Origin of the sequence: Acinetobacter sp. YH12218, assembly GCF_013417925.1 — a bacterium.
GTDB lineage: Bacteria > Pseudomonadota > Gammaproteobacteria > Pseudomonadales > Moraxellaceae > Acinetobacter > Acinetobacter amyesii.
On the sequence record NZ_VPDB01000032.1, the window covers coordinates 1 to 42,122 of the forward strand.

34 protein-coding genes, 4 tRNA genes and 2 pseudogenes are annotated in these 42,122 nt (G+C 41.6%); 22 read left to right on the top strand and 18 right to left on the bottom strand.

Features of this window, described 5'->3' with window-relative positions; translation table 11 throughout:
- Positions 1-136: 136 nt before the first annotated feature.
- From FTV03_RS10240 to glyQ, 7 genes are all read right to left on the bottom strand, one after another.
- Positions 137-625: a hypothetical protein gene (locus FTV03_RS10240; RefSeq protein WP_180041359.1), complete on the bottom strand. Its 489-nt coding sequence runs from the start codon at positions 623-625 to the stop codon at positions 137-139.
- Positions 626-887: 262 nt separating this feature from the next.
- Positions 888-1,535 carry a hypothetical protein gene (locus tag FTV03_RS10245; RefSeq protein ID WP_180002919.1) on the bottom strand — a complete coding sequence of 216 codons (648 nt, stop codon included), beginning with the start codon at positions 1,533-1,535 and terminating at the stop codon, positions 888-890.
- A gap of 353 nt (positions 1,536-1,888) precedes the next feature.
- Complete coding sequence (locus FTV03_RS10250) at positions 1,889-2,278, bottom strand: hypothetical protein (protein ID WP_078189759.1); 390 nt, start codon at positions 2,276-2,278, stop codon at positions 1,889-1,891.
- A gap of 393 nt (positions 2,279-2,671) precedes the next feature.
- A complete protein-coding gene (locus FTV03_RS10255; RefSeq protein WP_180041342.1) occupies positions 2,672-3,058 on the bottom strand; it encodes a hypothetical protein in 387 nt (128 codons plus the stop codon).
- 4 nt (positions 3,059-3,062) lie between these two features.
- Positions 3,063-3,656: a DUF6036 family nucleotidyltransferase gene (locus FTV03_RS10260; protein WP_180041344.1), complete on the bottom strand. Its 594-nt coding sequence runs from the start codon at positions 3,654-3,656 to the stop codon at positions 3,063-3,065.
- Position 3,657: 1 nt separating this feature from the next.
- The gene (gene glyS, locus FTV03_RS10265) at positions 3,658-5,727 is read right to left on the bottom strand and encodes a glycine--tRNA ligase subunit beta (protein WP_180041346.1); all 2,070 of its coding nucleotides are present in this window, start codon (positions 5,725-5,727) and stop codon (positions 3,658-3,660) included.
- On the bottom strand, positions 5,727-6,704 hold the full coding sequence (glyQ, locus tag FTV03_RS10270; protein WP_067731637.1) for a glycine--tRNA ligase subunit alpha: 978 nt from the start codon (positions 6,702-6,704) through the stop codon (positions 5,727-5,729). Before glyQ ends, glyS begins: the two co-directional genes overlap by 1 nt.
- Positions 6,705-6,904: 200 nt before the next feature.
- On the opposite strand from glyQ, the gene FTV03_RS10275 reads away from it, so the two are divergent.
- Together FTV03_RS10275 and FTV03_RS10280 are read left to right on the top strand one after the other, a co-directional pair.
- Positions 6,905-7,417, top strand: coding sequence for a hypothetical protein (locus FTV03_RS10275; RefSeq protein WP_180041347.1), 513 nt, complete (start codon positions 6,905-6,907; stop codon positions 7,415-7,417).
- A gap of 258 nt (positions 7,418-7,675) precedes the next feature.
- Positions 7,676-8,782, top strand: coding sequence for an HPP family protein (locus FTV03_RS10280; protein WP_168377935.1), 1,107 nt, complete (start codon positions 7,676-7,678; stop codon positions 8,780-8,782).
- 118 nt (positions 8,783-8,900) lie between these two features.
- Here the strand turns inward: FTV03_RS10280 and FTV03_RS10285 are convergent, their stop codons facing one another.
- Positions 8,901-9,158 carry a PspC domain-containing protein gene (locus FTV03_RS10285; protein ID WP_078189754.1) on the bottom strand — a complete coding sequence of 86 codons (258 nt, stop codon included), beginning with the start codon at positions 9,156-9,158 and terminating at the stop codon, positions 8,901-8,903.
- A 300-nt stretch (positions 9,159-9,458) separates the two neighbouring features.
- On the opposite strand from FTV03_RS10285, the gene FTV03_RS10290 reads away from it, so the two are divergent.
- Positions 9,459-10,112: a hypothetical protein gene (locus FTV03_RS10290; RefSeq protein ID WP_228145137.1), complete on the top strand. Its 654-nt coding sequence runs from the start codon at positions 9,459-9,461 to the stop codon at positions 10,110-10,112.
- 137 nt (positions 10,113-10,249) lie between these two features.
- On the opposite strand, the gene FTV03_RS10295 is transcribed toward FTV03_RS10290, so the two are convergent.
- The 6 genes from FTV03_RS10295 to FTV03_RS10320 all read right to left on the bottom strand — a co-directional run bounded on the left by FTV03_RS10295 (position 10,250) and on the right by FTV03_RS10320 (position 16,481).
- Positions 10,250-10,325 (bottom strand) — tRNA-Lys (locus tag FTV03_RS10295).
- Positions 10,326-10,587: 262 nt separating this feature from the next.
- Positions 10,588-10,663: transfer RNA gene (locus FTV03_RS10300), tRNA-Lys, on the bottom strand.
- A 49-nt stretch (positions 10,664-10,712) separates the two neighbouring features.
- A tRNA-Lys gene (locus FTV03_RS10305) sits at positions 10,713-10,788 on the bottom strand.
- 21 nt (positions 10,789-10,809) lie between these two features.
- A tRNA-Lys gene (locus FTV03_RS10310) sits at positions 10,810-10,885 on the bottom strand.
- Between the two features lie 140 nt (positions 10,886-11,025).
- Positions 11,026-12,867, bottom strand: a complete 1,842-nt coding sequence (locus FTV03_RS10315) for a long-chain-acyl-CoA synthetase (RefSeq protein WP_180041348.1) — start codon at positions 12,865-12,867, stop codon at positions 11,026-11,028.
- 185 nt (positions 12,868-13,052) lie between these two features.
- The gene (locus tag FTV03_RS10320) at positions 13,053-16,481 is read right to left on the bottom strand and encodes an Rne/Rng family ribonuclease (protein ID WP_180041349.1); all 3,429 of its coding nucleotides are present in this window, start codon (positions 16,479-16,481) and stop codon (positions 13,053-13,055) included.
- A gap of 394 nt (positions 16,482-16,875) precedes the next feature.
- On the opposite strand from FTV03_RS10320, the pseudogene FTV03_RS18175 reads away from it, so the two are divergent.
- From FTV03_RS18175 to FTV03_RS10355, 8 genes and pseudogenes are all read left to right on the top strand, one after another.
- Positions 16,876-17,184 (top strand): annotated as a pseudogene (locus FTV03_RS18175) (hypothetical protein).
- A 55-nt stretch (positions 17,185-17,239) separates the two neighbouring features.
- On the top strand, positions 17,240-18,211 hold the full coding sequence (locus FTV03_RS10325; protein ID WP_078189751.1) for an RluA family pseudouridine synthase: 972 nt from the start codon (positions 17,240-17,242) through the stop codon (positions 18,209-18,211).
- Positions 18,212-18,362: 151 nt separating this feature from the next.
- Positions 18,363-19,031, top strand: a complete 669-nt coding sequence (locus FTV03_RS10330; protein ID WP_180041350.1) for an HAD-IA family hydrolase — start codon at positions 18,363-18,365, stop codon at positions 19,029-19,031.
- Between the two features lie 693 nt (positions 19,032-19,724).
- Positions 19,725-20,522, top strand: a complete 798-nt coding sequence (gene mhpD / locus FTV03_RS10335; protein ID WP_078189749.1) for a 2-keto-4-pentenoate hydratase — start codon at positions 19,725-19,727, stop codon at positions 20,520-20,522.
- A gap of 36 nt (positions 20,523-20,558) precedes the next feature.
- The gene (locus FTV03_RS10340) at positions 20,559-21,455 is read left to right on the top strand and encodes an acetaldehyde dehydrogenase (acetylating) (protein WP_180041351.1); all 897 of its coding nucleotides are present in this window, start codon (positions 20,559-20,561) and stop codon (positions 21,453-21,455) included.
- Between the two features lie 11 nt (positions 21,456-21,466).
- A complete protein-coding gene (gene dmpG / locus FTV03_RS10345; RefSeq protein ID WP_180041352.1) occupies positions 21,467-22,486 on the top strand; it encodes a 4-hydroxy-2-oxovalerate aldolase in 1,020 nt (339 codons plus the stop codon).
- A gap of 536 nt (positions 22,487-23,022) precedes the next feature.
- Positions 23,023-24,303, top strand: coding sequence for an OprD family outer membrane porin (locus FTV03_RS10350; protein WP_168377929.1), 1,281 nt, complete (start codon positions 23,023-23,025; stop codon positions 24,301-24,303).
- Between the two features lie 293 nt (positions 24,304-24,596).
- A complete protein-coding gene (locus tag FTV03_RS10355; RefSeq protein WP_168377928.1) occupies positions 24,597-25,454 on the top strand; it encodes an alpha/beta fold hydrolase in 858 nt (285 codons plus the stop codon).
- A gap of 406 nt (positions 25,455-25,860) precedes the next feature.
- On the opposite strand, the gene hcaR is transcribed toward FTV03_RS10355, so the two are convergent.
- Positions 25,861-26,766: a DNA-binding transcriptional regulator HcaR gene (gene hcaR, locus FTV03_RS10360; protein WP_180002937.1), complete on the bottom strand. Its 906-nt coding sequence runs from the start codon at positions 26,764-26,766 to the stop codon at positions 25,861-25,863.
- A gap of 278 nt (positions 26,767-27,044) precedes the next feature.
- On the opposite strand from hcaR, the gene hcaE reads away from it, so the two are divergent.
- From hcaE to FTV03_RS10405, 9 genes are all read left to right on the top strand, one after another.
- Positions 27,045-28,412: a 3-phenylpropionate/cinnamic acid dioxygenase subunit alpha gene (hcaE, locus tag FTV03_RS10365; RefSeq protein WP_180041353.1), complete on the top strand. Its 1,368-nt coding sequence runs from the start codon at positions 27,045-27,047 to the stop codon at positions 28,410-28,412.
- Entirely contained in the window at positions 28,409-28,927 is a 519-nt protein-coding gene (gene hcaF, locus FTV03_RS10370) for a 3-phenylpropionate/cinnamic acid dioxygenase subunit beta (RefSeq protein ID WP_067763936.1), read from the top strand. Before hcaE ends, hcaF begins: the two co-directional genes overlap by 4 nt.
- Positions 28,927-29,253, top strand: a complete 327-nt coding sequence (gene hcaC / locus FTV03_RS10375) for a 3-phenylpropionate/cinnamic acid dioxygenase ferredoxin subunit (RefSeq protein WP_067763933.1) — start codon at positions 28,927-28,929, stop codon at positions 29,251-29,253. Before hcaF ends, hcaC begins: the two co-directional genes overlap by 1 nt.
- A 2-nt stretch (positions 29,254-29,255) precedes the next feature.
- Positions 29,256-30,074: a 3-phenylpropionate-dihydrodiol/cinnamic acid-dihydrodiol dehydrogenase gene (gene hcaB, locus FTV03_RS10380; protein WP_078192772.1), complete on the top strand. Its 819-nt coding sequence runs from the start codon at positions 29,256-29,258 to the stop codon at positions 30,072-30,074.
- Between the two features lie 65 nt (positions 30,075-30,139).
- Positions 30,140-31,102, top strand: coding sequence for a 3-carboxyethylcatechol 2,3-dioxygenase (locus FTV03_RS10385; RefSeq protein WP_180041354.1), 963 nt, complete (start codon positions 30,140-30,142; stop codon positions 31,100-31,102).
- Between the two features lie 11 nt (positions 31,103-31,113).
- Complete coding sequence (gene hcaD, locus FTV03_RS10390; protein WP_180007136.1) at positions 31,114-32,349, top strand: 3-phenylpropionate/cinnamic acid dioxygenase ferredoxin--NAD(+) reductase subunit; 1,236 nt, start codon at positions 31,114-31,116, stop codon at positions 32,347-32,349.
- A 434-nt stretch (positions 32,350-32,783) separates the two neighbouring features.
- Positions 32,784-33,686: a DMT family transporter gene (locus tag FTV03_RS10395; protein ID WP_180021141.1), complete on the top strand. Its 903-nt coding sequence runs from the start codon at positions 32,784-32,786 to the stop codon at positions 33,684-33,686.
- A gap of 229 nt (positions 33,687-33,915) precedes the next feature.
- Positions 33,916-34,857: a cation diffusion facilitator family transporter gene (locus FTV03_RS10400; protein ID WP_078192768.1), complete on the top strand. Its 942-nt coding sequence runs from the start codon at positions 33,916-33,918 to the stop codon at positions 34,855-34,857.
- Between the two features lie 60 nt (positions 34,858-34,917).
- A complete protein-coding gene (locus tag FTV03_RS10405; RefSeq protein WP_180041355.1) occupies positions 34,918-35,973 on the top strand; it encodes an MBL fold metallo-hydrolase in 1,056 nt (351 codons plus the stop codon).
- An 82-nt stretch (positions 35,974-36,055) separates the two neighbouring features.
- Here FTV03_RS10405 and FTV03_RS10410 read toward each other — a convergent pair whose 3' ends face one another.
- Entirely contained in the window at positions 36,056-37,576 is a 1,521-nt protein-coding gene (locus tag FTV03_RS10410; RefSeq protein WP_111884100.1) for a catalase, read from the bottom strand.
- Positions 37,577-38,607: 1,031 nt separating this feature from the next.
- On the opposite strand from FTV03_RS10410, the gene FTV03_RS10415 reads away from it, so the two are divergent.
- A complete protein-coding gene (locus tag FTV03_RS10415) occupies positions 38,608-38,898 on the top strand; it encodes a hypothetical protein (RefSeq protein WP_180041356.1) in 291 nt (96 codons plus the stop codon).
- Positions 38,899-39,493: 595 nt separating this feature from the next.
- Here FTV03_RS10415 and FTV03_RS10420 read toward each other — a convergent pair.
- On the bottom strand, positions 39,494-40,102 hold the full coding sequence (locus FTV03_RS10420; protein WP_180041357.1) for a TetR/AcrR family transcriptional regulator: 609 nt from the start codon (positions 40,100-40,102) through the stop codon (positions 39,494-39,496).
- 91 nt (positions 40,103-40,193) lie between these two features.
- Between FTV03_RS10420 and FTV03_RS10425 the strand changes: the two genes are divergently transcribed.
- The gene (locus FTV03_RS10425) at positions 40,194-41,855 is read left to right on the top strand and encodes an acyl-CoA dehydrogenase family protein (protein WP_180041358.1); all 1,662 of its coding nucleotides are present in this window, start codon (positions 40,194-40,196) and stop codon (positions 41,853-41,855) included.
- A 48-nt stretch (positions 41,856-41,903) separates the two neighbouring features.
- On the opposite strand, the pseudogene FTV03_RS17785 reads toward FTV03_RS10425, so the two are convergent.
- Positions 41,904-42,122: pseudogene (locus FTV03_RS17785) on the bottom strand (transposase); the annotation flags it as partial.

The window sequence follows — 42,122 nt, forward strand, 5'->3', positions numbered from 1 at the left end:
TTGTTCCACTTTAGATATTTGTTTAAGATGAGATGTAACTCATTGAAATGTGTCATCATATTCGTCGTCAGAAAACAAGTATTATGCCATTATTTCAATGAGTTATCTTTTTTTGTCGTGTACAAAGGCTGTTAAATTATAAATCAGTCACTGGATAGGTCGTAGAGGTCGAACTCGATGGATAACTACTTTGTGGATATTGATTGTTATTTTGCCCCGCATTGTTGTTTGGAGCCGTATTGATCGTATTGCCTGAAGACGGTTCACTCAACGACTGTTGGCTAATGGGCGCAGGTTGGCTAGTTTTACCTGTAATATTTTCACGGGTTTGTTTCAATTTTTCATTGACGTTTTGAGTGGCTTGCTGTGCGCCCTGATCAACCTGTTGCACTGTATTTTGAGTAGCAGTTTTCGTATTGTCCCAAGCTTGGTCAACCGAAGGCTTAATTTTAGAAATTCCACGTTCAGTCATTTCACCAATATTTTTAGCAGCACCGACCACGCCTTCTTGGGCTTTATAGGCCCACACATGCAATAAATTTGGATTATCGCCATAAGGGCTCACAGGTTTTTTCGCTTGTTGCTCAGTACTTTGCGCTGCTGTGTTTTCTTGTGCCCAAAGCATGGGTGTCGTGAATATTAAGCTTAGGCATAACGTTGCTTTTAATGAAATTTTCACAGCTTCACCTCTGAATTTTATAGATTTTCTATCTGATGAACGGTTTTAACGCATTATAGGAAAAATTGCAGCGAAAAAAACCTGCCGTAGCAAAATCAATACAGCAAATGACAGCTTTGTACACGTTTGTATTTTGCCTAGGGTAAAAAAAAGGCCCACTGAAGGGTGAGCCTACTCTCTGGAGGAGAGGGTATGAAAGCCAGTTTACTTATTTGTGAGCGCCTAAGCTGGCTTCATGTGAGCTATGGACTTCAGCTTGTGCGACAGGCGTTTGCAACTGTACATTGCTACTGCCACTCACATTGGCTTCTTGACCTTTTTGGAAATTCGCTTTGGTTTGTTGCCATTTTTCACTGGCAAATTGGCGACCTTCCTGAGCTTTTTCACCTAAATAACTCTTGGTTTGATCAACTTTGTTGTCGACATTGCTTTTACGTTCATCGAGTTTTGCTTTGTCTTTTGCAGCTTTTTCATCGAGCTGTGCTTTGCGCTCATCAAGCTTAGCTTTATTTTGCTCAGCCTTGGCATCGATCTTGGCTTTCGCTGCATCTGACTTTTCATCTTTAGACTGTTTTAGGTCAGCCCATTTATTTTTTGCATCTTGCTTTTTGTCAGCACTGAATTCTTTGGTGTCTTGCCACTTTTCTTGGGTGAATGTTTTGGTCTTATCGACGCCTTTTTCAATTTTGTCACCGGCTGTATGCGCAGACTGATTAATGTCTTGTTTTAGATTTTGCAGTACAGACGGTTGCTGTGTTTCAACTTTCGCATTGGCTTCTACTGCGGTGTTCGCAAATAGTGGGGTGCTTGCGAATAATGCTGCGGTGATCAGTGTTGTTTTAAATAAAGGTTTCATCTTTGCAATTGTCCTCTTTTATTGAACGCTGCTGTTGCACTCAGCATTTGCGCTTTTGGAGCAGAGGACATCTTAAGAGTAAAAAAAAAGCAAAAAGTGGTTTTGTGCGATAAGTCACACAATGCGATAACAGCTCAGATACGCGGAAGTTTGAAATGTGGAAACTTAGTTAAGTTAACGTAGTATTGTAATTTTATGAAAATACAGTGGCTTATATGTGATTTGCGCGTTGCTGTGGTGTGGTTCTAGTTACGATTTTCATCATAAAAAATAATGGGTTTGAACGGATTATAGTTCAAGATTCAAGGAAAAATGAAACCATACCTCCATTTTGGAGATATGGTTTTTATTATTTATTCACATTGTGTAAGCGCATCTTTTGCAAAATGACCGCGTAATGCAAGGAAGTTTTTCTGTACATCCGCCGCATTTAAATCAAAATTGTGCGCTGAACTTGTACCATCTTTAGCAAAGGTTGCTGTACCACCTGAAATTAGGGTTAAGCCTTTAAATGACCATTGTTCAACCGATTTTGCTTCTTCTAAATTGCCTGTAAATTCAATCACGCATTTATCTACAAATTTAGTCAGTTTTGCTTTGTTATCCGTGGTATCTGGGTAGACATCAATGTTTTGAACTTCTTGTAATACACCAGTTTCAAGTTGTGGAATCGTTGGTGCAGATGTACATGCAGAAAGTGTTAGACCCGCAAGACCAGTCAAAAGGAATGCTTTCAATTTCATAAGTTTCATTCTTGTTGAGTGTTGTTGTCTTTGAGTATAGGGAATTGGTGAATTATTGGCTATAGGCTTAAGGTTCTAGTCTAAGATATTCATGCTATTCGATTTTACGGATCGGTAGATCTATCTGATTTTGTTTTTTATATTGGATGTATAGTAATGCCAGAATGATGATTGTATAGGTAGAAAAATAAAATCAAAAGTTGCGCTCAGCTCCTGAAAATATTAAAAATTCAGCTATGATTGGCGGGAGCATAGCAATCATGATGTATTCGATGACGGAGAGAGGTTCTTTGTTTTTATATTGAGCTTGTTTTGTGCTTACTGCTCTAAAGGTTTTTGTATTTTCAAATCTTAAGTGAGTAATTTTTATTTAAAGGGTTTTGATTGATTTATTTAAACGTGAGAATAATGTCGTGTTTGTAAGCTGAGCAATTGGGGTTTTAGATGATTTAAATCCTCATTTAATCCATATTTTTTAGCTAAAGGATCAACTAATGTTCTGACATCATGAACTCTATAAGTATGCTGAACATTCATTGATTGTGAAAAGGATTTGAGTTGTTGTCTTCTAGATACGCTGGAACAAGAATAGCGTCTAAATTTTTCTAGTAAGAAAACAAGACGGCGTTTCTCTAGTCTATTTAGATGTAATGTAACGGACGGTAGAAATTCTGAATACAGTAATGCTTCAGCCACAGGTCGAACCTCCTCAAATGTGGCAGAGGTTAGGGGCTGCTTTAATAGTTTTTTCAAAGCATTTTCAAATTCTACTTGATCCATACAATTAATCTCTGAGTTCTGACAAGATCGAAATCATGTATCTGATGTTGGATTCTAACTGTTGCGGAGTTGCATAGTAATCCATAGCATTATTCGCTGATTTTTCAAATTCTTCAAGAGTGAATTTATTTCTAAGAAATAGCTCTTTAATATCTTCTATATCGCGATCAGATAGACGAGCTAACTTGGAAACGGCTAGGTCTAGACCAGAAACTAAGTAAACCTCAACCACATGTTCTGTTACGAGAGGAATTATACGTTCATCGTAGTCAGGATCAATAGAAGCTAAGCTAGTATTGAATCCGCGGTCAAATTCTAAATTGGTTTCAAGATTATGGTTATCTAAATATTCGATATCATTTCCTTCTAGGAATAAATAAATTTCATCTTTCTTTAACTCTTTGATAGCTTCTATGTGTGCATCAATATCATTACTACCTCGAGCATTAGTGTGAATATGAAAAGCACATCCACCAAAAATAAATGCTTTGACTGCACCATGAGGTAAATCAGAATGGTTTTCTAGGATCCAATTTTCGAGCTCTGAGAAGAGCTCGAAAATTGCTAGAGCAATTGGAGAATCGCTATAGATTGTCATATTAGTGCTGTAACACTGAAATATCCGCAACTGCTGTAAATAAGCCACGCAACTGTGCAAGCATACGTAAACGGTTTGCTTTCAGGTCTGCATCATCTGCCATCACCATCACACCTTCAAAGAATGCATCAACAGGCGCACGAAGTGCAGCAAGTGCAGAAAGCGCAGCAGTATAGTCTTTGGCAGCAAATAACGGCTCAACCACAGGTGTGATTTTCGCAAGTTCAGCGAATAATGCTTTTTCAGCATCTTCAACCAAGTTTGCTTCAACCACAGCACCTTCAGGCGCAGCTTCTTTGGCAAGAATGTTGGCAACACGTTTGTTGGCAGCAGCAAGTGCAGCAGCTTCAGGTAAATCACGGAAGTGATTGACTGCATTTACACGTTTGTCAAAATCAAGCGGAGATTTTGGTGACAACGCTTGAACGGCTTGAATCACGTCTACGGACACGCCTTGGTCTTCGTATTTCGCACGGTAACGACCTTCAAGGAATGCAACAGCATCATTTAAAGTCTTAGCGTGGTCTTTCAAGACATCGCCATACGCAGCAAGTGCAAGTTTGATCAAATCTTCAATGGATACATCAAGCTCGTTTTCAGTCACAAGACGCAAAATACCAATTGCAGAACGACGTAGTGCAAACGGGTCTTTCGAACCTGTAGGCGCTTGACCAATACCGAAAATACCCGTCAATGTATCTAAACGGTCAGCAAGGGCAACCGTAGTACCTGTTTTAGTTTTTGGTAAAACGTCACCAGCAAATTTAGGTAAGTATTGCTCACCGAGTGCTTCAGCAACTTCATCATTTTCGCCTTCAATGCGTGCGTAGTAAGTACCCGCAATACCTTGAAGTTCAGGGAATTCACCCACAAGCTCAGAGGTTAAGTCGCATTTTGCAAGAAGGGCAGCTTTTTCCGCGTCAGCAGGGTTTGCACCTGTGATTTTCGCAAGCTCAACAGCCAATTTCGCAATACGTTGAGATTTATCCCAAAGTGTACCCAATTCTGCTTGGAACACCATGTTTGCCAATTTAGTTTGGCGAGATGCAAGCGGTTGCTTTTGATCTTGTAAGAAGAAGAATTCAGCGTCGGACAAACGTGGACGAACCACTTTTTCGTTACCTTCAATAATTTGAGTCGGGTCTTTAGACTCAATATTTGAAATGGTAATGAAGTATGGTTGAAGTTTATTGTCCGCATTTACCAAGCAGAAGTATTTTTGGTTGTCCTGCATGGTGGTAATCAATGCTTCTTGAGGAACCGCAAGGAAGCGTTCTTCAAAGCTAGCACGAAGTGCAACAGGCCATTCAACAAGAGCAGTTACTTCGTCACGAAGATCTGCAGGCACAATTGCAATCGCATTCACTTCATCAGCCAATGCTTTCACTTGTTGATCGATAATCGCTTGACGCTCTTCAAAAGACGCAACAACGTGAGCAGCTTTTAACTTCGCAAGATATTCATCAGCATGAGCCAAAGTAATCGCTTCAGGTGCATGGAAACGGTGACCGAATGTTACGTTACCTGCTTTGTGATCTTGAATTGTGGCATCAATGACATCGTTGTCTTTAAGCAACACCACCCATTTTACAGGACGTACGAATTCAGTACGGCTTGCTGCAGAACGCATACGTTTTGCGATTGGAAGGTTGTCTAAAGCCGCTTGTAATATTTGCGGTAAAAGTACGTCTAGGCTTTGACCTTTGACATCTTTTAAGTAGCAAACTTTTTCAACTTTACCTGCTTGGAATGTTGACACTTGATCAACCGTGATGCCTTGACCACGCATAAAGCCTTCAAGGGCACGTGTTGGTTTACCTTCAGCATCATAAGCGGCTTGAACAGCAGGGCCGTCAAAACGTTTTTGTGTATCGGCTTGAGCACCATCAACGTTTACGATTTTAAGTGCAAGGCGACGTGGTGCTGCATACGCTTCGATAGAATCGAATGCAAGACCGGCATCTTTTAATCCTTTTACGGTTTCAGCTTGAAGTGCATCACGTAATTTTTTTAAGCTTTTTGGCGGAAGTTCTTCACAACCTAATTCGAACAATACGGTATGTTTAGACATTATTTTTTCTCCGCTTGAGCTGCTTCGGCTTCAACTTGTGCTTTGAGTTGCGCAAGTACTTCGTCACGTAAGTGTGGTTCAGCCATTGGGAAACCAAGTTCCGCACGTGCTGCCACATAGCTTTGTGCAATTGAGCGCGCCAAAGTTCGTACACGTAAAATGTAACGTTGACGTTCAGTCACCGAAATGGCACCACGCGCATCAAGCAAGTTAAAGCTGTGTGATGCTTTAATCACTTGTTCATAAGCAGGAAGTGGAAGTTTTGCTTCCATTAAGCGGTTGGCTTCAGCTTCATAGAAGTCGAATAGCTCAAACATTTTTTCAACGTTGGCATATTCGAAGTTATAAGTTGATTGTTCAACTTCGTTTTGATGGAACACGTCACCGTACGTTACTGTACCGAATTGACCTTTGGTCCAAACCAAGTCATACACTGAATCTACACCTTGCAAGTACATCGCAAGACGTTCAAGACCATAGGTGATTTCGCCAGTCACAGGGTAGCATTCAACACCACCGACTTGTTGGAAGTAGGTGAACTGAGTCACTTCCATACCATTTAACCAAACTTCCCAACCTAAGCCCCAAGCGCCAAGCGTTGGAGATTCCCAGTTGTCTTCTACGAAACGAATGTCGTGAACTAAAGGATCAATACCAATGGCTTTTAAAGAATCTAAATAAAGCTGTTGGATGTTGTCTGGGTTTGGCTTAAGCACCACTTGGAATTGGTAGTAGTGTTGCAAACGGTTTGGGTTTTCACCATAACGGCCATCTTTAGGACGACGTGACGGTTGAACGTAAGCTGCGTTCCAAGTTTCAGGACCAAGCGCACGAAGGAAAGTCGCAGTATGGAATGTCCCTGCGCCCATTTCCATGTCGTAAGGTTGCAAAACGACGCAGCCTTGCTCCGCCCAGTAGTTTTGTAAGGCAAGAATTAAGCCTTGGAAGGTATCAATATGCGATATGGCGCGACTCATGGTCATCCACTTAAAATTAGAGAAAAATTGTGCTCAATTATAAGGATTTTAGGGGGGAGTGGCAAAGGGTTAATCAATCTTGAACCAAGCTTTGATGTTTTAATGATGTGCAGAATTTTATATTTTCCTATTGTACAGAATAAAAACGAAGTTACTTGTGGCATAAAGTGGATGAATAAATTTAATGATGAGCGATAACAATGTTTAAGAAGTCTTTTATTGTGATAAGTATGGTGCTATCTGCCTGTAGTACGACGCCTGTAGCTTTGTATTCAGATTCATCACTTCAAGCTTCAAAAATTGCGACTATTACAAATTCTTGCAACGCTGAATGTAAGAAGGTGATTAAACAGCAGCTCATGGTCAGTTCAAAGTATCAAATGAGCGAAGGTCTTTTGCTAGAGGTCAATGGTCAGCAGGGGACGCGAAAAGTCACACGAGGAATGGCTTTTGACTCACCTATTCATGGACGGTTTACCACCGCGGTAGAACAAGGGAAAACTAAGCTCGTCATTGATCATAATTCACAGCTAGTTATCGCTCGTCCAGCTCGATTCACAGTTGATTTATTGGGTGGGCATAATTATGTGATTGGACGTATTCGAGTTGAACGAATCCCTTCGGCTTATTATGAATGGTTTCCTATTGTGTATGATGAAACAGCTCAGAAAATTATTTATGGCAGTGAAGATTTAATTGATCAAGATAAATAAGCTGACCGCCTAAATGTTCCTTTATTTTAGTGAGTGCAGATGTGAGCGCTGATAGATTTTTTATTTTAATTATCAGTAATATATAATGAGCCTTTTAGGCTCATTTCTTGGGATAAAACTACGCAAGTAAGCGGCGTATTCATCATTCAAAAGAATCAAAAGTAAAATTTATAAGATAAAGATGTAAGTTGAATACATCTTATTGCTTGCATGGCTTTATAATTGCCACATCTCGCAAAACAACAAACAAGGCATCTCGTGTTTCACGCAAAATCAGCTTGGCTTAATACGCTTAAACCCAACTTTAAAGTTTTACCATTAAAAGATCGCATCCTATGTGGGGTAGGTGCTTTGCTTGGCTTGAGTATTTCTTCGCTGATTAGTTGGTTAGCGCTAGGTGACTTAAATGCATGGTATATCGCCCCGATGGGCGCATCGTCTGTGCTGCTCTTTGCTGTACCTGCTAGTCCTTTGGCACAGCCGTGGAATATGGTGGTCGGTAATAGTCTTGCGGCTTTGATTGGCGTGACTTGTGCGATGTATATTCCTAATTTAACCGAAGCTTTTAGTATCGCAGTTGCATTAGCGATTATCTTAATGATGACCACGGACTCATTGCATCCACCGAGTGGGGCAGTGGCGATTACCGCGGTATTGGGCGGCGAGGCTGTCCATGATTTAGGCTACGCCTTTCTTTTTTATCCAGTCCTTTTAAATTCGGTCCTCTTGATGGTGGTTGCTATTATTTATAACCGATTACTAGGTAAGCAGTATCCACAAAAATCACAAGTTAATACACGGACGACAGATCCAACACCGACACAAAAAGTGTCGATTCAACCTGCGGATATTCAGCAAGTCTTAGAACAGCAAAGTCAGTTACTCGATATCAGTGAATACGACCTACAAAAAATCATTTTAGAAGCACAGCAGTTAGCTAGTCGTCGTGGTCTAAGCCAGTTTCATTGTCGTGATCTCATGAGCCAGCAAGTGATTAGCTTGCGTGCAGAAGATGATATTCAGTCAGCATTGGAAAAGTTTAAACAAGTCAATTTGATGAGTTTGCCAGTGGTGAGTGATTTGGATCGCTTGGTGGGAAATTTGGCTTTATATGATGTAGTGGAATGGTTTAAACGTGCCGCAGACCCCAAAGCCAGTTGGGAAAATCACGTTTATCAAATTATGAATCCCAAAGTGGTGACCGTGCAGCCAGATCAACCGATTGAAGATTTGGTGCCGTATTTTGTGGAAAGATCTTTTAATTATATTCCAGTCGTTGAGCAAAAACGGTTGGTGGGAATGATTAGCCGTGCTGATATGATCGCCGCGTTATATCAACAGTTAAATCAGCAAACAAAATCTTAAGCCTTAAACTTTGATTTAAATTCATCAGACTTAAATATGGTTTTGCCAAAATGTAGGCAAAAAAAAGCTACGGAATCTTGGGGGAGAAACCGTAGCGACCAAACTGGGTCAAGGGATTTTAACGTCTGTCATCATTCACAGTACGGATTGGATCTGAATAGCCATTGGTACGGAAAAAGTTATCTTGTGCTTTAGGCATGACTAACCATAAAACCAAGTACACCAAAATACCGGGAAAGGCTGCGCTTAAGCATGATACAAAGATAAAAATAATACGCAGTAAATTTGCGTTCCAACCAAAACGTTCAGCAATACCCCCCATCACACCAGCAATCATGTTAGAGCGGTTTGAGCGATATAAACCAACATTGGCCATTCAGGTCTCCTTCAAAAAAGAATAAATTTGAATATTTCCAAATTCATATTATAGAAATGGTGACAAGCTTTGCGATTTAAAGGGTGCAGAAAAAAAATTAAGTAAAGTTATGTAATTTGAAGAATTGGTTTGATTAGTTTGCCTTTAAAATAGCTTGAGTATTAATTAAATATCAACGATAACAATGAGATATGATTAACATATATCGCAAATATATGTATACAGCGTTGATTATTTGATTACAATATTAAGTCAGCAAGAACTGAAAAAACCAATGAATGATTGGTCTTGGCACATTATATGAAAACATCGGCTTCACCTTTTTTGATGAAATTTGCATATCTTTCAGTGTTTGCAGGAGTGTTCAGCCTCTCTTTTATTGGTTGTAGTCCAACGCCTCAACCCGCAGCGGATAAGGGTGAAAGTTCAGCATCAACTGTCGCATCGGAAGTTCAAGCGAAGCAAGATCATGGAAAAAAATTAACCCAAGTGGCAGGGCAGGCGACATTACCGAATGACGATGAAATAAAGTCAGCTCCTGTTCCTGAGCATGCCAAAATTTTTATTGGACGTTTTCATGCCAAAGTAAAATGCGATGACAGTTTTATTCCATGCCCAGAAGGCGATGCGGAGTTCATTCTTAACTTATTACCAGATGGCACGGTACACCGCAGTATTATTCAAATTGGTAAAGTGTTTGCTGAAAAAACCAATACGCCAGGCATTAATGTGAAATACCGTAAGGATACGTGGAGTGTCAATGAAGCACATACCGAGCTGGTGGTTCATCGAAAAGAAGGCGTGAATTTTTATTATCACGTGATTAATGAAAATAAAATCATTATGGATTTGGACAAAATTCGTCAAGGTGAAGTCGACCGAAATCAGGAATTATTTTCCAAGGGTTATCCTCAGCCTCAACATGCCTATACCTTGGTGAAAGACCCAAATTAAATGCTGCGGATAAAATAAATAAAATTATAAATTGAGTTTGAGCGTCGGCGTGAAATTCGTAGTTCTTGGTGGATCGAATGCTATTGGCTTATAAAAAATTGAATTATTAATACGACATAGTAAAGACTAAATAGAATTGGTGGGTTGTGTGGGGTTCGAACCCACGACCAATAGATTAAGAGTCTACTGCTCTACCAACTGAGCTAACAACCCTGAGAAAATTTTAAAATAACATTTTAAAATTTTAGCAAGATAAACGAAGCGCGTAGTTTTGAGTACTAGGGAATATTTGTTATCTAAAATTTTTCAGGTCAAATACTTCATCTAGCAAGACAAGAATGATACTTCGCAACATCGCTATAGCAAAATTTCGAGAATGGCGAATCAAAACCAATAATGGTGATGGTTTGTCTTGGTCGGAACCTGCAGGTTTCTTTTTCTTCAACTGCCGAAAGAAAGAAGCCCTAAGAAAGAATGGTGGGTCGTCCGCGACTCGAACGCGGGACCAATAGATTAAAAGTCTACTGCTCTACCAACTGAGCTAACGACCCTTAGGGGGTATGCACAAGATTGTAATCTAAAACTGGCATTTTAGAAAGATGGTGGGTCGTCCGCGACTCGAACGCGGGACCAATAGATTAAAAGTCTACTGCTCTACCAACTGAGCTAACGACCCATCTTGTGGTATCGAAGGAAATGGTGGGTCGTCCGCGACTCGAACGCGGGACCAATAGATTAAAAGTCTACTGCTCTACCAACTGAGCTAACGACCCATTTCGCTTGATGGTGCGTATTGTAGCAAGATCTGCTTCAAGCGCAAGTAAAAAATCATAAACTTGCTTGTGTTTGATTATAAATACAACAATGTGGCTAATTTTGACGGGTGATTGTCGTCAAAATGAGCAAGTTTGATTTAGAAACGGTATTGATAGGCCTGAATATTATTATAAATTTCAGGGGTCAAGTCACAATAAGCACTCGCGTTCGGCAGTAAAACCAAGATTCGCTCATCCGTTTGCTGAGGATCAAAGGCTTGTTCTTTCAGCTTATTTTTTTGGTATTTAAACGTACCTGTGGTTTCGACTTTTTTCTGTACACGTAAAAATACTGGCACAGCATAAGCGGGTAAGCATTTTTTAAATTGTAGAACCATTTCACTACAATCTTGTTCGTTGAGTTCGGCACCATCGGTGAGCGTGATGGCAGCCATACCTGCACGGCCATTGGTATCTGGAATTTCTACGCCATAAACCACAGCTTCAGCAATTTTATCGTACTCACTCACCATGTTTTCAACTTCAGTGGTTGAGACGTTTTCACCTTTCCAGCGGAAAGTATCGCCTAGACGGTCGACAAATTGTGCATGACGGAAGCCAATGTCACGAACCAAGTCACCTGTGTTGAAGTATGAGTCACCATGTTTGAATACATCTTTCATAATGACGGATTTGTTTTTTTCCATGTCGGTATAGCCATCGAAAGGTGAGCGACGGGTAATTTTACCGATGAGTAAGCCGACTTCGCCTTTTTTGACTTTAATGCAGCGACCTTTAGCATCATGTACAGCTTCATTTTTTTCTTTATCAAACTGAATAATCGCATAAGGCGTTGGTGAAAAACCAACGGTATTGTCGAAGTTAAACACATTACTAAAGCCGACGTTGCCTTCACTTGACGCATAGAGTTCAAGGACTTCTTCAACCCCAAAGCGTTCTTTAAACTTATCCCAAATGTTTGGTCGCATGCCATTACCAATCATTTTTTTCACACGATGGCCTTTTTCAAGGTCTGAATGTGGGGCATCCATTAAATAGCGGCAAAGTTCGCCCACATAGCCAATGGCTGATGCATCAAATTTTTGTACATCTTTCCAAAATGAAGAGGTCGAGAACTTGCGGCGCAGGGCAAGGGTAGCACTACCTGCAATCACCCCACACCAACAAACCACAGTACCTGTAGCATGATAGAGCGGCAAGGTCACATACATCACATCATCTTTGTTCAAATTGAGGACGTGACCATATGTTCCATAAGCCAAAGTCCAACGGCTGTTGGTGAAAATCACCGCTTTAGGTAAGCCTGTTGTCCCAGAGGTGTAGATATAAAATAGGCCGTCTTTGCCTTTTACGCTTGCAGTGGTTGGCGTGTTGAATTTTGGAAATTCATCAATCGCTACTGCAAGGTTTAAAAAGCCTTTAGGTGCTTTACCGGCATCTACACGGGTGGCCTGATCTGCGAACCAATGTAAACGATCTGCAGCCACACTGAGATCATTACGAATCTCTTCTACGGCTTGACGGCATTCTTCGCCCACAATTACCGCAATTGGGTTTACTAAGTTGATACTGTGTGTCAGGACTTTGCCGACTTGTGAGGTGTTGACCAAGGCACTAGTGACGCCAATTTTGGCTAATGCCACGATAGTTGCCACGAGTTCAGATCGGTTCTCGATCATCACTGCAATCACATCACCTTTTTTTGCACCGAGTGCTAGGTAATAGTGACCAATTTGATTGGCCCATTCATTTAATTCGTTATAGGTATATTTTTGCTCTTCAAAATAAAGTGCATAACCTTTGGGATTACGCTTGACGGCTTTTTCAAATGCAATTCCTAAGCCTGCGGAAGTATTTGGGGTACGTAAATAGGCTTGCTTTAGACCACTCAACAGGTTGGGTACTTTGCTAATGAACGCGGGAATTTTTGCTGCAACATCAGCAATCCCAATAAGGTCGTGTTGTGTAGTTTGGCTCATGTGAATCCTATTTATTTTTCGTAATCCGATACGGTCTATTTCTTTGCAATGAAATTTGCAGCAAATTCTACAATTGTCTTTTAATCGTTTCGATCTAGTGCAATCAACCTAATTTGACAAAAGTATCAAAAAAAAACCAGTCACCGAAATGACTGGATTTTTTTATTCACCTGCAAAATAGCAAATTACTGCTCAGTTGCGGTGTTTGCTTTTTTCGGTGGACGACCGCGAGGACGACGAGGGCGTGCAGATTTTTCACCTTCAGTGGCCGAGTTCTCGTCTACAGGAACCTCAACTTTCTTTTCCGCTTCAACGGCTTGAGCTTTTTCTTCTACTGGTTTAGCAGGAGCTTTAGACACTTCTTCCGTCTTTTCAGGCTGCGCACTCACATCCAGTTCAGCTTGAACGGGTGTCGGTACTTCAGCTTGAACGGCTTCAGGTGCTTCAGTTTGACCTGCAACGTCGGATACATTGGCTTCAACTGTAGCAGCTTTAGCTTCTGCAACTACAGGCGCCTCAATAGCAGTGTCTGCGACAGGCGTAGCTTCCATCTCAGCATGTGCTTTTGCTTGGTCTTGTTTCGCTTGTTCAGCGGCAAGTTTAGCAAGGCGACGACGCTCACGTGGGTCATTAGCAACACGTTTATCTGACACAGGCTTTGGTGGTGTTAAATCCAACATTGGCGCTGGTTCAGCTTCAGGTGCAGCTTTTGTAACTTGAACATCACGAGTGACAGGCTTTTTCTCTACAGCTGCTTCAGCTGCAGGTGCAGACAAAGTCGCGGCATATTCTTCCGTGAATTTTTGCAATGCACGGTTGAATGTTGGAATTAAGCCAAATTGCTCAATCAGTACTGAGCAGTCTTCACCGTATACATGCTTAATCAAGCTGCTTACAGTGTATTGACCCAGTGTCGGCACTTGAGATGGCGAAATTTTTGGAGCCTGTGCTTGTTGAGCGCGAGCTGCACGTTGTTCGCGGCGGCGTTGACGTGGGTCATTGCTTGCACGAGACGGTTTTTGCTGCGCATGCTGTGGTTTATATCCTACTTCTTTTGTTTCAGTCGCAAGTTTTTCCACTTTTTCTGCTTCAACGACAGCGGCTTTTTGGACTACTGGGGTTTCTACAGGTTTTTCAACTGCTGGGGCAGTATTTAGTGCTACGATTTCGCTTTGAGCTTGATCAACATTCACCACAAGTGCTGTTGGCATCACGTCTTGACGTGGTGCATCAACAACTTCAACTTTAGGTTGACGTTGATTGCGGTTTTCAGGTTGTTGCTCAGCTGCAACTTCCTGAGCAATCGCTTGCTCGTTCAATACGCTTTGATCGCGGTGGCGATTTGGGCGATTTGGACGTTGTTGGTTGTTGCGGTCGCGACGCGGAACAGACTGCGGTTGTTCATTGTTTTGAACATCTTGCTGCACTTGTTCGTTGTTGTGTTGACGGCGTGAGTTACGACGGTTTTCACGTTGGTCTTGACGGTTGTCTTGGCGCGGTTCTTGACGTTCAGAACGTTGCTCTTGGCGTTCGTTTTGACGTGCTTCGTTATTACGCTGTTCTTGACGGTCTTGACGTGAAGGTTGTAACACTTCTTCATGAACTTGATGCGGTTGAGCTTCTTGTTCACGTGGTTCTTTATGCTTAGTACGCTTTTTATTGTGACGTTTTTCTTCATGTTCAGCTTTTTCTGAATGGCTGTCACGTTCTTGTTTATGCACAACAGTAGAAGGTGCAAGGTAAGCATTATTATCTGCGACAACAGCAGGCGCTGCCGATGCAGGGGTAATTTGACCAAACTGGCCACGGCTTGCAGCACCGCCATTCACCATTTGTTCAATTGCAGCAGCGGCATTGTTTGCAGTACGCGACTGGTCAACGGTTGCAGCTTGTTTTTGAACAAATAAGTTTTCTAACCATGCACATGGACTAGATGATGCAGCAGGAGCTGCAACTTGTGCAGGTGCTTGTTGAGCAGCAACAGGTTGTTGCTTATTCTTTTTGTGGCCTTTTTCTTGTTGTTGTACAGGTGCTTGTTGCTGAGCAGCAGCGGCCTGTTCTTCACCTAAATGCCACTCAGATGCTTCGTAACCCAATTCTTTTTCACTAGAACGTGTTGCTTCAGTACGTTCATAGCTTGTCGGTGCAAAGCCTTCAGGGTTATACGAAATTTCGTAATGTGGTGTTTCTAGGTGAGGGTGTGGAAGTACAGTCACACGTACATTTGAAGTTTGCTCAAGATATACAAGGCTGTGACGCTTTTCATTCAATAAGAATGCAGCAATTTCAACAGGCACTTCAACTTGAACTTCACCATGACGTTCGCGTAGCGCAATTTCTTCCACTTTACGCATAATTGAAAGTGATAAAGAACGTAGGTCACGTACCATACCTGTACCATGACAGCGTGGGCACACATAACCTGTGGCTTCTTCAAGCGATGGACGTAAGCGTTGACGGCTCATTTCCATCAAACCAAAGCGTGACAATTGACCGAATTGGATACGCGCACGGTCACTTTGTGTTGCTTCACGAAGTTTAGCTTCAACCATACGTTGGTTACGGTCTTTAGTCATGTCGATGAAATCGATCACAACTAAACCACCGATATCACGTAAACGTAATTGGCGAGCAATTTCTTCTGCAGCTTCAAGGTTGGTATTGAGCGCTGTATCTTCTACGTCGCTACCACGTGTTGATTTTGCAGAGTTAATATCAATTGAAACCAATGCTTCAGTTTGGTCAATCACAATTGAACCACCAGAAGGAAGTTTTACTTCACGTTCATAGGCAGTTTGGATTTGACTTTCAATACCAAAATGAGCGAATAACGGTTCATTTAAAGTATAGGTTTTTAATTTGTCGATTTGACGTGGCATCACTGCTTTAACAAAGTTATACGCTTCGTTATACGCTTGCTCAGAGTCAATCAGAATTTCAGCAACATCATCACGTAAATAGTCACGGATCGCACGTGTAACCACACCGGCTTCTTGGTGAACCAACATTGGTGATGGACCAGAACTTGATGTGCTTTGGATTTGTGCCCAAAGGTCCAGCAAGTGTTGAAGGTCAAGTTGGAGTTCTTCTTGAGAACGACCAATACCTGCAGTACGTACAATCACGCTCATGCCACGAGGGACATTTAAAGACGCCAACATTTCTTTCAATTCTTCACGAACTGAACCTGAAATTTGACGGCTAATACCGCCACCTTTCGGGTTGTTTGGCATCAAGACCAAATAACGACCAGCAAGAGAGATAAATGTAGAAAGGGCAGCACCTTTATTACCACGTTCTTCTTTTTCCACTTGAACCAAAAGCTCAGTGCCTTCAGTGATCAATTCGCGGATGTTTGAAGTTTGGCGAGGATCTGCTTTGTAATAAGAATTAGCTATTTCGCGCATCGACAAGAAACCTTGACGACCTGCACCGTATTCAACAAATACAGCTTCTAAAGACGGCTCTACGCGAGTCACATGACCTTTATAGATATTCGATTTTTTTTGTTCACGGGTACGATTCTCTAAGTCAAAATCGTAAAGACGCTGACCAGTGACAAGTGCAACGCGAATTTCTTCGGCATGTGTTGCATTAATCAACATACGTTTCATGGGTGTAACACCTAATAGTGATACACAGAAGAACATCGCCTGACTCGTAGCGAGCATCAGATAGCATGGATCAAGTTGCACAGATCGAAAAACATCATCTGTGCATGTGTACCGACCTTCTTTGGGCGGGCAACGGTTTTTGATTCACGTATTGATGATGGCAATACGGCTTCAATCTTTTAAACGATTAAAGTCACCTGAACGCGTTTCACTGGCGGACAAACGGTGCATTGGATGTGAGTAACTTTCACTGTCACATTGCTCGAAGAGCATCCATTCATATCTGATAGAGCGTCTTGATACGGAATTATCATCGTACCTTTACAAACTGTGCAGATCCAATGCATCAAACGTTGTGGCCTGAACACGATTTCCAGGGAGCGACTGGTCTGATGTGTATCAGTTTACGTTTAAAAACCAACCTTGGTTGGCACATATTTTTTTGGGGCAAACTGTTTTATGTACCTACGGCACAATTAAACGCAACAGTTTGCAGTTTTGCCGATATAATAAGCCTTCGGCGTCGGCATAATTCTTTTGGGACCTTTCCGAGCTAAATGAGTAATTGCTTGAAAGTTCAATGACAGTAAATACTGAAATGAATCAACTTTTACTCAGTTACGGTGGTTTCCGTGCGCTGACTATATCAAACCTTGCATCATCTGCCTATGGGCTAAGCTTATGTTTCTTGCGAAAAGTATAGCTTAAATGATCAATTTTTAATCAATTTTAGTATTTTTTTAGGTCACAGTAACTGTATGAATTCTACGCAAGAATGGCAAAGCGTCACCTGGTTTGAAGTGGACGAGCATCAGGCGGGTCAACGTATTGATAATTTCCTGTTTAGTCGTCTGAAAGGTGTGCCTAAAAGTCGCATTTATCGTCTGATTCGTGAAAGCCAAGTCCGCGTCAATAAAAAACGCGTCAAAGCGGAAACCAAACTCAATATTGGTGACCAAGTTCGAGTTGCTCCAATTCGTTATGAGCAAAAAGATGAGTCTGCGGTTCCTGTATCGGATAAAGTCGCGCAAAGTTTACTGAGCCGTGTGGTGTATGAAGATGAAGGCTTAATGGTGGTAAACAAACCTTCTGGTATTGCTGTTCACGGCGGTAGTGGTGTGGCGTATGGCTTGATCGAAGGTTTACGTGCCGCAACAGGGAAGAAATACCTTGAGCTGATTCACCGAATTGACCGCGACACTTCTGGTTTGGTGATGATTTCGAAAAAACGTAGTGTGTTAAAAAGCCTGCAAGACATGTTACGTGAGCACAAAATCCAAAAAACTTATGCTGCTGTGGTGAAAGGCGTGGTGAGTTTGGATAAGCAGCTCATTGATCAGCCTTTGCATCGTTACGAACTGGCAAATGGCGAGCGTCGTGTTCGTGTATCACCTAAAGAAGGTAAAGAGTCGAAGACGCTGTGGAACGTGAAAGAACGTTTTATGCATGCCACCTTGGTGTATGCGTCTCCACTTTCGGGCCGTACCCATCAGATCCGTGTACATGGTTTAAGTATTGGTCATCCATTGGTGGGCGATGAAAAATACGGTCATGAAACTGAATACCGTGGTCCAAAGCCACGTCGTTTATGTCTGCATGCTATGCGTTTAGAAATTCCGGGTTACCAAACCATTGAAGCGCCATTGCCAGAAGATATGCAAAGCCTTGTGGCGCAGCTACGCGCGCAAAAAGCCGACAAAGTGGTGAAGTCTTCAGAAGATGACGAGTAAGTTTTAAATACGAGACTTCTCTCCCTGAGCAGGACTGCTTCGTAAGTTTTCTTTCTCCCTCTCCTTTAAGGAGAGGGCCGGGGTGAGGTAAATAAATTGATGCACTCCAGAATCTGAATTACCAAACACTGAATCAAATCTAGGAAAACGTATGAACTCAGCTGTAAAACTAGTCATTTTCGATTGGGATGGCACTTTATTTGATTCTGTGGGTCAAATTGTAGCGAGTTTAAAATTTGCAGCAGATCAATATTCACAGCCGCTGACCGATGCTGATGCGAAAAGTATTATTGGTTTAGGGCTGCCGGAAGTCGCACAGCGGTTATTTCCGACGGTTCCTGAATTGCACAGCGAAATTTTGCAAAGTTATGCCGATCACTATGTGGCCCATTCCAAAGGGGATATGTGGTTTGATGGTGTCGCGGATATGTTGCAGGAATTACGCGATGCCGGTCTACAATTGGCTGTTGCAACAGGAAAAAGTCGTAAAGGTCTAGACCGTGTCTTGGCTCAAACGCAAAGTCATGAGTTGTTTCGTGCGACACGTGCAGCCAGTGAAACCAAATCTAAGCCAGATCCGTTGATGTTGGCAGAAATTTTGGCGGAAACAGGACTACGTGCCGATCAAGCCATTATGGTTGGTGATACGTCGTATGACTTGGAAATGGCACTGAATATTCAGATGCCGCGTGTAGGCGTGAGCTATGGGGTGCATACGGTAGAAACGCTGCAGCATTTTCAGCCCTTACATATTGCACATACAGTCGATGATTTGACGGAATTTCTGCTGGAACACGTGAAATTGCGTCTCGCTGTCTAGTTGCGGAAGCAAACGAGTAAAAAGGGTGAAACTGGTTTTCACCTTTTTTATTGTCCAGTAAATGGCAACGCATCCTCTGTATTTTTTGAAATGCATTGAGCTGAATTATCTTAAAAAACTGATAACACTAGATTTTTCTACAATAACAAGCAGTCTTCTAGCAAATTTACCTTAAAAAGTTGAGCGCAACTATTTGGCCTTTTACCACAAGCTGGAATAGATTTTTTGTTTGAATTTTTGGTTTTATCTTATTGTTGTTTATTGATTTATTTTTAAATTTTCAATTTATTAAACTAAATCAGATAAAATTGAACACCTATGCGTAAAAGTTGGCCTGACGCTAAAATAATCTTTTAATCTTATCTTTTAGTCGTATAAGCCAAGTTTTTTAGTAGAGATTCAGATTTAAGGGCGAAAAAAATAGTGAATTTTATTTAATTATTTTGACTTAAGTTTTTGAATATTAATAATAAATAATGATTAATTTATAGCTAATAGCTATAGTCATAAATAAAATAAGTATTGGTATTCACTTTCTAAAATCTCGATGCTAAATGCATCTAAACATAACGTGTAGTATGTCAAGTGAAATGCTTTAGGCGAATCCTGACATGACTTTCATCACTTTGATTTTGATGGTGATCGGGATGAAACACGTTGTGCATCCAATTTTTGCAGTTTAAGGAAACATTGATGTCGAATTCTGCTGTTGTTGAATCAGTTGCGCAAGCATTACGCGATGCGGAAGTAAATCAGGCTGCGATTGCACCGATCCGTCCACAACTTGGTGGTGAAAGTGCTGATGTAGATATTGCTTATGCCGTTCAAGAAGTGAATACCAAACGTGCGGTGGCAGAAGGTCGTCGCCTTGTAGGTCGTAAAATTGGCTTAACTTCAAAAGTTGTACAAGCGCAGTTAGGCGTTGATCAACCTGACTTCGGTATGTTGTTTGCTGACATGGCGTATGGCGATGGTGAAGAAATCCCTGCTGGTTTATTGATTCAGCCAAAAGTTGAAGCAGAAATTGCTTTGGTGATTAACCAAGATTTGACCAAAGAAAAACACACCTATGCAGACATTATTAGTGCAACAGAATATGCACTGCCTGCCATTGAAGTGGTCGATAGCCGTATCGAAAACTGGAAAATCTCGTTGATTGATACTGTGGCAGATAACGCATCTTCAGCAGGTTTTGTACTGGGTTCTAAGCCTGTAAAACTTGCAGATCTTGACCTTGTAAATTGCAAAATGGTCATGACTCGTGGTGAAGAAGTGGTTTCACAAGGTGTGGGTAAAGCGTGTCTTTCTAACCCATTAAATGCAGCAGTGTGGTTGGCTGACGAAATGGTTCGTCGTGGTCGTCCATTGCTTGCAGGTGACATCGTATTGACCGGTGCCTTAGGCCCAATGGTTGTGGCAAATCCTGGTGATGAATTCAAAGTTGAAATTGAAGGCTTTGGTTCTGTGACTGCAGCATTTGCAGCGAAATAAGCTTGGGTTTTATGGAATTTTTAAGAGTACACATTCATGAAAAAGATTAAATGTGCATTGATCGGTCCAGGGAACATTGGTACTGACTTGCTTTACAAACTTCAACGCAGCGAATTTTTAGAACCAGTATGGATGGTTGGTATTGACCCGACGTCTGAAGGTTTGGCTCGCGCTGCTAAAATGGGTTTAAAAACCACTGCTGAAGGCGTAGATGGTTTACTTGCACACGTAATTGAAGACGACATTAAAATCGCATTTGATGCAACTTCTGCCTATGTTCATGCTGAAAACAGCCGCAAATTAAATGAACTTGGCGTGTTAATGATTGACTTAACACCTGCTGCAATCGGTCCATTCTGCGTACCACCAGTAAACCTGGAAGCTTTGTTGGACGCAGGCGAAGTGCCAAACGTGAACATGGTGACTTGTGGCGGTCAGGCGACTATTCCTATGGTGGCTGCAATTTCGCGTGTGCAACCGGTTGAATATGGTGAAATCATCGCGACTGTATCGACTAAATCTGTAGGTCCGGGCACACGTAAAAACATTGACGAATTCACCCGTACCACAGCCGGTGCGATTGAAAAAGTCGGTGGTGCTAAAGCAGGTAAAGCGATCATCATTATTAACCCGGCAGAGCCACCACTGATGATGCGTGATACGGTTCACTGTCTGGTTGAAGGTGAGCCAGATCAGGCTGCAATCACAGAATCTGTGCATGCGATGATCAAGGAAGTTCAAAAATACGTGCCAGGTTACAAACTGGTAAACGGTCCAGTATTTGATGGTAACCGTGTATCCATCTTCCTGGAAGTTGAAGGCCTGGGCGATTACCTGCCTAAATATGCCGGTAACCTCGACATTATGACTGCAGCAGCTGCGCGTACCGCAGAAATGTTTGCAGAACGTGTTTTAAACGCAGTTGAAGCATAAGGAGCATCTTCATGTCTAAGATTATTATTAATGATATGACTTTACGTGATGGCATGCACCCAATGCGCCATCAAACTACACCTGAGCAAATGGTTGCGATTGCAACTGCTCTGGATGATGCAGGTGTCCCTTTAATTGAAGTTACACACGGTGACGGCTTGGGCGGTAACTCTGTGAACTACGGTTTTGCAGCGGCAACCGATGAAGAATATTTGAAGGCAGTGATTCCAAACCTGAAACAGGCAAAAGTATCTGCACTTTTACTGCCGGGTATTGGTACGGTTGATCACTTGCAAATGGCGCATGATGTTGGTGTTTCTACCATTCGTGTGGCAACGCATTCAACTGAAGCTGACGTTTCTGAACAGCACATTACTGCTGCACGTAAACTCGGTATGGACACTGTGGGCTTCTTGATGATGGCACACATGGCTTCTCCAGAAAAACTGTTGGAAGAAGCACAAAAAATGGTGTCTTACGGTGCAAACTGTATCTATGTAACGGATTCTGCAGGTTACATGCTTCCTCAAGACGTGACTGACCGCGTAGGTATTTTACGTGCCAACCTGGGTTCAGACATCGAAATCGGTTTCCATGGTCACCATAACCTAGGTATGGGTGTGGCAAACTCGATTGCAGCCGTTGATGCGGGTGCAAAACGTGTCGATTTAGCCTCTGCGGGTTTGGGTGCTGGTGCCGGTAATACACCACTAGAACTATTTGTTGCAGTGGCGAACCGTATGGGTATGGACACTGGCGTAGACTTGTTTAAAGTGCAAGATATTGCTGAAGAGCTGATTGTACCGATGATGCAGCAACCAATCCGTGCTGACCGTGATGCAGCAACTTTAGGTTATGCAGGTGTGTATTCTTCATTCCTATTGTTCGCAAAACGCGCTGAAGCGAAATACGGCGTATCTGCTCGTGAAATTCTTCTTGAGCTTGGTCGTCGTGGTACGGTTGGTGGTCAAGAAGATATGATTGAAGACTTGGCATTGACCATGTCTAAAGCAAAAGAAGCCAATGCTTAATTTGCTTTAAGTCAAAAAGCGCCCGAAATGGGCGCTTTTTTTATGTCTCAACTGACTATATGGGCTTGGTTTTTAGTTGAGATTGAATTGATGCATAGAAAGCGGATTGAAATAAGAAAAATTCTGCGAACCAATGGTCGATTTCGAGCAGTCATGGTGGTGAAATTTAACTTTAAGTTGTTGATGATTATATAAATTAAATATCATGTCATAGCTAAATTTTATAACTCAAATAAGGATAAATCTCAGCAAAAAACTTTGTTTAAACTTAAAAGCAATTAATACAGCGCATGTAATTGCAAAAAATAAAAAACTTTAAATTTTATGTTAATAAAACATGGGGTTAATTTAATCAGTTGTTCTAAATGATAAAAAAGAGTTATTGTTTTAATCTCTAAGGAAAATAAGCAGAAATAGCTTCCAAAGTTCAAGTCGCACAAAAGCCTGATAAACCTTAATACTGTAGTCGGATTTTTTTCCAAGGTATTGTTGAGCATGATGATGTCATAGCTTAATTTGATCACTGGGAATAAGCCATGCGTCGTCAAAATTTATGGATAGCAATTCTTGCTGCGACAGCAACATTAGGAACATCTGCAACTTATGCGGACTTTGTTGACGACAGCCAAGTACAATTGAAATTTAAAAACTTCTACTTAGACCGTCAAATTAAAGAAAATCCGGCGGGTAACTGGGGTTCATGGTCACAGGGTGTGACTTTGGATGCCAAGTCAGGGTATCAAGATATTGGTGCAGGTATTCAAGTGGGTGCTGACCTTTTGGTTCAACATGCATTTAAACTTAATGCACGCGATAAAAACCCAGACTGGATCTTGCCGCACGATGGTAAAGAATCAAAAGATAACTTTGGTAAAGTGGGCGTGACCCTTAAAGCCAAAGTATCTGAAACTGAGTTGAAAGTGGGTGAGTTATTACCAGTTTCTCCAGTGTTGGTTTTCGATCCATCTCGTCAGCTAATGACAACTTATAGCGGTGCATGGTTAGAGTCGAAAGAGATTAAAGATACTAAGTTAACTTTGGCATACATTGACGGGATCAATAACCGTTATGACAACCAATTCCGTGATTTATCAATGTTCGCTCCAGGTAAAAGATTACCAGATGGCACCATGGGTCATTATGATCTTGGGCCAACTTCTGATGGTATGTATATTGCGGGTATTGACCATCAATTCACACCTGAAATTGGTGGTAGCTACTGGTATGCCGATGTTCAAGACATCTACACACAGCAATATGTCGGCGCGAACTATAAAACCAAGTTAGGTGACAAAGCCAAACTGGATAGCCATATCCGTTACTTCGATAACTCGGATTCGGGTGACAAACTATATGGCGAAATTGATAACCAAGCGTTATCGGTTGGTGCGAAAGTGAATTACGGTTCGCATACCTTTGGTTTGGGTTATCAACAAATGTTTGGTGATAATGCATTCCCAACACTGGGTGGATGGGTGCCGCAGCCGTACTTAGTCAACTGGGGTATAGCAACATTTACTGCAAAAAATGAAAAATCATGGGGCTTTACGTATGGTTATGACTTTGCAGAGCTTGGTGCGAAAGGCCTAAATGCTACAGCGGTTTACTTTACAGGTTCTGATGCAGAAATTGGTACTGCAAATGGCATCCTGAAAGATCAAAAATCTGATGAGCTTAACTTAATCGTGAACTACACCGTGCCTGAAGGTAAGTTGAAGGGCTTAGGCTTCCAGGCAATGTATATCGATGCCGATTTCGATTACAAATCTGACTTGCAAGAGTACCGTGTCGCGACAACTTATACCTATAAGTTCTAATTTCTCAGGATAAAAAAGAGGGAAGTGGATTCATTGCTTCCCTTTTTATTCGCTGGTTTATTTAAAAAAGAAATACCTCAAAGATTTTATGGATATATTTTTGAGTTATGTATTTAAAAACAATAACTTAAATTATAGTCTATTTGTTGTTTATGATCGTAAATATGTATCAGTTAGCAGTGGCTGAACAGGTAATATGAGACTGTAAAAACCACAAAATCCAAAAGAGTCCCCCTTGTGTTTAAATCCGTTATGGATTGAAACATAAGCTCTACGCAATACGAGGAGCATGTATGAGCACTGTTCAGATTCCTGACTATACAACTGATTCATTCTTTGGTTTAGAAGATAAATGGATTGAAACTGCTGAAGGCGAATTAACGCATTACCACGAAGTGGGTGAAGGCACACCAATTCTATTTTTACACGGTTCAGGTACAGGTGTATCTGCTGCTGCTAACTGGTGGTTAAACCTTCCACAAATTGGTGAACAAGCACGTTGTATCGCTATCGATACGATTGGCTATGGTCAAACTGTTGTTGCACCGAATACTGCTTATGGTATCCGTGCTTGGGTTGATCACGCTGTACGTACGTTAGATGCCCTAGGTATTGAAAAAACTTGGTTAGTGGGTAACTCACTCGGTGGCTGGTTAGCATTCCAAATGGCTTTGGACTATCCAGAACGTGTATTGGGTATCGTGTCTATGGGTACAGGCGGTGCTAAACAAACTGCAGCACTTAAAGCACATGCAAACCCTGTATTAACCGAAGAAGGCATCAAGAAAACCTTGTCTATGTTTGTTGTAAACAAAGACTTGATCACAGACGAATTGGTAAAAGTACGTTTCGCTTCTGCTGCAAATGACTATGCATCAAATCGTTTGATGGATGTTGTTGGCGCACGCGACCGTGACCGTTTCGAATTCCCACTCGACTTTGAAAAAATGAAAGACATTACTGTGCCAGTATTGTTGATTCACGGTGTACAAGACGTGGTGATTCCAGTATCTCGTACGTGGGATATTTTGAACACAGTTCCAAATGCGGATGCGCATATCTTTAGCCAATGTGGTCACTGGTCACAAGTTGAAAAAGCAGAAGAATTCAACACCGTGATTAAAGATTATTTAAAAGCGCGTGGTGTGTAATTTCTTGTCACTGACATGAAATTCAAAAAAAGGATGGTTTTGCCATCCTTTTTTTTATATAAATCTTTTGAAAGAAATACTTTAAATGAGTATTATTCTCATTAATGGGTCGACAGTGTACGGTCTAAATCAGTAAAAAGGCATAAAATAAGCTCATCTGAATGGTTGGGGAAGGGGAATTATTTATTAGACTTAAGTTGTAAATCGGCAATTTTTAGCAATTTTTATCAATGTCTAAACTAAAATTTATAAGTTATTTTCCATCAAGTCGATATGCATGATAGATAAAATGCGTCGATTAAAACATTTAAACGATTAAAAAAGCGACTTTTTAGCCATAAAAAAAGCACCATTATTCATTTTAAAAATAATGGTGCTATATCTATAAATTATGACTTGGCGAAAATTAACGCTGTTCGCGATTAATATCGAGATAAAAAACTTTGGTTAGCAGTTCAAGGAATTTATCTACAGCCACAGAACTCGCCGTTTTTCGGTAACTTACATACAAGTCTAGATACGGTAATTCGACATCTAAAGGACGAATCACGGTATTGTTCATGGTCAATGGCGCGATGTATCCCGGTAGGATCGTGCAGCCTAAGCCCATGCCGATGGAGTTAATGTTAAACAGGATATTGTCGGCTTTTTGCACGATATTAAATTGAATATCATGGGTCGAAGCAAAGTCCAAAATGGCTTCATGCAACGTGCCAGATTGTTCACGTGCAGGAATGATAAAATCAATCCCATTCAATGCTTTAACTGGAATGCGCTCGTACTTCGCTAAAGGGTGATCTTTGGGTAAAATAAAGATCAGCGGTTCACGCAGTACAAACTGACTTTCAATTTCGTCGCTGTGGAAGTTATTGCGGGTAAAAGTGATGTCCAGTTCACCTTTTTGCAGCAATTTCATCTGATCACGGTTATTTAAACTGAGTAATTCAATCTTGAGTTCTGGGTTCTGAACACGTAAATTTGGCAGCACATAAGGGAAGATTTTCATCTCTGCGACAGGGACAAAACCAATGCGCAGCATCTGCTGTTTGGCTTGTGAAACCTGACGTGCCATCGCTACGGCCTTGTCTGCTTGAGCTAGTGTCAAACGTGCTTGTTCTAGAAATACGGCACCTTCTTCTGTGAGCTCAACTTTACGTTTAGTACGGTGCAACAGTTTTACGCCGACATCTTCTTCAAGATCTTTAATTTGTTGGCTTAAAGAAGGTTGAGCAGTATAAAGTTTTAACGCAGCTTTACTGAAATTGAGTTCTTCAGCGACAGTAATAAAGTAGCGTAAGTGTCGTAATTCCATATAATCAACCCGTGGAGTAATCCAAAAAATGTCTTACTTAGAAGTCCGTTCAGTATAATCTATAAACAACTATTGCGTGAGGATTATTTTACCATTCACGAAATAAATGGTGTTCTCGGCAATTTAAAAAAAATGCCATAAAAAAAATCTACCGTAATAATCCATAAAATCTCTTAATTAAAACAAAATAAATATTTCCCGAAAATCGGTCTAAAATCCATCATCGTTGAAAAGTTGAGTCTATTACTTTGTGCCTTATGGTCACAGGAGAGCTTTTCATGAGTGGAAAAATTGATGTGCGCGAAATCGATGCTTTGGTCGATGCACAAAATGGACGTATCACGCCATCTATCTATACAGATCCAGACATCTACGAACTTGAATTAGAACGTGTGTTCGGTCGTACATGGTTATTCCTATGCCATGAGAGCCAAATTCCTAAAGCCGGCGATTTCTTCAATACCTATATGGGTGAAGATCCAATCATCGTGGCACGTCAAAAAGATGGCTCAATCAAAGCATTCTTAAACCAATGTCGTCACCGCTCTATGCGTGTGAGCTTCGCGGACTGTGGTAATACACGTGCATTTACTTGCCCGTACCACGGCTGGTCTTACGGCATTGACGGTTCTTTAAAAGATATTCCACTTGAAGACCGCGCGTTCCCGCACGGTGCTTGTAAAGAGAAATGGGGTCTGGTTGAAGTTACCCGTGTTAAATCATACAAAGGCTTAGTATTCGCTTGTTGGGATGAAACAACACCTGACCTAGAAGAATACATGGGCGATATCGCTTGGTACTTAGATGGTGTTCTTGACCGTCGTCCAGGTGGTACAGAAATTATCGGTGGTGTACACAAGTGGGAAATCGAGTGTAACTGGAAATTTGCAGCTGAACAGTTTGCATCTGACCAATACCATGCATTGTTCTCTCACGCATCTGCAATTCAAGTACTTGGCGCGAAACCAGATGACGAAGCTTCTAAGAAATTAGGCGCTGCGCAAACTGCACGTCCAGTTTGGGAAACTGCGAAAGACGCGATCCAGTACGGTTCACGCGGTCATGGTTCAGGTTTCTTCTTTACAGAAAAGCCAGATGCTAACGTATGGGTAGATGGTGAAGTTGCAAACTACTTCCGTGAAACTTACGAAGAAGTTAAAGAGCGTTTAGGTGAAGTACGTGCATTACGTCTTGCTGGTCATAACACCATGTTCCCAACATTGTCTTGGTTGAACGGTACAGCAACACTTCGCGTATGGCACCCACGTGGTCCAAACAAAACTGAAGTTTGGGCATTCTGTATTGCAGACGCTGAAGCATCACAAGAAGTGAAAGAAGCATTTGAACGTTCTGCAACACGTGCATTTGGTCCAGCTGGTTTCCTAGAGCAAGATGACTCTGAGAACTGGATTGAGATTCAAAAAGTTTTACGTGGTTATAAAGCGCGTCAAAACAAACTCATTATGGAAATGGGTAAAGGCAACGAGAAAGTACGTGAAGACGGCATTCCAGGCATTACCAACTACATTTTCTCAGAAACAGCTGCACGTGGTATGTACCGTCGTTGGGCTGACCTACTGATTCATGAAAAATGGGAAGACGTTGAAGCTGCGGCTGACGAATATGAGAAGGAGCTTATGAAATGAGTCAAATTAGTTTAGAACTCCATCACCAAATTAGTCAGTTTCTTTATCGTGAAGCAAAATTGCTGGACGATTGGAAGTTCCGTGATTGGTTAGCTGTATTAGCGGAAGATATTTCTTATACGCTACGCACAACACCAAACGCGCAAACACGTGACCGTCGTCGTTCGATTGAGCCGCCAACAACTTGGGTATTTAACGATACTAAAGATTTGTTGGAACGCCGTGTAGCTCGTTTAGAGACAGGTATGGCTTGGGCTGAAGAACCTCCTTCACGTACAACACACATGGTTTCAAATGTGATTGTTGAAGCGACAGAAGTTGAAGGCGAATACGACGTTTACGTAACGTACTTGTTGTACCGTACCCAGAAAGAGAAAGATGTAACAATCTACTGTGGTAAGCGTCACGACAAGATCCGCAAAGTTGACACTGAGCAAGGTTTCGAAATCTTCAACCGTAAGATTACCCTTGATCAGGTGACTTACAACTCACATAACCTGAGCGTGTTCTTCTAATGAATAAGATTTTTGTTTGCCAAGTTGACGAATTAGACGAAGGCGAAGCATTGAAAGTAGATTGCGGCGTGAATGGTATCGATGCGCTTGCAGTATTCAACAACAATGGCGAATTTTTCGCGATGAACGACCGTTGTTCACATGGTAATGCTTCAATGTCTGAAGGTTACCTTGAAGATGATGGCACTGTTGAATGTCCACTTCATTCGGCTCGATTCTGTTTGAAAACTGGTCAAGCATTATGCTTACCAGCAACAGATCCTATCAAAACATTCCCTGTGATTGTTGAAGATGGTGCTTTATACGTAGAGATGGCAGGAGAGTAATCATGGGTTGGCTACAAGGCGAAGTTGCACTTATTACCGGTGGTGGTTCAGGCTTAGGCTGGGCATTGGTTGAACGTTTCTTAGAAGAAGGTGCACAAGTTGCTGTTCTTCAACGTTCTCAATCGAAAGTTGATGCATTGAAAGAACATTTTGGTGACCGCGTGCTTGCGATCGCAGGAGATGTAGCCAGCTATGAGGATAATGTTCGTGCAGTTCAAGCAACTGTAGAACATTATGGCAAACTTGACTGTTTCGTCGGAAACGCAGGTATCTGGGATCATTACGCAGATATCGTCAATACATCGGGTGAACAGCTGGAAAAAGCTTTTGATGAGATTATGGGTATTAACACCAAATCTCTCATCTTAGGTGCCAAAGCTGCACTTGATGCATTGATAGCTTCGGAAGGTTCTATCATATTTACTTTGTCTAACTCAGCACTGTATTCGGCAGGCGGAGGCCCTGTATACACAGCGTCTAAGCATGCTGGCGTTGGGATCATGAAAGAATTAGCCTACGAGCTTGCGCCTAAAGTACGAGTGAACGCTGTTGCTCCGTCGGGTATGAATGTAAACATCAAAGGTGCTGCTTCTTTAGGCCAAGAAAACCTCGGTCTACTCGATGCACGCGATCCTGAGAAGATTGCACGCGGCATGCCGCTCAATTTCTTACCCGAACCTGAAGATATGACTGGTTCATACGTGTTATTGGCTTCTCGTCAAAACAACCGCCCATTAACTGGTGTTTTAATTAATGCTGAATGTGGTCTGGGTATCCGTGGTTTACGACAACCACGTGCTGGCTTCTTTGACGAGATTTAATTCGCCAAATACGTAAAGGACTTACTCGGCAGCCGTCTTGGCTGCCTTCCGTTTAGGAGTCACCCATGGCCGTTAAACTTATTTGTGCATCGCACAGTCCCCTAATGGAATTCGCTTCTCCGCAAGAGAAATACAAAGAGGAAAAAGTTCGCGAAACTTTTGCCAAACTCGCTAAAGAAGTTGAAGACTATAATCCAACATTGATCATTACTTTTGGTCCAGACCATTTCAATGGTTTCTTCTATGACCTCATGCCATCTTTCTGCGTCGGTATTCGTGCCAAAGCAGCAGGTGATTGGGATTATGGTAAAGACAATGATCACATCAACGTACCTGAAGAAACTGCAGTGAATTTAGTACGTCGTGTGTTGGATGAAGGTGTTGATGTTGCGTACTCATACCGTATGCAAGCAGATCATGGCGTGACTCAACCATTACATTTCCTATGTGGTGGCAAGCTTGATCGTTATCCAACGATTCCAATTTTTATCAATGGTGCTGCTGCACCGATGCCAACAACCAAGCGTACAGTCGCTTTGGGTCGTGCAGTCGGTCAGTTCATTAAATCATTGAACTTAGAGAATGAACGTGTACTTGTTTTGGGTACAGGTGGTTTGTCTCATGATCCACCAACGCCGCAAATGGGTTCAGTTCCACCAGAAGTGGAAGAGTTCCTGATTGCAGGTCGTAATCCAACTGAAGAGGCACGTAATACACGTCAAGGCAAAATCATTGCTGTCGGTCAAAAACTCGCAGCGGGTGATACTTCTGTCGCAGTGCCTTTAAACCCAGAATGGGATCGTGCATTGCTTGAGACGTTTGCCAAAGCTGACTTTGCTGCCATTGAAGCAATGACTGAAGCTGAAATTCGTGTTGAAGGTGGTCGTGGCGGTCAAGAAGTTCGTTCTTGGATGGCTGCTTTTGCTGCACTACATGAAGTGGGCGAATACGACATGACAACACATTGCTACGAAGACATTAGTGAGTGGATTGCGGGCTTCGGCATCGTATCTGCAGAATTGAAATAAGGAACAAACCCATGAGCCAAAATGGTATCGAAACCATCGTTATTGTTGGAGCTGGTCAAGCTGGTGCTAGCGCCATTTTAGAACTCCGTGCGAACAAGTATGAAGGCAAAATCATTTTGGTGGGTGATGAAACACATCTTCCTTATGAACGTCCGCCTTTGTCTAAAGACGTAATTCTAAAACCTGAAGAGACCAAAATCGAAATTCTGTCAGAAGAAAAATTGGCAGAACTCGGTGTTGAACATATTCGTGGCAATGGCGTTGTGAAAATCCATAGCGATGCGAAAACAGTTGAACTGAAAAATGGCGAAATTGTTGCATTTGACAAGTTGCTTCTAGCAACCGGCGGTGCAGCACGCCGTTTACCGAATTTCGATGCTTTGGGTAAACACGTTTATACCTTACGTAACCTTGAAGATTCACAAGCATTGGTGCCTGTATTACAAGCGGGTCGCCGTATTGTATTGATCGGCGGTGGTGTGATTGGTCTTGAGCTTGCATCTTCAGCACGTTCTAAAGACTGTATCGTGACCGTGATTGAAATGGGTCCGATGGTCATGGGTCGTTCATCTCCACGTGTTTTAAGTGAATTCTTATTGGCACAGCAACGTCTTGCAGGTGTAGATGTTCGTCTTTCGACTTCTATTGCTGACTGTAAGCTTGATGGCGAAGAAGTAGTGATCACGCTTGAAGGCGGTGAAGAACTTCGTGCCGATGCAGTGATCTATGGTATTGGCATTGTGCCAAATGCTCAACTTGCGGTTGATGCAGGTTTAGACGTTGATTTTGCCATTAAAGTGAATAATAACTGCCAAACTTCGCATCCAGATATTTATGCAGCGGGTGACGTTGCGACTCAGCTTCGTGACTGTGGTAACCACCGTCGTGTCGAAACTTGGGAAAATGCGAACTTGCAAGCAGGTATCTTTGCTCGTCATGTAATGGATGTAGAACATCCAACCCCAAATCCAGCGTGGTTCTGGACAGATCAATTGAATATCAACTATCAATTTGTAGGTGATATGGCTGCAAGCGAATGGATCGTTCGTGGTGAAATTAAACCTGAATTGGCGGCTGAGTCTTCATTTGTATTGTTTGGTGTAACTGACGGTGTCATTGTTGGTGGTATTACGGTGAATGCTGCAAAAGAGATGCGTCATTTGAAAAAATTGATTAGCAAGAATGCGGCGTTTGAAGCGGATAAATATTTAGATTTAAGCCAAGATTTACGTAAACTTGTAAAGTAAGCTGAATGTCTAAGAGGAGCAGACTTACGGTAACGTAGGTCTGTTTTTTTATGTCTTTAGTTTTAGCATCGCACTTATAAAGCTATTTTTGTAGTCCATGTATACAGTTTTAGCTTATATAGATCTATTCAACGGTTTTAATCCTCCCAGCCCTCCTTTTTCAAAGGAGGGAGTAGTCTTTGTGAAGAATGGATTTCGTTTGGATGGTTCCCTCTCTTTTTTAAAGAGGGGCTAGGGGAGATTATTGATCGTTTGAGGAGAAGTCCTTATACCCCAAACGATCGGGTGGCATTCATACCGCCTCCAATTTAGTTGATAAAGGGGAGAACAATAATTGGTCTTAAACTTTATTAGTTAATGGTCTTACGAGTAGTTCCAGATCTGAATAGTGGGTTTCAGGTTAAGTCGTTAGAACAATCAAATTTGAGAATGAAATGAAATCTTCACTGCCGCTGACGGCAAGTATATATGCTCTTTTGGTACTGATTTGGGCGACGACGCCGCTCGCGATTGTGTGGAGTGTGCAGGAAATACATCCGATGTGGGTGTTGATTATCCGTTACTTCGGCGCATCTATTATTGCGCTGTTTCTGTTGAAATTGATGCGTGATCCTTTGCCGTTTGATGAAACCTCATTAAAAAGTTATGTGGCAGGGAGTTTGAATTTGATTGGCGCACAGTTGTTTATTTATCTCGCAGCCAATTATCTCACCTCTGGTTTAATGGCACTGATTTTTGGTTTTTCACCCTTAATTGCCGGTTTGATTGGGCATGTAATTTTAAAAACACATAAATTGGTCGCTTTGCAGTGGTTGGGCATGGCGGTTGCAGTGGGTGGTCTAACTTTTGTCTTTGCAGATTCTGCTGATAGCAAAGTCAATCCAATTGGCGTTGTACTGATGCTAATCAGCATGGTGTCGTATATTAGTTCGATTTTTTGGGTGAAGCAGATTAATGCACCGTTAAAGCCAATGTCTCAGGCAACAGGTTCTCTGATTGTTTCTGCCTTGGGTTCGGTACTCATCATTCCTTTTATCTGGCAGCATTTTCCAACCGAATTGCCAAGTGGCCGTGCCATGATAGGTTTTGTCTTTACCATGATCATGTCATCTATTGTGGCAATGCTGTGTTACTTCTGGCTGATCAAACGTTTGGCGGCATCAACGGTGTCACTCAGTAATGTGATGACACCTGTCATAGCATTGGTTTTGGGAGCGACGTTGAACAGTGAACATATTAGCTCCAATGCCTTTGTTGGAATCGTGGTCGTGATGTTTGGTATTGTGATGTACTTTTGGAAAGAGTGGCGCGAGCAATATTTTAATAAAGTACGTTGAACCGTGTACATCTACAGAATTATAAGGAAGCTGCGGCTTCTTTTTTTTCTATACCTTTGCGCTAAAGAGCGTGTTTCACATGGAACATGATGGCATTGTCGAAACAATCGACAGTTGGTGTAAAAACAACAAAATAACAAACAACAGCTACAGTCAGTTTGAGTACTATGGAATGAGTTATAAAATCAAATAGATCTGTTTGATAAAAATAAATTTAGGACAATTTTAAATGTCTGAATCTAACAAAATCGTGGTATATGCAGCGCTCTTCGGCAATTTAGCGATTGCACTGGTGAAGTTTGTCGCTGCCTATATCACGAATAGTTCGGCCATGTTGAGTGAAGCTATTCACTCTGTGGTTGATACTTTAAATGAAATCTTACTGCTCTACGGTATGAAAAAATCGCAGCAGCCAGCAAATGCACGCCATCCGTTTGGCTATGGGAGAGAGCTGTATTTTTGGGCTTTTATTGTGGCGTTGATGGTCTTTGCTTTGGGTGCGATCGTGTCGATTTATCAAGGGATTAGTCATATTTATCACCCCGAAGAAATGCAAAATCCGATGATTAACTATATCGTATTAGGTATTGCGATTTTGTGTGAAGGGACCTCTTGGTTTGTGGCATTGAAAGCATTTCGTAAAATCAAAGGGAAACAGGGCTATTTTGAAGCATTTCGACGCAGTAAAGATCCGACGACATTTACCGTGTTATTTGAAGATTCAGCAGCGCTGATTGGTCTGTTTATTGCCCTGATCGGTATCTATTTATCACACGCGCTGAATATGCCAATGCTTGATGGTCTGGCATCAATTCTAATTGGGGTTGTACTCGCTATTTCAGCAATTTTACTTGCACGTGAGACTAAAGGATTGCTCATGGGAGAAACTGCTGACCCACAATTGAGGCATAATGTCTTGATGGTTGCAGAGCAAGATCCAGCAGTGCATTCTGCCAATGGGGTGTTAACAGAGCAGATGGGTGCACATCAAGTTTTGGCATCTTTGAGTCTTGAATTTAAAGATAATTTAACGTCAGATGATATAGAAGCTTGTGTCAACAGAATTGAAGCACAAATTAAACAGCTTCATCCTGAAATTGTGGCACTCTTTGTCAAGCCTCAATCTCGGAAGGTTTGGCTTGAGCGCATGAAAGGTCGTCTTGATCAATAGGTCTGCGAGGTTAAATACTTTGCATGGTTTGTCAGCACAGTGAATGAATTTTAAATACACATGAATCAAAAAACTCAATCAGCACAATTTCAAATCAGTACTGAACGTTGTATGAAACATACGTGGACGAAGCCTGTATTTGATTATCTGGCAACCGACCATTTTAATGGGGAAAAATTCTTTAATACCATTCGAAATCCAGATCCGTTTACGCGTAAAGATATGCTGAAATGGATCATGACGCGTAAAAGCGACACGTGGAAAGTAGATCGTGAGCAAGAATACCAACAGTTTTTTGCCTCTTCGCGTAGCATTCCGCACAATCGGCCATTGGCTAAAATGGATGATTGGTTGGTTTGGTTTGTCGGACATGCGACGGTTTTGATTCAAATTGGGCCATATAATTTTTTGACCGATCCTGTATGGGCGGAGTATGCAGGCCCACGTCAAGGGGCTGGACCACGACGTGCTTGTCCTGCAGGAATTGCCTTAGAAGAATTACCTACAATTCATGGGGTTTTACTGAGCCATAATCATTATGATCATATGGATTTAGCAACCTTGAATTGGTTACATGAACAATTTGCTATGCCGATTTATACTGGTTTAGGCAATGCTTATTATTTACCCACACATTTCAATGTCATTGAACTTGATTGGTGGCAATCGGAAATGTTTGAAGATTTGCGTATCGTTTATACGCCTGCACAGCATGGTTCAGGTCGTGGTTGGCGAGATCAAAATCATGCCTTATGGGGAGGTTTTTCCATCGTGCATAGTACAGGACATTTCTTCTTTGCTGGAGATACTGGCTATGCCGCACATTTCAAACAAATCCATACACGCTTAGGTGCACCCCGAGTAGCGTTATTACCGATTGGAGCTTATGAGCCACGTCGTTTAATGAAATATTTGCACATGAATCCCGAAGAAGCTTTTCAGGCGCATAAAGATTTACAGTCAAAATGTTCATTGGCAATGCATTATCGGACTTTTCAGTTGACTGATGAAGCTAGAGACCAACCTGAACACGACTTACATCATGCAATGCGAAAAACATCAAAGTTAATGAATCCATTTTTAACCATGCATGAAGGCAAAAAATTAATTGTTTAAGGATTAATTAAAAGGTAATTGGAATATTTAATGCCAAGAAAAAACCACCTTAAAAGGTGGTTTTTTTATTCAAAGATAAAACTTAAAGCAAGCCAGGATTACCTTGAGCTGGATCAGTTGCACGAGCAGCTTGCGCATCCGCTACAGTTAAGCCTAATGCTTTTGCAACACCTTCACCATAAGCTGGATCACATGCGTAACAGTTACGGATATGACGGTATTTAATGAAGTCGAGTGCATCGCCCATTGCGCCAGCAGTGTTATTAAACAATGCTTGTTTTTGTTCATCATTCATTAAGTTGAATAATGCACGTGGTTGACTGAAATAGTCGCTGTCATCTTCACGATAATCCCACAAGTCAGCATCACCAGTAATTTTCAATGGTGGTTCTTTGTATTGTGGTTGCTCTTGCCATTGGCTGAAGCTGTTTGGTTCATAATGCGGTGTTGCACCATAGTTACCATCCATACGGCCTTGACCATCACGACGGTTGGAATGAACAGGGCAACGTGGTGCATTTACAGGAATTTGGTAATGGTTTACACCCACGCGATAACGTGCAGCATCAGCATAGTTGAATAAACGCGCTTGCAGCATACGGTCAGGTGAGAAGCTAATGCCCGGCACCAAGTTACTTGGTGCAAAAGCGGCTTGTTCAACATCTTGGAAATAGTTTTCAGGGTTACGATTGAGTTCGAATTCACCCACTTCAATCAACGGATAGTCGCCTTTAGGCCATACTTTGGTTAAATCAAATGGGTGATAAGGTACTTTTTCTGCATCAAGTTCAGGCATAATTTGAACGTACATTTTCCATTTTGGAAAATCGCCGCGTTCAATTGCATTGAACAGATCGGTTTGTGAGCTTTCACGGTCTTTGGCAATAATTGCTTCAGCTTCAGCATCGGTTAAGTTTTTAATGCCTTGTTGAGTGCGCATGTGGAATTTAACCCAGAAGCGTTCATTATTGGCATTAATAAAACTGAAAGTATGACTGCCAAAACCATGCATATGACGGTAACCATCTGGAATACCGCGGTCAGACATCACAATCGTAACTTGGTGTAGAGCTTCAGGTAGTAAAGTCCAAAAATCCCAGTTATTAGTTGCACTACGCTTATTGGTTTTAGGATCGCGTTTTACTGCTTTGTTTAAGTCAGGGAATTTACGAGCATCACGTAGGAAGAAGACAGGGGTGTTATTACCAACTAAATCCCAGTTACCTTCTTCAGTATAGAATTTAAGGGCAAAACCACGAATATCGCGTTCTGCATCTGCAGCACCACGCTCACCTGCTACGGTAGAAAAACGAGCAAAAAGTTCAGTTTTTTTACCAACTTCTGAGAAAATTTTAGCGCGGGTATATTGGGTAATATCGTTAGTCACGGTAAACGTACCGAAAGCACCAGAACCTTTGGCATGCATACGACGCTCTGGAATTACTTCACGAACGAAATTACCGAGTTTTTCATTAAGCCATAGGTCTTGGGCAAGCAAAGGACCACGTGCACCTGCCGTCATACTGTTCTGATTATCTACAACAGGAGCACCAGCATCAGTTGTTAGGTGGGTGACAGGACATTTTTTAACGTCGTCGCTCATTGAGTATCTCCATTATTATAATCATGTATTAAAGTTGGGAGTTATAACCTTATCAATTGATAACACGCTCAACAGCACATGACATTAACCGTTTTGTTAATTCATTTTAAAGTGACAATGTGACAACAGTTTTTCTCTCATTCTAAAATTTTTCAAGCAGCAATCAATCGAAGAAAAGTCATAAAACTGTAGCCGTTAAAAGCTTAAAAATCTTTATATACTTATTGACTCTAAAGCTTTCTGTGGCTTTTGACAAATGGAAAAATAGTTTTGAATAAATGGTTAATTAGATTGATTAAGTTATTGAATTTATATTATTTATTTATATATTTTGTTTTAATATTTTATCCATGAATTAAACTCAAATATGTTGCTATGATAGGTAGAACAGGACGAACTAATTAAATCCATATTTTTATTATGGATTTTGGCCTTAATATAGGTTTTCTTAGCTGATTCTAGTTAATGAAAGACATTTTTGAGCTATTAATATTGGAGAGTTTTTCAATATTAAAGACATTATTTAATACTTAAAATAAGCTAAAAATATAGCTGAAGAAATATTGGCAAGTGGTCTAAGTTGTTTTAGAAAATTGTAAATAAATTTTTATGGGATGATGCTAGTTGGCACACCTATCTTTATTGTTATCAGGTCAGGTGTTGTCACTCCAGCGTGAATCGATTCCTACATCATATCAACATACTAGGCAACCTTACGTGATCGCATATCGTAGTTGAGGGGGTTAATGGCGAACCCATTTTGACCTCGGGGTATATTTTACTCCCAAAAGGATAAGCACTTAAACAAGACTGGACCGTATTGGCATGAGCACATGGCACGACTGTGTGGCTGATACAAGTGCTCCTTCAAGTGATTATACAATGGGCCTGTGTATAGTTTGCAACTAGTCATAGATGGTGCAATCGACAGTTGTTTGAGGCATGGCTATGTAGTGGTTACAACAGATTATCAAGGACTGGGTAAGCCAAAACTGCACCCTTATATGAATGTAGTCAGTTAAGTTTATAATTTGGTGGATTCTGTACATGCACTGCATTCTTGGAAGCCGAGGCAATTTAATAAAGACTGGATGGTGATGGGGCATAGTCAAGGTGGTGCAGCTGCTATTGCGGTTGCAGCTCAGGGACAAAAAGATGCGCTTGAATTGAATCTTAACGCTGCAATACCCTTGGCACCGGGTGGTTATCAATATGAATGTATTGCTGAATACGTAGAAACCAATCCAAATCCAGATACCAACGTAGCGGCATTTTTCCCCAGCGTGTTGTTGGGAGCAGCCGAAGCAGATCGATCAATGTAGATCAACAGGTTAGTCCAGATATGCAGTCTTTACTAAATCAGGCCCGTAAACGTTGTTTATCAGAAATAAAAAAATTAGTTAAAATAAGCACCTCAGCCAATCTTTTAAAAAATTCAGACTTAAGGCCATCCCCAAGCTATTTAAAACGGCAGTCGATTGAATATATGACCCTAACCGTAACACTGATGTTTGTTTAAGGCGCCGCAGACCATTTGTCGATCACCTTGGTACTCAAAGTTATTACCAGAAAGTGTGCAAATAAAAATTGCCAGTAGTCTATCAGGCGATCCCAAATGGCTATCATCGTGGTGCATTAGGCCATAGTCCAAAATATACGGCTGAATTTTTAAAGAGCTTACAACTGGCCAGCATTGCAAAGGCGTATAAATGAGACAAGTAAGCTGGCAATAAAAGCTTAACTTCTAAAGCACTTTTATTGACGGATGAAACAAGTGATGAATGATTTTCTTCTACCGTAAAAATGAATTTCCTAAATATCTAAAATAACTGGTTTAAGAGCCGATTTTTTGTAAATAACATGACTTTATTTTATTCACCGATGCATTTGAAACATCATTAGACTTGTCCGCGAAGTCTAATCGCGCAACATATGAATTATATCTCGCTTTAATTCATCCCACTCCCCAAAATCAGGCTCAATCAATAAAGTTTGCGACACAAAGCCATAACACACCCGCTGCATATTTAAAGCCATCTGTTTGAGCTGTTCATCATCCTGTATAAATGGCTCAAGCATACTGCGCCACATTTGCACCATCATGGCATAACTCTTACGGTAACTTTCAATATCTGAAATCTGCCGTTCTAACAAAAACACCTGTGACCATAAAAACTGCTGCGCTTGAATTTGCTCAATTTGGAAGTGGATGATTTGCTGTAAATACTCTTGAAAATCCAAATCTGTGGATAACTTCATCAGCGATTGTGCATAAGTTTTCATCTGTTCGGCATTGTGCTTCACATGTAAATGAATGGTTAGCGCAATCAAATCTTCCTTTTTAGAAAAATATTCATAGAACGTTCCCAAGCCCACGCCTGCAAGGTCGGTAATTTCCCGAATGGTAATTTGGCTGGCAGGACGCTCATGCAAAAGCCGAACAAAACTGTCCTGTAAGGCTTCTTGCGTCAGTTTGGCACGTGATTGACGTGGCTTACGCCGTATTTGAATGGCTGAATGCTTCATATTTTTAAGCGCGGAAAACCGAACGTCTATGCTTTAAATTTTCTCTATACTGAAATGAAAAGCCAACAAGAACAAGCGGAAAATATAGACGATGAATACATTAGAACAGACATGGATGACGCATCAAATCAGCAACCAATTTGATGAACTGGAAAACTACAATCTATTTTCAAGCGATACGGTTTTACATGAAATCTTAAAGCGCTATGGCAGCCACGATCAGCCGATCTTATGCGAAATGGGCAAAGTGGCAGGTTCGAGTGAATACTTTCAGCATGGGGCTTTAGCCAACAAACATACCCCAATTTTACATGCCTTCGATGCGCGAGGCCGCCGTACTGACTTTATCGAGTTTCATCCTTCATGGCATAAATGGATGGGACTCAACCGCCAGTTTGATACCCATGCACATCCATTTAATCAGCCAAATTCCAAGGCAAAATGGGTGGAGTGGGCAGCACGTTTTTATTTAGCAGGTCAGGTCGAGTGCGGCAATTTATGTCCAAATTCAATGACGCTCGGCAGTATTCCACTCATTCAGCGCGAACCTGAACTATGGGCGAAAATTGGCGAGAAACTACTATCGACTGAATATGATGAACGCGATGTACCGATTGCGCAGAAAAAGTCGATTTGGCTCGGTATGGGCATGACCGAAAAGCAGGGCGGTTCAGATGTACGTGCTAATGAAACTATAGCTGTGCCTGTGGCAGAAACAGGACGAGGCAAAGCTTATTTACTCACGGGGCATAAATGGTTTTTCTCTGCACCGATGTGTGATGCGCATTTGGTGGTGGCAAAAACCGAACAAGATGGCTTGGCTTGTTTCTTTGTGCCGCGTTGGTTGGAAGATGGCACGAAGAATAATATTCAGGTGCAACGCCTAAAAGAAAAAGTCGGTAACCGCAGTAATTCAAGCTCGGAAGTCGAATTCAAAAATGCATGGGGCATTATGATTGGTGAGGCAGGGCGTGGCATTCCAACCATTATTGAAATGGCGAATTATACCCGTCTGACCTGTTCGGTCGGTTCGAGCGCCATGCTGCGTCAAGCTTTGGTGCAATGCATTGCCTATACTCGTCAGCGTCAGGCTTTTGGTAAACATTTGATTGAACAACCCTTAATGCGTGCAGTTTTGGCAGATTTGGCTTTAGAGAGTGAAGCAGCGACGCAGCTCAGTTTTCATTTGGCGCAGTGCTATGAATCAGATGATGCCTTGTCTGTGGCATGGAAACGCATTATGACCCCAGCAGCTAAGTTTTGGATTTGTAAACGTGCAGTCGAACTAACTGGTGAGATGATGGAAGTCTTTGGCGGCAATGGCTATGTCGATAACGGCATCATGGCGCGCATCTTTAAAGAAGCACCTGTGAATACCATTTGGGAAGGTTCAGGCAATGTCATGTGCCTAGATGTGCTGCGTGCGATTGGGCGTGATCCTAAATCTATTGAGGTGCTGTTTAAAGATTTGGCCAGTACAGCAAGTACAGATGAAAGCTTGCAAACAGAATTGCAGGACTTGTTCAGGTTGTTCCATCAATCGCCTGAAGATTTACAATTTATGGGGCGCAGTTTGGTCAGTCGTTTAACGGTACTTGCACAAGCGGTGTTATTGAAACGCTATGCGCCTGATTATGTAGCAAATGGCTTTATTCAAAGCCGTTATAGTGCGAAACATGGGCAAGTGGTGGGGATGTTGGATGCCAAAATGGTCGATGTAGAGCGTTTGTTGGAACGGGCTTTCGCAAGTTAAATACAATGTATTTCCCTCTCTTAATGGGCATAGGTATCTACACATTTTTTATAAATTGAATGCGATCTGAGCAATCGCATTCAGCTCATCAGACGAATACTCTGACAACAACTGAAGAGTGTTTAATAGTATTGAAAGCCCTGCCAGTATGGCAGGGGCACTTTCTAATTTTCCCCTTTTCTGTTGCCTACCTGAAATTCGGGTGAGAAATGCCCGAATTCTTATATTCTGCTCATCTGTACCACGCTGTACTCGCCATGTCAGCAC

Excerpts from the sequence above, each read along its gene's own strand:
- FTV03_RS10240 (WP_180041359.1), bottom strand. The coding sequence starts at position 625 with ATGCTTTGGGCACAAGAAAACACAGCAGCGCAAAGTACTGAGCAACAA.
- FTV03_RS10245 (WP_180002919.1), bottom strand. The coding sequence starts at position 1,535 with ATGAAACCTTTATTTAAAACAACACTGATCACCGCAGCATTATTCGCA.
- FTV03_RS10250 (WP_078189759.1), bottom strand. The coding sequence starts at position 2,278 with ATGAAATTGAAAGCATTCCTTTTGACTGGTCTTGCGGGTCTAACACTT.
- FTV03_RS10255 (WP_180041342.1), bottom strand. The coding sequence starts at position 3,058 with ATGGATCAAGTAGAATTTGAAAATGCTTTGAAAAAACTATTAAAGCAG.
- FTV03_RS10260 (WP_180041344.1), bottom strand. The coding sequence starts at position 3,656 with ATGACAATCTATAGCGATTCTCCAATTGCTCTAGCAATTTTCGAGCTC.
- glyS (WP_180041346.1), bottom strand. The coding sequence starts at position 5,727 with ATGTCTAAACATACCGTATTGTTCGAATTAGGTTGTGAAGAACTTCCG.
- glyQ (WP_067731637.1), bottom strand. The coding sequence starts at position 6,704 with ATGAGTCGCGCCATATCGCATATTGATACCTTCCAAGGCTTAATTCTT.
- FTV03_RS10275 (WP_180041347.1), top strand. The coding sequence starts at position 6,905 with ATGTTTAAGAAGTCTTTTATTGTGATAAGTATGGTGCTATCTGCCTGT.
- FTV03_RS10285 (WP_078189754.1), bottom strand. The coding sequence starts at position 9,158 with ATGGCCAATGTTGGTTTATATCGCTCAAACCGCTCTAACATGATTGCT.
- FTV03_RS10290 (WP_228145137.1), top strand. The coding sequence starts at position 9,459 with ATGAAAACATCGGCTTCACCTTTTTTGATGAAATTTGCATATCTTTCA.
- FTV03_RS10315 (WP_180041348.1), bottom strand. The coding sequence starts at position 12,867 with ATGAGCCAAACTACACAACACGACCTTATTGGGATTGCTGATGTTGCA.
- FTV03_RS10320 (WP_180041349.1), bottom strand. The coding sequence starts at position 16,481 with ATGAAACGTATGTTGATTAATGCAACACATGCCGAAGAAATTCGCGTT.
- FTV03_RS10325 (WP_078189751.1), top strand. The coding sequence starts at position 17,240 with ATGAATTCTACGCAAGAATGGCAAAGCGTCACCTGGTTTGAAGTGGAC.
- FTV03_RS10330 (WP_180041350.1), top strand. The coding sequence starts at position 18,363 with ATGAACTCAGCTGTAAAACTAGTCATTTTCGATTGGGATGGCACTTTA.
- mhpD (WP_078189749.1), top strand. The coding sequence starts at position 19,725 with ATGTCGAATTCTGCTGTTGTTGAATCAGTTGCGCAAGCATTACGCGAT.
- FTV03_RS10340 (WP_180041351.1), top strand. The coding sequence starts at position 20,559 with ATGAAAAAGATTAAATGTGCATTGATCGGTCCAGGGAACATTGGTACT.
- dmpG (WP_180041352.1), top strand. The coding sequence starts at position 21,467 with ATGTCTAAGATTATTATTAATGATATGACTTTACGTGATGGCATGCAC.
- FTV03_RS10350 (WP_168377929.1), top strand. The coding sequence starts at position 23,023 with ATGCGTCGTCAAAATTTATGGATAGCAATTCTTGCTGCGACAGCAACA.
- FTV03_RS10355 (WP_168377928.1), top strand. The coding sequence starts at position 24,597 with ATGAGCACTGTTCAGATTCCTGACTATACAACTGATTCATTCTTTGGT.
- hcaR (WP_180002937.1), bottom strand. The coding sequence starts at position 26,766 with ATGGAATTACGACACTTACGCTACTTTATTACTGTCGCTGAAGAACTC.
- hcaE (WP_180041353.1), top strand. The coding sequence starts at position 27,045 with ATGAGTGGAAAAATTGATGTGCGCGAAATCGATGCTTTGGTCGATGCA.
- hcaF (WP_067763936.1), top strand. The coding sequence starts at position 28,409 with ATGAGTCAAATTAGTTTAGAACTCCATCACCAAATTAGTCAGTTTCTT.
- hcaC (WP_067763933.1), top strand. The coding sequence starts at position 28,927 with ATGAATAAGATTTTTGTTTGCCAAGTTGACGAATTAGACGAAGGCGAA.
- hcaB (WP_078192772.1), top strand. The coding sequence starts at position 29,256 with ATGGGTTGGCTACAAGGCGAAGTTGCACTTATTACCGGTGGTGGTTCA.
- FTV03_RS10385 (WP_180041354.1), top strand. The coding sequence starts at position 30,140 with ATGGCCGTTAAACTTATTTGTGCATCGCACAGTCCCCTAATGGAATTC.
- hcaD (WP_180007136.1), top strand. The coding sequence starts at position 31,114 with ATGAGCCAAAATGGTATCGAAACCATCGTTATTGTTGGAGCTGGTCAA.
- FTV03_RS10395 (WP_180021141.1), top strand. The coding sequence starts at position 32,784 with ATGAAATCTTCACTGCCGCTGACGGCAAGTATATATGCTCTTTTGGTA.
- FTV03_RS10400 (WP_078192768.1), top strand. The coding sequence starts at position 33,916 with ATGTCTGAATCTAACAAAATCGTGGTATATGCAGCGCTCTTCGGCAAT.
- FTV03_RS10405 (WP_180041355.1), top strand. The coding sequence starts at position 34,918 with ATGAATCAAAAAACTCAATCAGCACAATTTCAAATCAGTACTGAACGT.
- FTV03_RS10410 (WP_111884100.1), bottom strand. The coding sequence starts at position 37,576 with ATGAGCGACGACGTTAAAAAATGTCCTGTCACCCACCTAACAACTGAT.
- FTV03_RS10420 (WP_180041357.1), bottom strand. The coding sequence starts at position 40,102 with ATGAAGCATTCAGCCATTCAAATACGGCGTAAGCCACGTCAATCACGT.
- FTV03_RS10425 (WP_180041358.1), top strand. The coding sequence starts at position 40,194 with ATGAATACATTAGAACAGACATGGATGACGCATCAAATCAGCAACCAA.